Source organism: Microbacterium sp. T32, from assembly GCF_001619615.1.
GTDB lineage: Bacteria > Actinomycetota > Actinomycetes > Actinomycetales > Microbacteriaceae > Microbacterium.
This window is the reverse complement of the sequence record NZ_LQQP01000011.1, coordinates 57,389-109,992: the sequence shown is the minus strand read 5'-3', so window position 1 is coordinate 109,992 and position 52,604 is coordinate 57,389. Positions and strand designations below refer to the sequence as shown.

The following is a 52,604-nucleotide window of genomic DNA, read 5'->3' as shown; positions in this document are numbered from 1 at the left end:
GGGGGGGCGTGGCATCCGTCTGGCTCCGTTCGGTCTCGCGCGCTTGCTCGGTGATTCGCGCAACGTCAGTTCCCGATGGCCGTGCGCGACTGAGGTCGTGAGGATCGCTGACGTCGTGCGGTCGCCGGTCTCGAGTTCGCGGCGGTTTCCCGACGGTGGTCGTCCGCTCTGTTGCGCCCGCGGCGTCCCGGTCGGTGGTGTGATGGAGGCATGACTCGTGCTCTCCTCGTGATCGACATGCAGCGGGGTTTCGACGACCTCGATTTCTGGGGTCCGACCGCCAATCCGGACTGCGAGGCGAACGTCGGCGCTCTCGTGGCGCGCTGGGAGGCGGACGGGGAGCCCGTCGTCGTGGTGCGACACGACTCGCGTTCGGAAGGGTCGCCGTTGCATCCCTCGTCGCCGGGCAATGCCCTGGTCGACGTCGTCGCAGCGGTGGAGCCGGCGCTGTTCGTGACCAAGAACGTCAATTCGGCGTTCTACGGCGACCCCGATCTGCACGCGTGGCTGGGGGAGCGCGGCATCCGGGAACTGGTGATCTGCGGCATCCAGACGAACATGTGCGTGGAGACGACGGCGCGGATGGCGGGCAACCTCGGTTACGACGTGGCCGTCGTGCTGGATGCCACCCGCACCTTCGATCTGTCGGCCGAGGTCGCGGGCGCGGGGACCGTGACGCGCTCGGCGGCCGAGCTCATGGCCGCGACCGGGCTGGTGCTGCAGCAGGGCGGATTCGCCCGGATCGTGGGGACCGCCGACCTGATCTGAGCCGCTCACGGCGATGTCGGAGGGTGATCGTATCTTCGAACCACAGGGATTGAGAGTGTAGAACACATGTTCTAACCTGTGGGAGTGAGGGCGATCGTGCGAGACCAGGCGGAGGCCGTTCCCGACATCCACGCGCTCCGGGATCGGCTCGAGCGGATGCAGGGGCGTCGCCTGGACGCGCCGGTGCTGCCGACGCATCCCGCCTTCACCTCGTTGCTTCCCGGCGGCGGTCTACGGTCGGGGTCGGCGTACGCGATCGCCCGCTCGATGTCGCTGCTGCTGGCGCTCATGGCTCGGCCCTCGCAGGACGGGGCGTGGTGCGGCGTCGTCGGCATGCCCGAACTGGGCGCCGAAGCCGCCGAGAAGTACGGTCTCGACCTCGACCGGCTGGTCTTCATCCCCGATCCCGGGCCGCGCTGGCTGGCGGTCACGGCCACGATCGCCGAGGTCCTGCCGGTCGTGGCGGTGCGCCCTCCGGCGGGGGCGAACACCGCGCGAGGAGGAACCGAAGCCACCCGGCTCGCGGCGCGGTTGCGCGATCGCGGGACCGTGCTGCTGGTGCAGGGCCCGTGGCCGCAGGCGGAGGCCGTGATCGACGTCGCCGATCCGCGGTGGGCGGGGCTCGGGCAGGGGCACGGCTATCTCGCCGGGCGTGAGCTCACGGTGTCGGTGCGCAGCAAGCGCACGCCCACGGCTCGGCGGGCGCGCATGCTGCTGCCCGCGGCCGACGGCTCGATCGAGCTGCTCGGCGCACCCACCGAGCGGCTCGTCCCGCGCGACGGCGCGGCGTACCGGCCCGAGTACCGGGAGAGGGCGGCGGGATGATGCGCGAACCCACGCGCAGCCTCGTGCTGTGGCTCCCCGACTGGCCGGTGTCGGCGTATCGCCGCGAGGCGGCACGGCCACCACGGGCCGACGCGCCCCTGGCGGTGTTCGAGAACAACGCCGTGGTCGCGTGCTCGGCCGCGGCGCGCGCTCAGGGCGTTCGGCGTGGCCAGCGACGCCGTGATGCCCAGGCTCTCTGTCCGTCCGTCATCGTCGTCGCCGCAGACCCGGTCCGTGACGCGCGCGTCTTCGCCCCGGTGGTGGCGCTGGTGGAGGAGCACGCCCCGGGCGTGCAGATCGTGCGCCCCGGACTCTGCGCCCTTCGCGCGCGCGGTCCGGCGCGGTATTACGGCGGCGAAGAAGAAGCGGCACGCATGCTCGTCCGACTGCTCGCGGCCGAGGGGTTCACCGACGCCCGCGCGAGCGTCGCCGACGGCGTCTTCACCGCCGAGCACGCCGCCCGCGTCACCCGGGCCGACGACCCGGTGCGCGTGGTGCCCGGCGGGCAGGCGGCTGCGTTCCTCGCCCCGCTTCCGGTGACCACGCTCGACGACGTCGACCTGGCGAGCCTGCTCGCCCGTCTCGGCGTACACACCCTGGGCGAGTTCGCCGCGATGCCGGTCGAGCGCGTCCGCGAGCGTTTCGCCGAACGCGGGGCCCGACTCCACGCTCTCGCTTCCGGGCGCGACTCCCAGCCGGTGCAGCCCCGTACGCCTCCGCCCGAACTGCGCCGCGAGGTCGCCTTCGAGCCGCCGCTCGAACTCGCCGACCAGATCGCCTTCGGCATGCGTGTCGCCGCGGAGGAGTTCATCGCGCGCCTGGGGGAGCAGAACCTGGTGTGCACCGAACTGCGCGTGGTGCTCTCGGGCGAGCGGGGGGAGCGCAGCGAACGCGTGTGGCTGCACCCCGGGTCCTTCGACGCCGGTGCCGTGGTCGACCGCGTCCGCTGGCAGCTCGCGGAAGACGGTCGCGGCATCTTCGGCAGCGGGGTGGCGGGGGTGTCCATCGAGCCCGAGGCGGTCGACGACGCGGCCCACCACGCCAAGGGGCTGTTCGGCGCCGGTCCGGACGAGCGGGTCCACCATGCCCTCTCCCGCGTGCAGGCGATGCTCGGGCACCGCGCCGTCGTCACCCCCGTCGTCGGCGGAGGGCGCTGGCTGGCCGAACGGCAGGTGCTGGTGCCGTGGGGAGACCGGGCGGTCACGGCGAAGGACCGTGCCCGGCCCTGGCCGGGGAGCCTTCCCGATCCGTTGCCGGCGACCGTATATCCCGAGCCGCGACTCGTGGAGGTCACCGACGTCGCGGGAGCATCGGTGACGGTGGGGGAGCGCGATGTGCTGAGCGCACCACCGGCGATCCTCGAGGCCGGAGGGCGACGAGTGCGGATCCGGGAGTGGGCGGGGCCCTGGCCGATCAGCGAACGCGGGTGGGATCCCCTGCGGCGACGGCGGGCCCACCGGTTCCAGGTGGTCGACGCCGACGGCGGCGCGTGGCTGCTCGTCGTCGAAGAGGGCGAGTGGCGGGCGGAGGGGCGCTATGACTGAGCGGCGGGACGCGGCGCGTGTGGCCTCCGGAGCGGCCGCGACTCGTGCGCCGGTCACGTTGCCCGCGCTCCTCGTCCTCGGGTCCGGGCGGAGAGGAGGGCGCTGATGGGCTTCCACAATCCCCCCGTGAAGTGGTCGGAGCTCGAGCGCGCGCTGAGCGACACGCGCCGACCGGTCTCCGCCCCGGCGAACGGCGACGGCGGCGACAGCCCGGCGTGGTCGCACAAGCGCGGTCCCTACGTTCCCCCGACGATCGAGCGCCCTGCCGATGCCGTTCCGTACGCCGAGTTGCACGCGCATTCGTCGTACTCCTTCCTCGACGGGGCGTCCTCGCCCGAGGAACTCGTCGAAGAAGCCGAGAAGCTCGGGCTCCATGCGCTCGCCCTCACCGACCACGACGGGTTCTACGGCATCGTCCGCTTCGCCGAGGCGGCGGAGGCCCGCGCCGTGCGCACCGTCTTCGGCGCCGAGCTCTCGCTCGGTCTCCCGGGGCCGCAGAACGGTCAGCCCGATCCCGCCGGTTCCCATCTCCTCGTGCTCGCCCGAGGTGAAGAGGGGTACCACCGGCTCGCCGCCGCCATCACGCACGCGCAGCTCTCCGGCGGCGAGAAGGGGCGCCCGGTCTACGACCTCGCCGACCTGTCCGAACGCGCCGGGGGCCGTACCGATCCGCAGTGGGCGGTGCTCACCGGATGCCGAAAGGGGAGCGTGCGTCAGGCTCTGGCATCCGAGGGTCCGGCGGGAGCCGCCCGCGCGCTCGACCGCCTGGTCGATCTGTTCGGACCCGAGTCCGTGCAGGTGGAGCTCATCGACCACGGCAGCCCGCTCGATTCGGCCCACAACGACCTGCTCGCTTCTCTCGCCGCCGAGCGCGGCCTCCCCGTCCTCGCGACGAACAACGTGCACTACGCGGCCCCGCAGAAGGAGCTGCTCGCCGCGGCCGTCGCTGCGGTGCGCGCCAATCGCAGTCTCGACGAGCTCGACGGGTGGCTGCCCGCGCACGCCGGGGCGCACCTGCGTTCCGGGGCCGAGATGGCGGCGCGGTTCGCCCGGTATCCGGGAGCGGTCGCACGGACCGTGTCGCTCGCCGACGAGCTCGCCTTCCCGCTGCGCCGGGCCAAGCCCGCGCTCCCGAAGCAGACGGTCCCCGAGGGGCACACGCCGATGTCGTGGCTCCGGCATCTGGTGTGGGAGGCCGTGCCGCGGAAGTATCCGAAGCTCTCCGCCGCCGATCGCGATCGTATCGAGCGCGAACTCGCGGTCATCGAGATGAAGGACTTCCCGGGCTATTTCCTCATCGTCTACGGGATCGTCGCCGAGGCCCGACGGCGGGGCATCCTGTGCCAGGGGCGGGGGTCGGCGGCGAACAGCGCCGTGTGCTACCTGCTCGACATCACCGCGGTCGACTCGATCTTCTACCGCCTGCCGTTCGAACGCTTCCTGTCGAGTCTGCGCGACGAAGAGCCTGACATCGACGTCGACTTCGACTCCGATCGCCGTGAAGAGATCATCCAGTGGGTCTACGAGACCTACGGTCGCGATCGTGCGGCGCAGGTCGCGAACGTCATCCAGTACCGGCCCAAGAACGCGGTGCGCGACATGGCCCGCGCCCTCGGCCACTCCCCGGGCCAGCAGGATGCCTGGTCGAAGCAGGTCGAACGCTGGGGCGCGACGCTCGAGACCGGTGCCGACCACGACATCCCCGACGAGGTCATCGAGTTCGCGTCCGAGCTGCTCAAGGCGCCTCGACATCTCGGCATCCATTCCGGCGGCATGGTGCTCACCGATCGTCCGGTGGGCGAGGTCGTGCCGATCGAGCACGCCCGCATGGAGAACCGCACGGTCATCCAGTGGGACAAGGACGACGCCGCGTGGATGGGGCTGGTGAAGTTCGACCTCCTCGGGCTCGGCATGCTCGCGGCGCTGCAGTACTGCTTCGACCTGATCCGGGATGCCACGGGCGAGCGGTGGGAGCTGTCGACGCTGCCGAAGGAAGAGAAGGCGGTTTACGACATGCTGTGCCGCGCCGATTCGATCGGGGTGTTCCAGGTCGAGTCCCGCGCACAGATGGGGTTGCTGCCGCGCCTGCAGCCCCGGAGGTTCTACGACCTCGTGGTGCAGATCGCGCTGATCCGCCCGGGGCCCATCCAGGGCGGCGCCGTGCATCCCTTCGTGCGACGCAAGCTCGGGCAGGAGCCGATCACCTACGTGCACGAGAACCTCCGGCCGGTGCTCAAGCGCACCATGGGCGTGCCGGTGTTCCAGGAGCAGCTCATGCAGATGGCCGTCGCCGTGGGCAACTGCACCGCCGAGGATGCCGACCTGCTGCGACGTGCGATGGGGTCGAAGCGCGGCCTCGAGCGCATCGATTCGCTGCGCGAGAAGCTCTACGCCGGCATGGCGAAGAACGGGCTCGTGGGCGCGGTGGCCGACGAGCTGTACGCCAAGATCCAGGCGTTCGCGAACTTCGGGTTCGCCGAGTCCCACTCGCTGTCGTTCGCGCTGCTGGTCTACGCCAGCTCGTGGATCAAACTGCACTACCCGGCGGCGTTCCTCGCGGGCCTGCTGCGCGCGCAGCCGATGGGGTTCTACTCGCCCGCGACGCTCACCGCCGACGCGCGCCGCCACGGCGTGCGGGTGCGGCGCCCGGATCTGCTGCGGTCCGGAGTCGAGGCGGGACTCGAGCCGCTCGACGATGAGTCCGGGAGCCCGGATGCCGACCGCCGCCGCCCCGCCACCGGGCTGGACGCGTGCACGTGCGCCGACCAGCCGCCGACCGGGGACTTCGACCGTTCCGCACCCGACGAGAGCGAGGCGCACCGCCGCGACGGGGCGTTCGCGGTGCGGATGGGGCTCGCCGGTGTCACGGGCATCGGGGCCAAGGTCGCCGAACGCATCGTCGCGGAGCGGGAGCGCGGGGGCGCCTACCGCGACCTTCGCGATCTCGTGCGCCGCACGGGGCTCGTGACCGCGCAGCTCGAGGCCCTCGCGACGGCCGGGGCGTTCGAGTGCCTCGGGCACTCGCGACGCGAGGCGATCTGGCTGTCGGGTTCGGCGGCGCTGGACCGGCCCGAGTTCCTGCCCGACTCGGTCGCCTTCGTGCAGCCTCCGCTGTTCACCGACCCGTCGAGCTACGAGGTCCTTGCCGCCGACCTGTGGGCGACGGGGCTCTCCACCGACGACCATCCGCTCACCCATTTCCGCTCGGCCCTCGATGCGCGCGGCGTGCTCACCTCGCGGGAACTGCGCTCGGCCGAGACCGACCGCCGCGTCGAGGTGGCGGGGCTCGTCACGCACCGGCAGCGGCCGGCGACGGCATCCGGGATCACCTTCCTCAACCTCGAGGACGAGCACGGCCTCATGAACATCGTGTGCTCGGTGGGGGTCTGGAACAGGTACCGCCGGATCGTGCGCGAATCGCCCGCGCTGATCGTGCGGGGCATGCTCGAGAGGTCGGTCGAGGGGGTCACGAACGTCGTCGCCGACGGGTTCACCGATCTCCGTGTCGGGGTCTCGCACGCCTCGAGGGACTTCCGATGACGTCGGGGGCCGTCACTAGACTCGGGGGGACACGCACGCCATGCCGCAGCATCACAGGGGGAACGACATGACCGACACGCCCACTCCGCCCGAAGGCTGGTACCCCGACCCCGCGGGGAGCGGCGGACTCCGTCGCTGGAACGGCACCGGGTGGACCGACGAGGTGCGTCCGTCCGCTGCGGAGGCGCCGGTCGCCGCTCCCGCCGAGCCGGCCGCCCCCGCCGAGCCGGCCATCCCGCCGGCCGCCGCTCCCGCCGAGCCGGCCGCCCCCGCCGAGCCGGCCATCCCGCCGGCCGTCGCACCCGCCGAGCCGGCCGCCCCGCCGGTTCCGCCGGTCGCCCCGGGCTCGGACGCTCCGACCCACGCCGGTGCCGCTGCCGCCCCCTCCGGTGGAACCCCGTCCTACGGCGCGGCCTCCGGCTTCCCGGCTTACCCCGGCTCCGGCGCACCCGCATACCCTGGCTCGCCCGCAGACGCGGCCCCGTCATCCGGCCGCGCCGACATCCCGACGAACACCGTCTGGATCTGGCTCGTCGTCGTCCTGCCGCTCGTCGCGCTGATCCCGCTCTTCCTCTTCGACTGGGCGACCTACCTGCAGGAGTCGATGTACGCCTCGATCTACCCGCAGCAGGCTCCCTACGCCGCGTCGGCGTCGCTGGCCGTCTCGGCCGGGGGCTCCGCGTTCAGCTTCGTCATCGCCGGACTGACCGTTCTGTTCTCCTACCTCGACTGGCGTCAGCTTCGCGCCCGCGGCATCCAGAAGCCCTTCCACTGGGCGTGGAGTTTCTTCGTCCTCGTCGTCTCCAGCGGTGCGGTGTACATCATCGGGCGCGGAGTGATCTTGCGGCGTCAGACCGGGAAGGGACTCGGACCGGTCTGGGGATGGATCGCGGTGACGCTCGTGACGATCATCGCCGTCGTGATCTGGGCGGTGACGCTGTTCAGCTCGCTCGCCCCGCTGATCGAACAACTGTCGTACTCCACGGGCTACTGACTCACCGCCGGAGTGTCGGCGCGGGCATGGTGCGCCCGCGTCGACCGCGTGCCAGGCCCGCGCAGCCTCAGCGCCAACGCGCCGCCAGGACGGCGTCCAGCAGCGCGTCGGCCGTCTCCGCCTTGGAGCCGGCTGCCTCGCCGACGACCTCGCCGTCACGCCCGATGATCTTGAGGGCGTTGTCGGCCGTCTCGAAGCCGCTCGTCCAGCCGACGGCGTTCGCGGCGAGGAGGTCGACGCCCTTGCGAGCGGCCTTGGCGCGGGCACGCTCGAGTAGCTCGTCCTGGCTGTCGACGGTTTCGGCGGCGAACGCGACGATGGTCTGGCCCGGTCGGCGGGCTGCGACGAGCCCCGCGACGATGTCGCGGTTCTCGATCAGTTCGAGGGTCAGACCGCCCGGGGTGTCCTGCTTGCGGAGCTTGTGCTCCGAGACCGCGGCGACGGAGTAGTCGGCGACCGCCGCGGCCATGATGACGACGTCGGCGTCGGGGGAGGTGGCATCCATCGCCCGTCCCAGCTCGTCGGCCGTGCCCACCGAGATGACCTCGACGCGCGGATCGGGGCGGACATCGGCGTCGAGGTGCGCCGCCACCAGGGTGACGGTGGCGCCGCGGTCGGCGGCGGCACGCGCGATCGCGACGCCCTGGCGGCCGCTGGACCGGTTGCCGAGGAAACGCACGGGGTCGATCGGTTCGCGGGTGCCGCCGGCGCTCACGAGCACCGAGAGCCCCGACAGGTCACGCGGACGTTCCACGAGGGCGAGGGCGGCCGCGACGATCTCCTCGGGTTCCGACATCCGCCCGGGACCGCTGTCGCCTCCGGTGAGCGCGCCGTCCGCGGGGCCGACGACGTGCACGCCGCGCGCACGGAGCACGTCCATGTTGTGCACGGTCGCGGGATGCCGCCACATTTCGGTGTGCATCGCGGGCGCGACCACGACCGGAGCGGTCGTCGCGAGGAGCGTGGTGCCGAGGAGGTCCGACGCGAGCCCCGCGGTCATCGACGCGAGGGTGTTCGCGGTCGCGGGCGCCACGATCACGAGATCGGCGGATTGTCCCAACGACACGTGCCGCACGCGAGCGACGTCCTCGTGCACGGAGGTCGTGAGGGGATTGCGGCTGATCGCCTCCCACGTCGGCAGCCCGACGAACCGCAGCGCGTCGTCGGTCGGTACGACGTGCACATCGTGCCCCGCCTTCACCAGCAGCCGGACGAGCCCGACGGTCTTGTAGGCGGCGATGCCTCCGGTCACTCCCACGACGACGAACATGGGCCCAGTCTCCCAGGTCGAGGGGCGCGCGGTGGCGTCACGGGAGCCGGACGCCGTGCGCTGAGCCCTCGTCCGTACGCCGCACCCGCCCACCGCGGCCCCCGCGCCGGTAGCGTGGAGGGAATGTGCACCGTGGTCGTGGACGTCCCGCGCGAGAGCGGTCAGCCCGTCCGGGTGCTGGCCGTCCGGGACGAGGACCGGAACCGTCCGTGGCGTCGTCTCGGCGCCTGGTGGCCGGAGCAGCCCGCCGTGCGGGGGATCCGCGACGAGCGCGCGGGCGGAGCCTGGCTCGCTGCCGATCCGCGCGCGGGACGCCTGGCCGTGCTGCTGAACCGCGAGGACCTGTCCGGGCGGTCGGACGACGAGGTCGTGAGCCGGGGTGGCATCCCGTTGCAGTCGGTCGCCGGGTCGCTCCCGGAAGCCCCGGTCACGCGAGGCTTCAACCTGGTGGAAGTGGATGCCGACGGCGCCACCGTCGTGGAATGGGACGGCCTCGCCGCCCGCCGCACTCGCCTGGCGCCCGGCACGCACATGATCGCGCACGATGGTCCCGACGATCCGACCACGCCGCGGGTCGGTCGCTGGCTGGAGGACTTCCGTCGCGCCGGCATCGCCGAGGACGACGACTGGTGGGGTCCGTGGCTCGCGGTGGTCGAGGCATCCACGTCCGACCCGGCCTCGTCGATCCTGCGCCGCGACGCGCACGACGACGTCGTGCTGGAGTCGTTGCTCGTGTGCGTCGCGACGGTCGACGCGAGCGGCGTGGACGTGCGCGAAGCCGTGCTGTCCGAGCCGGGGGAGTGGGATGCCGCGCTCGCCGCCCAGCTCCGCGTCGGCGCCGCGGCACGCTCGCAGTAGGCTGGAAGGCAGTCCCGCCTCCGTAGCTCAGGGGATAGAGCGCCGCACTCCTAACGCGGGCGTCGCAGGTTCGAATCCTGTCGGGGGCACCGAAGCCCGTCCTCGCGCTCTGTCACACTGACTCCGTGAGCAGCCCCGCGTCCTCTCGCCGCCGCCCGGTCCTCTGGACCGTCGGTTCCGTCGTCCTGTTCGTCGCGCTCTACGCGACCGTCGTGGGTCTGTACGCCGGGAGCGGCGACATCGTGGGCAGCGCCGACGGAGAGACCTCGGGCGACACGGTGGCGCTGTCGTTGACGCCGGAGAAGATGGATGCCGCGACCAACCGCCTCACCGTGTCGATCCTGCCCACGCAGGGCGAGGACGGGACGGTGACGAACGGCCTCATCGCGCACCGGCCCTTCGGCGTCCTCGTCTCCGCGCGGTCGCCGGGTCGAAGGCGACGCAGTTCGCCGAGGGCGACCTCATCTCGCCGATCGAGACGTCGCTGGTCATGGACGGACAGATCGAGAACTGGCCGTTCGACCGGTACGCGGTGCGCTCGATCATGACGGCTCTGCAGGACGATGCGGCGGGGGAGTCGACCCCGCTGCCCACGACCGTGCAGCCGTCGAAACGTGGCATCCCGGGCTGGGACATCACCGTCTCCGAGACGCCCGTAGGCGACGGTGTGAACGCCGTGGACATCGCGGTCTCGCGCTCGGGGTCGACGATCGCGTTCGGGATCGTCCTGCTCACGCTCATGGTGATCATCCCGGCGCTCGTCCTCGTCGTCGCGATCCTCGTGCTGCGGGGGAGGCGCAAGGTCGAGGTGACCACGCTGGGGTGGATGGGCGCGATGCTGTTCGCGACGATCCCGTTGCGCAACTTCCTGCCGGGATCCCCGCCGATCGGCTCGTGGATCGACTACCTCGTGGTCCTGTGGGTGCTCGCCGCGCTGGTCGCCGGGCTGGTGATCTTCGTCGTCGCCTGGATCCGGCGCGGCCCCGCCTGACCACGGCGCCCGACACGATGATGCCCCGGCGCGCGGCCGGGGCATCATCGAACAGGACTCACGCCTGGGTGGTCACCGCGAACTGCACGGAACCCTGCCCGTCCATCTGCGCGTCGAGCACGCGGTCGTCGAGCACCTGAGCGGCGTCGGCGTCCAGGAAGACACGGGCGCCCGAGTTCTCGACGACGGCGTCCTGGGGCTCCGGACCGTCGACGACGGACAGCCGGAACTGCGACTCGGGCGAGCCGGCGCCCTCGATGCGCACACCGCCCTGGGCGGCATCCGGCAGCTGGGCGGCGATGGTCTTGACGGCGGTGGTGGCCTCTTCGGTGAGCGTCAGCATGGGTGACTCTCCTTCTGTGTCGACGTCAGGGGCCAGCCACGATTCCGAGAATCGGGCGCGGTCTCAACCTCACGGCGCCATTGCCAGGGGATTCTCACGGAGCACTCAGGGCGCTCCGCGCGGCTCTCAGGGAAGCAGTCCGGCGCGGCGCGCCCGCGCGACGGCGGCATGTCGGGTGGAGGCATCCAGCTTCGACATCGCCGATGCGAGGTACGACTTCACGGTCGTCTCGCGCAGGTGAAGGGATGCCGCGATCTCGCCGTTCGTGGCCCCGACGGCCGCGCAGGAGAGGACGTCCAACTCGCGACGGGAGAGGTGGATGCCAGTGATCTCGGGCTCGATCGCTCTGTCGCCGGAGAGCGCGGCGAGGCGGGACTCCAACTCTTCGAGGCGGCGACGCACCCCTTCGTCGGGGACGGTGGCGGCGATGCTGCGGAGCTGGGCGTAGCTCTGTCGGATCTCCTCGCGCGCGCCCGCGCTGAGGCCGTCGTCACCGGGGTTCAGGGAGGCGAGACGGCGGTCCACCTCGTCGCGCACCCGCAGTTCGGTGCCCAGTTCGCCCGCGATGTCGAAGGCGGGGCGCGCCTCGCGCTCACCGAGGGGTGCCTGCGCCCAGGAGCCGCAGTACAGAACGCCGCGGGCGCTGCCCCGGACGAGCACGGGCACTGCGAACAGGGTCGCGATGCCCTCCCCGAGGATGGCGCGGTCGTAGTCGTGGGTGATGGTGCGTGCGGTGCGATAGTCCAGGGCGAGTCGGGGGCGCCGCTCGACGAGCGCCCGACCGCCGAGACCCCGCTCGGCGTGGACGACCAGCCCCTCGATGCTGCGCGTGCGGGCTCCGACGACGGTGGAGACGTGGACGGCGCCGTCGTGCTCCAGGCCACCGAAAGCGACGGGAAAGTGCGTGCGCCGCGCGAGTTCGGTCACGGCGTGCGACACCAGCGTCACGTCGTCTCGGAGTGCGATCGGTGTTCCCACGAACTACCTACTTCCGGGGGTGACGGCTGCGTCGCCGCCTTTCGTAGCGTCGACCCTACCACCGGGAAGGCCCTCCGACCCGGTGTTTTCCCCCCTCCGGCGCGCCGATGCGCCGGTCTCATGAGGCAAGGAGGCCACATGACGGACAACAGGATCGACGGCGCCCCGCGCGGCGTCGACTACATCGCGGTCGAGGAGTCCGCCCCGTTCCGGGAGCTGAAGCGGCGGCAGCGCAGCTTCATCTTCCCGATGGCCGTGGCGTTCCTCGTCTGGTACTTCGTCTACGTTCTGCTCTCGTCCTTCGCTCCCGACTTCATGGCGCAGCCGGTGTTCGGCGCCGTCACCGTGGGCCTCGTCTTCGGTCTCGGGCAGTTCGTCACGACGTTCGCGATCACGATGGGCTATGTCGCGTACGCCAACCGGCGACTCGACCCCGGCGCGGAGAGTCTGCGCGTGGAACTCGAGCGGGCCGAACGGGGTGAGTCGTGAACGAGGTCTTCGCCACCGTCCACGCGGCGGTTCAGACGGTCGAGAACAACCCGGTCCTGAACATCTCGATCTTCGGTGCGTTCGTCGCCGTGACGTTGTTCATCGTGATCCGGGCGAGCCGGAACAGCAAGACGGCGGCCGACTACTACGCGGCCGGGCGTTCCTTCACCGGCCCCCAGAACGGATTCGCGATCGCCGGCGACTATCTGTCGGCGGCCTCCTTCCTCGGGATCTGCGGGGCGATCGCGATCAACGGGTACGACGGGTTCCTCTACTCGGTCGGGTTCCTGGTGGCGTGGTTGGTGGCGCTGCTCCTCGTGGCCGAACTCATGCGCAACACCGGCAAGTTCACGATGGCCGACGTGCTGTCGTTCCGCCTGAAGGAGCGGCCGGTCCGGATGGCTGCGGCCATCACGACGCTCGCGGTGTGCTTCTTCTACCTGCTCGCGCAGATGGCGGGGGCGGGTGGCCTGGTGTCGCTGCTGCTCGGGATCACCGAACGTGTGGGCCAGTCGATCGTCGTGGCGGTCGTCGGCATCCTGATGATCGTGTACGTCCTGATCGGCGGCATGAAGGGCACCACGTGGGTGCAGATCGTCAAGGCGTTCCTCCTCATCGGTGGGGCCGTGGTCATGACGATCTGGGTGCTGGCCATCAACGGGTTCAACCTCAACACGCTGCTCGAGAGCGCGGTCGCCGCATCGCCGAAGGGCGAGGCGATCCTCGGGCCCGGCCTGCAATACGGCGCGAACCCGTGGGACTTCCTCTCGCTCGCGCTGGCGCTGGTCCTCGGCACAGCGGGCCTCCCGCACGTCCTGATGCGCTTCTACACCGTGCCCACGGCAAAGGAGGCTCGTCGCTCGGTGGTGTGGGCGATCTGGCTGATCGGTCTGTTCTACCTCCTCACGCTCGTACTCGGCTACGGAGCCGGTGCCCTCGTCGGGCCCGAGGCCATCCTGGCCGCGCCCGGCGGAGTGAACGCGGCGGCGCCGCTGCTGGCCCTCGCGCTCGGCGGACCGATCCTGCTCGGGTTCATCTCGGCGGTGGCGTTCGCGACGATCCTCGCGGTCGTGGCGGGCCTGACGATCACGGCGGCGGCGTCCTTCGCGCACGACATCTACGCCAACGTCGTGAAGAAGGGCAACGTCCCGCCCGACGGTGAGGTCAAGGTGGCGCGGCGCACGGTCATCGTCATCGGCATCCTCGCGATCATCGGCGGGATCGGCGTGCAGGGGCAGAACGTGGCGTTCCTCGTCGCGCTCGCCTTCGCCGTGGCCGCGTCGGCGAATCTCCCGACGATCCTGTACTCGCTCTTCTGGCGCCGCTTCACCACGCGCGGTGCCGTGTGGAGCATGTACGGAGGGCTGGGGTCGGCGCTCGTGCTGATCCTCCTCTCGCCGGTGTTCTGGGGCGGACCGACCAGCGTGTTCGCGAACACGGGTGTGGCGATCTGGCCGCTGAACAATCCGGGCATCGTGTCGATCCCGCTCGGCTTCCTCCTGGGCTGGCTCGGCTCGATCACGTCGAAGCAGACCGAGGATCCGCGCAAGGCCGCCGAGATGGACGTGCGTTCCCTCACCGGTTTCGGCGCGGAGAAGGCCTCGAACCACTGATCGCGTCCTCGCCCGGTCCGGCCCACGCGCCGGGCCGGGCCAGGCCGTTCCGCTCGGTTCCGCGGCCAGCCGCTGCGCTGACCCCACGCCGCGCTACGCCGGCGTCCGCAACCGATCCGCGACGCCGTTCTCCAGATCGAGCAGGAAGTGCTTCACCTCGGGGTGTCCGCCGTATTCGCCGATCGATCCGTCGGCGCGCACGACGCGATGCACCGGCACGACGATGGAGAACGGCGTGTTGGCGCATGCGGTGCCCACGGCCCGCGCGGCGCCGGGGGAGCCCGCCATGATCGCGACCTCCCCATATGAGGCGACCTCCCCGTATGGGACACGTCGTACGGCCTGGAGCGCGTCCCGTGTGAACCCCGTGACGAGGCGCCAGTCGAGAGGGATCTCGAACGTCTGACGTCGACCGTCGAAGTACTCGTCCAACTGGGCGATGGCATCCCGAGCGGGTCCTGGATCGGGGTCGGGAACCACGCCCAGCCGGTGGGCGATCGCGGCCCGCGCGACGTCGACGCCATCGTGGGCGACGTCGAGATGGACCAGGGCGTCGTCGAGGAAGGTCAGGAGGATCGGGGCGAACGGGCCGTCGTACACGGTGCTGGTGGCTGTGCTCATTCCCTCATCCTCATCACGCCGTTCCGACGCCGCAGGGTGGCGGACCCGATCGGTGGATGGATCCGCGAATCGGGCCACGGGGGAGGAAGGGCCGATCGTTCGGCGTTTCGTGCAATCCCGCGAAACTCGGGCCCGCTGCGCACCATCCACGGGTGCTCGGCTTAGTCTGACAGGTGTGTGGCGAGCTGAGGACGGCGTCGTGACGGGCGCCGAGGGCGACGTTCCGGCGTCGATCGATCCGGGCGAGCTGCGACTGTCGGAGCCCGGCATCGTGGTTCGTCACGTCGCCGACCCCGAACGCCAGCGCATCCGCACGGAGGCCGCGGCCCTCGGGGGACGCTCGACGCTGCTGCGCTTCGACGACGCCCGCGACGCCGGCATCGACATCACGAAGGCCCACCCCGGCTCGTTGCCGCAGTTCATCACCGGCCGAGCGACGCTGCTGTCCAACCTCTTCCGTGACGAGGTGGCCCTGCGCACCGCGCGCATCGCCGCCGAACGCATCACGGCGAAGAACGTCGAACTGCGCACCGCCCGCGGACTCGAGCCGGTGCACCTGGCCGTGGGCCTGGCCGCATGGAAGATCGGGGGAGTGGAGTGGTCCGCCCCCGTGCTGCTGCGCCCGCTCGCCATCCGCCGACACAACGGCGACTTCGAGCTCAAGCTCCACGGCGCGTTCGTCATGAACCCCGAGCTCGCCCGCGCGTTCCGCACTCACCTCGGCATCCAGATCGACAGCACCGCGCTCGCGGGCCTCGCGTACGACCAGGGCGTGTTCAAGCCGCAGCCGGTCATCGACCACCTGCGCCGGCTCACCACCCACGTCCCGACGTTCGTGGTCCACCCGCGCCTGATCATCTCGTCGTTCGCCGACGTCGGATCGGGGATGGCGCGCGAGACGGAGCACCTCGACGCCCCGCTGCTCAACGCGCTCGCCGGCCACCCGGACGATCGCGCCCGCATCATGGTCCGGCCCGCCGATCCGGTGCTGACGAGCCCCGACGAGCGGACGCCCGCGGCCGACACCCTCCTCCTGGACGCGGATGCCGAGCAGGAACGGGTTCTCGCGCGGATCGCCGCCGGCCACTCCCTCGCCGTCCACACGCTGCCTGGCACGGGCGGCACGCAGACGGTCATCAACGCGATCGGCCAGGCCGTGCACGCGGGCAAGCGCGTGCTCGTCGTCAGCGCGCGACGGTCGACGCTCGACGGCATCCGTCATCGTCTCGCCGGTGTGGGGCTCACGGGGCTGGCGGTCTCTCCCACGCACGTGCGCCGCGATCTCATCCGCGCGATCGGCCGCAACGAGAAGGCGGAGCAGCCCAAGGTCTCCGAGATCGACGACGCGCTCGTCCGCCTCCGAACCGTGCTGCGCGACTACCGGTCGGCCGTCACCGAGCCGCACCTCGCACTGGGGGTGTCGACCCTCGACGTCCTCCGCGCGCTGACGGCACTGGCATCCGTCTCCCCTCCGCCGTCGACGACGGCCCGGTTCGACCTCGCCACCCTCGAGCGTCTGGCGGGACGCCGTGACGCCGCCGCGAAGGCGCTGGCCACGGCGGCGCGGCTGGGCGAGTTCCGCTTCGGCCCCGACGACTCGCCCTGGTACGGCGTCAGCTTCACGCGGACCGAGGACGCGCGTGCCGCGCACGACCTCGCGGGCAAGCTGCACGCGCAGGACGTCCCGCGCCTCCTCGAGCGCGGCTACGAGCTCATCGCGCAGACGCGCATGCGGCCGTTCCAGACCGTGTCGGAGCTCGGCGCGTACCTCAAGCTCCTGCAGGGCATCCGCGAGTCGCTCGATCGGTTCAGCCCCACGGTGTTCGAGCGTCCGCTCGGCGAACTGATCGACGCGCACTCGCCGCGCCGCGATTCCTCGGCGATGAGCGGTCCCAACCGCCGTCGCCTGCGTCGCCTGTCGAAGGAGTACGTGCGCCCGGGCGTCCACGTGCCCGACATGTACGAAGCGCTCGTCCGGATCCAGCAGCAGCGCACCGAGTGGCAGCGCGTCGTCGATGCGGGCGTGACCCCCGAGGTCCCGCTCGGGCTCGCCGATGTGCACGTCGGGTGGCAGCGCGTCGACGCGATGCTCGGCGAACTCGACCAGATCCTGGGTCGCCAGGGTTCGGACCGTCTCGCGACCCTGCCGGTTCAGATCCTCGTGCGTACCCTCGCCGGTCTCGCCGCCGAGTCGACCTTCTTCGACAACCTCGTCGAGCGTGCGCAGCTGCGCGGCGAACTCGCCCGGCTCGGCCTCGAACAGCTCCTCGTCGAACTGTCGGTGCGGCACGTCCCCGAGGACCGCGTCGGCGACGAACTCGAGTTCGCCTGGTGGCAGTCCGCCCTCGAGCACCTGCTGCGGAGCGACCGGGCTCTCCTCGGCGCGAACACGAGCGTGGTCGATCGCCTCGAACGCGACTTCCGCCTGGTCGACGAGGCCCACGCCGCCGCGGCAGGGCCCCTGCTCGCCGCCGAACTCGCGAAGCAGTGGCGTATCGGCATCGTCGATCACCCCGACGAGGCGGAGGCGCTCAAGAACTCCCTCAAGGACGGACTGCACAGCGCCCACGAGATCGCGGAGGCCGCGCCCACGCTGCTCCGGACGCTCGCGCCGGTGTGGCTGGCATCCCCGTACGAGGTTCCCGACGTGCCGACTGGTCTCGCGTTCGACACGGTGATCATCGCGGATGCCGGAGCCCTGTGCCTCACGGAGGCCACGCCGGCCCTGCTGCGGGCGCGCCAGGTCGTGCTGTTCGGCGATCCGGTGATCCAGAAGCCGACGCCCTTCCGCGTCAGCGCGTCGCTCGTGCCGGTTTCGGATGATGAGGCGGATGACGTCCCGTTCGATCACGTGTCCGTGTTCGAGCGGATCGCGGAGCTGCTCCCCGTCGAGACCTTGACCCGCAGCTACCGGGCGGGCGGCGAGGATCTCGCGCAGCTCGTCAACGACGCCTTCTACGGCGGCGAGATCGTCTCCCTTCCGTGGGCAGGCTCGTACTTGGGACGCGGCAGCCTCAGCGTCGACTACGTCGAGAACGGCGTCGGCGCGCCCGACCCCGTCAGCGGTGCCGTGGAGAGTCCGGATGCCGAGGTCGCGCGCGTCGTGACCCTCGTGGTCGAGCACGCGGTCAACCGCGCGTCCGAGTCGCTGATGGTCGTGACCGCGAGCCGCAAGCACGCCGAGCGCGTCCGGGCGGCGGTCGAGGCGGCGCTCGCCGGGCGATCCGACGTCGCGGCCTTCATCTCGCGGGATGCCGCGGAGCCCTTCGCCGTGCTGACCCTCGAGGAGTCCGTGGCCGAGAGCCGCGACCGCGTGGTGTTCTCGCTCGGCTTCGGTCTCACCCGGCACGGGCGCGTCCTGAGCGACTTCGGCGACCTGTCGACGCCCGACGGGGAGCGGCTCCTCACGGTCGGAATGACGCGCGCACGGCGCTCGATGGTGATCGTCTCCTCGATCCGCCCCTCGGCGTTCGACGACGGCCGCCTCGAGCACGGCGCTGCAACCCTCATGGGGATCCTCGGCAATCTCGCCGGTCGGGGCCGCGAGTCGCGGCTCGAAGACCTCGCCGACCCGCTCACCCGCGCGCTCGCGCGCGAATTGCGGCGGCTCGGCATCGAGGTCGACCTCGACTACCGGGGTCTTCTTCCGCTGGTCGCGCGGTACCGCGGCAAGGCGGTCGTGGCCGAGAGCGATCCCGAGACGATCGGCGAGACGCTCCGCGAGACGCTGCGGCTGCGGCCGCAGATCCTGCGGCGGCTCGGGTGGCACTACGTGCGCGTGCACGCGTTCGACCTGTACAGCGACCCCGCGGGCGTGGCATCCCGGATCGCGGAACTCCTCGGCGCCGCCCCGGACGACGCCGCCGCTCCCGGCACCACCACCGAACCCCTCGACCTGAACGGGTGAGCGCGGTGGCCCCGACCCCGGATGCCACCGATCCCGCTGTCTCGGCGAGCGAGCGCCAACCGATCGTCCGCGTCCGCGGCGCCCGGCGCGCGCGGCTGCTCCCGGCACCCGGGACGAGCGCGGAACCCGCACCCGCGGACGACCGCACGCGGGAGCGCCCGTCGGCACCCGCGGCATCCGGTCCCAACGACGCGCAGCTCCTGCGCGACGTTCCGCCGCACTACTGACGCCCGCGTCGCCCCCGATACGCGAGAAACGCTTCCCACGGTGCGAAACGGCGCGACGGGCCGTTTCCTCCCGCGAGAAGCGTTTCTCGGTGGAGGTGGGGCGGCTCAGCCGCGCGGCTGGCGCTCCAGCAGGTCGCGGATCTGCACGAGCAGCTCCTGCTCGGTCGGGAGTTTCGGCTCATCGGTCTGCTCGACCACGCCCGCCCGCACCGCGGCACGCGCCTTCCACCGGTTCATCGGGAAGACGAAGACGAAGTAGACCACCAGCGCGACGGCGAAGAAGCTGATGACCGCGGTGAGGAGCGAGCCGAGCGGGAAGACCACCGTCTGCCCGTAGAGCCCGGTGATCTCCGGACCGAAGTCGCCGTTCGCGTTCGGCACGTAGAACACCTCGATGAGCGGATTGATGATTGCGCTGACGATGGCGTTGACCACCGCGGTGAACGCGGCGCCGATGACCACCGCGACGGCGAGGTCGATGACGTTTCCGCGGAGAATGAACTCCTTGAATCCCTTGATCATGACGAGGCTCCCCTTCCGGCCGCGTCCGCAGGGTCGGCGAGGGTCAGGATGCCGGGGTGGACGCGGTCTTCGTCGACTCAGACGACGATGATGTCGAAGATCCGCCCGTGGTTCCGGATGCCGCGCCGGACGACGCCCCATTCGATCCGCGCGAATCCGTGCGGTAGAAGCCGGAGCCGTTGAAGGTCACACCGATCGAGCCGTACTGCTTGCGCAGTTCACCGCCGCACACGGGGCAGTCGGTGAGAGCGGCATCCGAGAAGGACTGCACCGCGTCGAAGCGGTGGCCGCACTGCTTGCAGGCGTAGGCGTAGGTGGGCATTCGGTTTCCTTCGGTGTTCAGGCGTGAGAGCGGTCGAGGGTGACCGTGCGCGTGGGGGTGACGATGCCCGAGACCGGCTGGTCGTGCACGTCGCGCGGCACGTCGTCGACGAACTCGGAATCGAAGATGACGGCGTAGACGGGCGGGCACTTCTCGATGGACCCGAGGGTCTTGTCGAAATAGCCGCGACCCCAGCCGAGACGCATTCCGCTCCGGTCCACCGCGGCCGCGGGGACGACGAGCAGATCGACGTCGTCGACCGCCATAGGCCCGAGCACGTCGCCGACCGGCTCCGGCAACCCGAACAGACCCTCGGCGATCTCGGCATCCGGAGTCGCCACCGACCAGTCGAGCAGACCGTCCTCGCGTGTGATGGGAAGGAGGACCCGGATGCCACGTGCCACCGCCCCGGCGACGAACGCGTGCGTACCCGGTTCGGTGGTCGTCGACAGGAAGCAGGAGATGCTGCGGGCGCCGAGGCGGTCGACGAGGGCGTCGAGCTGCTCCTTGACGCCGGCCTCGGCGACTTCGCGCCCGTGTGCGGAGACGGTCTGGCGTCGTTCGCGCAGGTCGGCGCGGAGTGCGCGTTTCGCCTGCTCGATGCTGTCGGGCATGCCCCAAGTGTACGGGGGTGCGCAATTGGTAACAGCGCTGTCGCATGGCACCAGTAGGGTATGCGCATGCCTAACAAGCCCTTCAAGGCCGTGATCCCGGCCGCTGGACTCGGTACTCGCTTCCTTCCCGCCACGAAGGCCATGCCGAAGGAGATGCTTCCGGTCGTCGACAAGCCCGCGATCCAATACGTGGTCGAGGAAGCGACTGCGGCCGGAATCAGCGACGTCCTCATCATCATCGGACGCAACAAGAACAACATCGCCAACCACTTCGACTCGATGCCTGAGCTCGAGACGAAGCTGCGCGAGAAGGGCGACCACGACAAGCTCGCCAAGGTCGAGCACTCGTCTGACCTCGCCGACGTGCACATGGTGCGCCAGGGCGAGCCGAAGGGGCTCGGGCACGCGGTGCTCCGCGCGCGCAGCCACGTCGGCGACCACCCGTTCGCCGTTCTCCTCGGCGACGATCTCATCGACGAGCGCGACCCGCTGCTCGAGCAGATGCTCGCGGAGTACACCAAGCGCAACGCGACGGTCATCGCCCTGATGGAGGTCGACCCCGCGCACATCCACCTTTACGGTGTCGCCGCGGTCGAGCCGACGGAGGACGAGGGCGTGGTCAAGGTGACCCAGCTCGTCGAGAAGCCCAAGGCCGAGGACGCCCCCTCGAACCTCGCCATCATCGGCCGCTACGTTCTCGGCCCCGACGTGTTCGGCATCCTGGAGCACACCCAGCCCGGCAAGGGCGGCGAGATCCAGCTGACCGACGCGCTCGAGGAACTCGCGAACGGCGGCGGCGACGGCGGCGGCGTGTACGGCGTCATCTTCCGCGGCCGCCGCTACGACACCGGCGACCGTGTCGACTACATCAAGGCCATCGTGCAGCTCGCCTCCGACCGCGAAGACCTGGGCCCGGCCCTCCGTCCGTGGTTCAAGGAGTTCGCGGCGGGTCTCTGACCCGACGGGATGCCATGGATCTCTCCGTCCCACGACGGCACGGCGAGGTGTCGATCCGTCTCATCCGCAATCGCGACGCGCGCGTCCTCCAGCAGGAGCTGATCGACAACCGCTCGTGGTTGCGACCGTGGGAGGCGACGAGCCCGGACGGGCCCGTCTCCTTCGACATGCGGCTCGGCATCCGCCGTCTCCTGCAGCAGTATCGCGACGGCCTCGGCGTCCCCTTCGTCATGGAGTGGAACGACGAGGTCGCCGGTCAGCTCAACGTGTGGGGTGTCTCGCGGGGCTCACTGGCGTCCGCGACCATCGGATACTGGGTCGCCGAGGAGTACGCGGGTCGCAACATCACAACGATCAGCGTCGCCATGGCGACCGACGTCTGCTTCACCGAGCTCAACCTGCACCGCGTCGAGATCTGCATCCGGCCGGAGAACCACGCGAGCCTCCGCGTGGTCGAGAAGCTCGGGTTCCGGTACGAGGGGCTCCGTCGCCGCTACATCCACATCGACGGCGACTGGCGCGATCACTACTCCTTCGCTCTGGTGCGCGAAGAGGTGCCGTACGGCGTCCTCGACCGGTGGGATCGCGGTCAGGTCCCGCCGGACGCGGCATCCATCCCGCCCGCCGACCGGCTGTAGCCGGCCGCACTCCGGGGGCACGGCCCGCGTCCGATGTCTCGCGCCTCGCGGGGCGACACGCGGACGGATGCCGAGCTGTGACCTCGGCGTGACCTACCGTGGTGCCATGGGTGGACAGGTTCTCGGCGGCGGGGTGATCGTCTTCGTCTCGGTCGCGCTGTGGTTGGTGTACCTCCTGCCGTCGTGGCAGAGCCGGCACCGGTTCACGTCGGCCGAGCGCAACGCCGTGCGACTCAACCAGGCGCTGCGCGTTCTCGCGGAAACCGCCGAGACGCCGCGGGAAGTCCACCTCGAACTCACTGCTCGCACCGCGCACCAGCAGCAGAAGATCGCGCGTCAGGTCCAGGCGCAGAAGGCGCAGGCCGACCTCGCCGAGGCCAAGGCCCGGCTCGACGTCGCGCGCCTGGAAGCCGCCCGTGACCGCGATCTCGTGAAGGAACAGCGGGCCGCCGCGATCGAGCTCGCCCGCGCGGAGCGCGCCGCCGCCGTCGAGGTCGCCAAGGCCGAGCGGGCAGCGGCCCTCGAGAAGACGCGTGCCGAGCAGGCCGCCGCCGTCGAGCGGGCGCACGCCGAGCGTGCGGCCGCGGTCGCGCGACCGGAGTTGCGCCGTGCCCGGGCGCGTCGGCGTTTCCGCCTGGCGACCACCGTGTTCGCGGGCCTCGGGATCGTCGCGGCGGTGGCCGGTGGCATCCAGGTGTCGTTCGGCGCGGCACCCTTGCTGCTCGTCGTCGGGGGAGTGGCGGTCGTTCTCGCTCTCGTCGTGCTGCAGCGCCTCTCGCGCGTCGCAGCCCGCGCGACGGCGCGTCCCGTGGCGACGGTGGTGCAGCGTGCCGCGGTCGAGGTGCAGGACTTCGGTGCGGCCGCACCCGCGCCGCGTCCGACGTGGACGCCGCGCGAGCTGCCGCGTCCGCTCGTCGCGTCGGCGGGTTCGCGCGCCGCGGCGACCGTCGATGAGCAGCTCGCCCGCGAGGCCCTGCGCGCGGCCGCTCGCGAACAGGTCGCCCGCGAGATCGCCGCCGCGCAGGCGCCGACGCCGATCGAGGTCGCACGGCCGGCCGCCGTCTCGCCGTACGCGTCGATGGGCTACGTCGACGACGCCGAGATCGAGGACCACGTGCGTCAGCTCCTCGAGCGCCGCGCGTCGGGTCAGTAGGACTCTCGCGCGGCACGCCCGGGCGCTCGGCCGGGTCGGTCGGGGCGAGGGGCGCGTGATAGTGTTGTCGAGTTGTCCGGGCCTGTGGCGCAGTTGGTAGCGCGCCTCGTTCGCATCGAGGAGGTCAGGGGTTCGAATCCCCTCAGGTCCACCACCTCGTAACGGCGTCTCTCCCTCGGGAGAGGCGCCGTTGCTCGTCGTTGCCCTGATGGTGCGGGCGAAAGGTCCCGTGACGGCGCTCGATGGTGGCCGTGAGTATCCTTCCGGTTGTGGTGCGATCGATCTGTTCGATCGTCATCACCCGCCCGAGAGGCAGGAAAGTGGTCGACCGTGAGCGATGACTCGATCCGAGCGCTCGTCCTGGACGAGTTGAAGCGACTCCGCAAACGCAGTGGAGCCGTCACCGTCGACGCGCTGAGCCTGGCGCCGACGCTGTGCGAGCTGCTCGGAGCCGGTGATCCGTTCCTCGCCTACACGCGGCTGTCTCACCACCTGCTGGACGGGTCGGACGAGCGCTCCATCACGGCGGCCGCAGCGTCGCTGGGGTTCTCCAGCGACGGTGACACGCACTTGCACCGCTTGACCGAGGCCGGACAGCAACTGTCCGTGGACCAGCGTCAGGCGCGGAGATTGAGCGACGAAGGACTGGAAGCGCTCGCGAGACTCATCACCACGAACTGGACGATCGAAGCGGTGCCGGAGTTCACCGCGATCCTCATCGCAGAGCGAGACGGAGTCACCGTCGCCTTTCACGCCCACCATCCGGCCGTCGCTGTCATGCGCGAACCCGTCGTGGAGGTGCTCTCCGGGGATGAGCGGACGGTGCGTCCGCTGTCGTGGAGCGTGGCGGAGGACGGTGCGCGGATTCGCCTGCGGTGCGGGATGCCTCTTGGGCTGGCATACGACGAGAGGGAGACGTCGCTGACGGTGCAGTGGCGCGGTGAGCTGTGGCCGAAGTTCTCGGTTCGACTCGTCGGCGGCGCGAGCCCGGACAGCGTCGAAACGCTGGGCAACCGGCTCATGCTCAGGCTGTGGGCGGCGACGTGACGAGCCACCACCCCGCGCGGGAGGGCATCGAACGGGAACTCCGGAGTCTCCGGAAGGCGTACGGGCCGCTCGATGACATCAAGTTGGCCACGGCGAGTTTCATCGTGCGTGCGCTCGGAAATCACGACGTCGGGGTAGCGCTCACCCGGCTCGTCGACCCGCGCACGGTGCGACGGTGGTCCGACGCCGGCATCAAGAAACTGACCCAGCTGATCATCGGTGCCGCTCCGTGGATCCAGCCCCGCGCGCGTCAACTCCTCGTCGCACGTGAGGATGCCGGGACGTCGATCGTCATGCTGCGTCCGGGCGGCTCGACCGCGTAGGGGAGTCCGTCGCTGATAAGGGGGTGTCACTTTCTTGTCACGACCCCGCGGGGGTCCGGTTTCTAGCGTCGAGTCATCCCGACGAAAGGAATCCGGCCATGGCCGCCACCAAGACAAGGGTCCGCAACGCGGACATCACACCGCCCGTCCACACCGACGTCTTCGACCTCAGCCCGGGGAGCGAGTTCGCGCTGATCGAACTCGGATTCGGCCTGCGCTCCAACCCGCTGTTCTCCGCTTACCTCGACCTCCGGACGGAGGTCTACACGACCCAGACGGGCATGCTCGACCTGAGCGAGCTGACGTACGGGGTGGACATCGACGACGACGACGAGCGCTCGACGGCCAGGCTGGTGTTGCAGAACCGCCGCCCGCATCCCGTCGCCGTGGCCTGTGTGCGCCAGATCGAGCGTCGCCGCGGCGACAACCGGCCGCTGCCCGCGGACGAGCTCTTCGGTCTGGGGCTCGACGGCCCCGGTGTCGAAGTCTCCCGCTACATCGGCCGGCTCGACGACCCTGCGCAGCAGCACCTCGCGCTGCGCGAGATGCTGCGGTCGACGATCGCGCACATCCGGCAGATCGGCGCGGACGACGACGTGTATGCGATCGTCGAACGTCCCCTGGAACGGGTGCTTCGCATCATGGGAGTCGGGGTGTCGCGCATTGCCGAGCCCGTGTGGCTCGAGGAGTACCAGGGCGTCAACGTCGCCATCAAGCTCGATCCGATCGTCTCGGCGGCCAACCTCGGGGGCCTCGACGAGATCGACGCCCTGGACGTCTCCGAGGGTGCGGTCCGGTTCTGGGGGGAGGTCGGCCGATGACCCTCGAACGTCGCGCGCCGCAGGCGCCCGTGCCTCCCGAGTTCCGCCGCAACCTCGGCTTCTGGCGCCGCAGCGAACAGCAGCTCCTCCAGGACTCGACGATCGCCATCGCGGGGGCCGGGGGAGACGGCTTCGACCTCGCGGTGGCTCTGGTCATGATGGCCGGGCCGAAGGAGGTCCGGATCGCGGACCCGGAGATCTTCGAGCCGGAGAACTCCAACCGTGTGGCGTGGGCGAACACCGACACCTACGGACGGCTCAAGGTGGACGCTCTGCGGGAGACCATCGCCAAGATCCGCCCGGGCACGCGGGTCGTCGCGTTCCCCGAGGGGGTCACCGTCGACAACGCCGACGAGTTCGTCGCGGGCGCCGACCTCGTGCTCGACGAGTCGGAGTTGCGCTACCTGCACGTGGGGACGGCGCTCGCGCGCGCCGCGCGCCGGCATGGCATCCCGAACCTCCTGGTCATGAACATCGGGTTCGGCGCGATCGCGACATCCTTCGCGCCGGACAGCCGTCACACGTTCGAGAAGATGATGGGGCTCCCGGCCGACATCACCCTTGCGGAGGCGGCGACGCGAGAGGCCGACCTGAGCCGATGCGTGCCGTACGTTCCGTCCTACGGCGACCTCGCGACGTTCCGCGCGACGGTGGCGGGCGCTCCGCTGCCGTCGGTCGTGCAAGGGGTGAAGGCAGCCGTCAGCCTCGGGGCCACGGAGGCATTGCTCCATCTCACCCGAAGGGACGGAAATCGCCGCCGGTCGCCCGTGTTCGCCCCCCACTGGGCCTACAGCGACCCCATGACGCTGGTCTCGGGGCGAATTCGGTGGGCGCGGGCGCATCACTGGGCACGTGCATCGGTCCTCGCGAGCCGCTCACTTCTGGGGTGGAACCCTCGCGCGTCCTACGGCGACGAGACGCCCGCCCGGGATGAGTGATCGGTCCGCGGCGTGACGGGAACCGAACTGCGGGTCTCGGCACGCCGCCGGCGCTTCAGTGGGCGGGCGTCAGATTTTCGCGCGCCCATGCGCCGAGCTGATCGAGCACCGGGAGCAGCTGTCGCCCCGCGTCGGTGAGCTGGTACGAGACCGAGACGGGCGGGCCCGGCTCGACACGACGCTCGGCGAGACCGGCCGTCGCGAGCTCCGCCAGGCGGTCGGACAGCACCGCGTCGCTGATGCCGGTGACCGCCCGTCGGAGGCCGACGAACGTCGTGGCTCCTGCGCCGAGCGACGACAGGATCATGCCGTTCCAGCGCTTTCCGAGCACCGAAAAGGCGAGCGTGACAGCGGCGTCACACGGGCCGTGCTCGGCATCCGACATCTCGGTCATGACTCCATCGTACGCGTGCTACAGTCTCGCTAGCCGCTCTCTTTTTCATAGCGACTATCCATTTCGTGATTGGAGCCTTATGTCCCTGTTCCGCCTGGATGCCAGCATCCTGCCCGCATCGAGCGCGAGCCGGTCGCTCGCCGACCTCGTCGAGCAGGAGTGGGTCGCGGCCCACCCCGACTCGGTCGTCACCCGACGCGATCTCGCCGTCGACCCCGTCCCGGCGACGGCCTGGGCGGATGCCGTGACGGGCAAGTTCGTCGCCCCCGAGGAGCGCACCGAGGGCCAGCGCGCGGCTGAGGCGCTCGCGCAGACGTTCGCCGACGAGCTCATCGGAGCGGACGCCCTGCTGTTCGCCGTTCCGCTCTACAACTACGGCGTCTCGCAGCACTTCAAGACGTGGTTCGACCTCGCCTACACCGACCCGCGCATCGACCCGCAGGGCACCGCTCTGCGTGGAAAGCCCGCCACGCTCGTCACCGTGCTCGGCGGCAACTACGCGCCGGGCACGCCGAAGGAGGGCTGGGATCACTCGACGGGCTGGCTCCGTCGCGTGCTCGAAGACGTGTGGGGTCTCGACCTGCGCGTGGTGGAGCGTCCCTTCACCCTTGTGGGTGTGAACCCGGCGCTCGATGCATTCGCCGACACCACGCTCGCGCTGAAGATCAAGGCCGAGGGCGACGCCGTGTCGTACGGCCGCGAACTGGCGGCATCCAAGGTCGTGTCCAGCGACTGACGCTTTACCCTGAGGCCGCCCGCGCACATCCCGTGTGCGCGAGCGGCCTCACGCGTCGTGGGGCTCGAGGTCGACGAGGGCTTCGAGGATGCCCCAGAAACCCAGGGCGGCGGGATGCCATTCGACGGGCTCCCCGTTGAGCCCGGGCTTTCTGATGATGGTGTCGGCAAGATCCGGGTTCACCAGACGCCGCTGCGCGAGGCCCTCCACGACCGCCGCGCCGAGGCCGGCGAGCAGTTCCGCTGAGGCGCCGGGGAGGAACGAGAATCCGAGTCCGCTCAGGGCGCTGCCGTAGAACTCGGCGGTGCGCGCGATGAACATGTTCTCGGTCTCTTGCAGAGCCTCGACGAGACGCGAACGGGTGTCCTCATCGGCGAGACTGCTCGCTGACGCGACGAGCGTCACGTGCGTCCGCCACCCCACCGACTCGCTGAAGTGCTCGAAGTTCATGCGCCCGGCGACGCGCACCGCCTCGCGGAGGACCGCCACGCGACCTTCATGCGAGACGAGGAGGTGCTGGTTGTCCATGATGACGGCGTTGGCGGCCACCTGGGTCTCGGGATAGAACATGGCATCGTGCGAGTCCGACGACGTCGCCAGCTCCACGAGGAGGTCGGCGAAGAAGCGCTCCTTGGCGGGCCAGAGGCGGTAGAAGGTGCTGCGGGGAAGACCTGCTGTCCGGATCAGATCCTCGATGCTCAAGTGCTCCAGGCTGACGGTGAGCCCGGACTCCGCCAGCATGGACAGCGCCGTGGTGAGAGCCGCCTGCCGCGTCTCGTCGGCCGGCTGTCTGTTGGCGCGCCCGGACGCGCCCCATCCTGGAGAACTCATTCCGCTATTCAACATCACAATCTCGATACTTGGAACTTGGCATTCCAAAGGTGGACATCTGACTCGCAACCCGCTACGTTCTCTTTCAGGCCGTTGTACCTGGGCGAATGATTTTGGGGGTCGCCCAGGTACAACGAGCGGCTCCGTCGCCGTCGTTCAGTACCGGATCGCGTCGATCACCTTCACCCGGACGGCGACCAGGGCCGGGAGCAGCCCGGCGAGCGCGCCGACGGCAGTGGCGGCAGCGAGACCGGTCACGGCGGCGCCGACCGGGAACGGCGGGAAGTCGCTGACCATGCCCTGTCCGACGACGTCGCGGAGCCACGGCGACTGCACGATGAGAATGGATGCCATCACCCCGACGGCTCCCGCGACCACCGTCGCCACCACGCTCTCCATCATGACGGCGAAGAACACGCGGCCCGCGGTCGCTCCGAAACTGCGCCGGATGCCGATCTCGCGCACGCGTTGCTTGACCGTCACGAGCGCGATGTTGACCAGCCCGAGGGCGCCGAGGAGCAGCACGAGGACCGCGATGCCGATGACGACGATCTTGGTGACGAGGAACGGGTCGTCGCCGTAAGCGGCCCAGTCCTGCCGGTTGACACTGACCTGCGCGCCATCACCCAGCGCGGCGGTGAGATCGCGCGTGATGATCGTCGTCAGCTGCTCGGCTAGTTCGGGCGGTACCCACATCTCGTACTGCGATGGCGGCGAGCCGCCGTACGGATCCCCGGCCGCGGCGTCAGCGCCGTTGCGGCCGATCGCGGCATCCTGCACCGCCTGCATCTGGTCCGCGAGCATGATCATCGACGGAAAGGTGTCCCATTGCGGCGAGGGTGTGACCCCGATGACGACCGCGATGGTCCCACCCGGTGCGATGCCGGAGGTCCCGCCGGGAACCGCCTGACCGCCGAGAGCGACGACAGGGTGAGTGGCGAGGTCGGGGCGCCCCATGCGGTCCCAGAACACCTCGTTCACGATGAGTCGCGGCGCGAGCTGCTCGGTGTCAGCGGTCGTGAACCATGCGCCCGCGAGCATCCGCACCCGGTGCATCTCGCCGTACGGCTGGTCCACCGCCTGCGTGGGCACCTGCTCGACACCGCTGACGAACGGCACCATCTGCGTGCTCTGCTGCGCGCGGGAGGCGTACGCGATGTCGTATCGCTCTACCACGTCGTTCCAGGCGGCATCCATACGAGCGGGGTCGATCTGACCGGTGGAGGTGAACGCCGAGATGCTCAGACTGGCCGGCCGTCCCGTCTGGCGCTCGCTCATCTCTTGATTCGCCTGCTGGACGATCGCCCCGAGCGCCACCACCGTCGTCAGCGAGCAAACCGCCACCGCGACACCGATGAGCGACAGCAGAACCCGCGTGCGGTGGACCCGGACCTCCTGCCACGCCTCGAGCAGCGAGCCGACGAAACTCGACACGGCCCGCATCAGCTCTGCTCCCCGGTCACGAGGTCGGACTCGGGCTCGGCCGTGTCGGGCGCCATCTCCCGCACCTCGCGTCGCGTCCGAGGCTCGAAGGCCGGGTCGTCGACGGGGGTCAGGATGCCGCGATCGAGGCGGAAATGCCGTCGTGCGCGCCGCGCGATCATCGGGTCGTGCGTGATGATGACCTGCGCGGCCCCGGTCTGCTCGGCGACCTGGTCGATGAGCTCCATGACGCTCTGCCCCGTGTCGAGGTCGAGGGCGCCGGTCGGCTCGTCGGCGAGGATCAGGCGCGGCCCGCGCACGAGCGAGCGGGCGATGGCCACGCGCTGCTGCTCGCCGCCGGACAGGCGGTCGGGCATGCTCTGCAGGCGGTGCCCGAGTCCGACGAGATCGAGCATCTCGGCGGCGATCCTCGTGCGCCGCCAGAACGTGCGGCCCGTCGAGTAGAGCAAGGGCATCGTGACGTTCTCGAGGGCGGTGCGGCCCTGGAGCAGATTGAACTGCTGGAAGACGAACCCGATCGCCGCACCTCGCAGTCGATCACGCCGTGCGACCGACAGTCGACGGACGGAATCGCCGTCGAAGGTGATCTCGCCGCTCGTGGGCAGGTCGAGCAGGCCGAGCAGGTTCAGCAGCGTGGACTTGCCCGAACCCGAGCGTCCCACGATCGAGACGTGGTCGCGGGGCTCGATCGTGATGTCGACGCCGGAGAGGATCGTGAGCGCCGGCTGGTCCGGGGGGATCACGGTGCGAGTGACCTCGCGGAGTTCGAGCAGACTCACGGCAGTGGCGCCGGGCCGGTGCAGACGACCGAGCCGTCGGGATACGGGGTGCACCCGTCGGGGGAAGCGGCCATGGCCCCCGGTGCGAACTCGAGGATCTCCTCGCCCTCGGTGAGGCCGTCGGTGATCTGGACCTGGGTGCCGTCGGTGAGGCCCAGAGCCACCGGGCGCTCCGTCGCCGCGCCGTCCGGGGTCGTGACCCACACCGTGCCGCTCTGCGCCGCGCCGCGGACCGCGGTGGTCGGCACCACGAGAACGTTCTCGGCCGTGCCGCCGGCGATCGTCATCTCGGCCGCGAGGCCGGCGAACACCGTGACGTCGCCCGGCACCGCGCACGTCGCCGTCGTTCCGGAGCCCGATGCGCCCCCGGAACCGCCGGGTGCGCTCCCCGCCGACGCGCCGGACGCGTCGCCCGAGCTGCTGCCCGCCAGCGGCGTCGTGATGCGCAGGTTGGTGCACGTGAAGGCCGCGGGGCCGCCCGTGATCGTGACGCTCGCGTCGCCCGGACGGTTGAGCAGGCGGTACTGCTGAGCGGGCTCGAGGCTGCCGGAGACCGAGAAGGTCGGGGGAGCGACGTTGCCCGTCGCCGCCCCCACCGTCAACTCCTGGCCCTCGATGACCGAGAGGGAGCTCAGCGTCCCGGCGATGGGGGCCTCGACGTCCTCGTACCGGAAGATCGCCGGCTTCGGCTTGCCCTCGGCATCCACGCTGTCGGCGGGGTCGCGCTCGATCGGGACCTTCACGTTGAAGACCACGTCACCCTGCGCGACGGAGGCGCCCTGGCTCACGAAGATCTTGTTCACGGTTCCGGCCGCCGTCGACTTCAGCGGCACCGCCGGGTCGGCCGAGACGGTCGCCTTGATGACGACGTCGTTCGTGATGGTTCCGGATGTCACCGTGACATGCGGCTCGGTGATCGTCCCGGTCGGCTGCGCCGGGTCGGCCTCGGCCGGACCGTCGGGGAAGAACGCCAGCTTGATCAGGGCGGCGGCGATGACCGCCACCAGCAGAATGCGAAGAATCGGAAAGACCCACGTGCGTGCGATCCCCATGAAGCCCCCCAGAGCAGTGGTGGTCGTTTCCCTCACCCTAGGGGATGCGTCCGACGCTGCGTTTTCCGGGTGTCGTCGTCAGCGTCCGTGCGGGTCGGCGGCGTTCAGCGCGCGGATCGTCTCGGCGTACTCCCCGCGTGCCTCGGCGTGACGGAGGAAGCCGACGCGCTCCACCAGGATCTCGGGGGCATCCGGGCGGTCGCGCAGGATCGCCATCACCTCATCGGCGAAGGCGTCCAGCGGCATCGCGAACGCGCTGTCGCGCTGGCCGGGCAGGAGGTCGGTCGCGACCGACGGCGGCACCAGCTCGCGCACCGACACCGTCGTGCCCTCGAGCTGCAGCCGCAGCGTCTCGGTGAACATGTGGATCGCCGCTTTCGTCGCGTTGTAGGTCGGCGTCGCGCGTAGCGGCACGAACGCGAGTCCGGACGAGACGGTGATCACGGTGGCATCCGGCTGCTGCCGGAGGTGGGGGAGAAGAGCGGAGATCAGGCGCAGCGGGCCGAGGACGTTGGTCGTGATGGTCTCCTCGGCGGACGCGAGCACGTCCGTGTCGTTCGCCCAGTCCTCCACGCGCATGATGCCCGCCATCGTGACGAGCACGTTCAGCCGAGGGTGACGCGCGAGGACGTCCTGCGTCGCCCGCGTGATCGAGGCGGCGTCGGCGGTGTCGATGCGAACCGTGTCGATTCCGGGGTGCGTCGCCGCGATCTCGTCGAGCAGCTGCTGACGGCGCCCACCCACGATGACGGTGTTGCCGGCGGTGTGGAGGCGCTCGGCGAGGGCGAGGCCGATCCCGCTCGTCGCGCCGGGAATGAAGACGGTGTTTCCGGTGATGTTCATGCCGCCAGTCTTCGTCGCCGGGCGGGCGGCATCCAGGTCCGCCCGATCGGGGGACCCGGGATCCCTGGATGCCGTTCCCCCGGCGCAGCAGGATGGAGGAATGGATCGGATCGGCATGGCGGAGTTCCTACGTGCGCGTCGCGAAGCGCTGCGCCCCGAGGACGTCGGCCTCACGCAGGGTCCGCGCCGGCGCACGGCCGGACTCCGCCGCGAGGAGGTCGCCGCGGCGGCTGCGATGTCGGTCGACTACTACACGCGCCTCGAGCAGCAGCGCGGGCCGCAGCCGAGCACCGCGGTGCTCGCCGCGCTGGCCCGGGCTCTCCGGATGACGCGCGACGAACGCGACTACCTCTTCCGCCTCGCGGGGCACGCCGTGCCCGACCGGCTCGGACGCGCCGATCATGTCTCGCCCGCTCTGCAGCGCGTCTTCGCGCGGCTCTCGGATACGCCCGCGCTGGTGATCTCGCACGCGGGCGAAACCCTGGCGCAGAACGCGCTCGCCGCGGCCCTGCTCGGGGACCACGTCGGCGCGCGGGGATGGGCGCGGTTCGAGGCGTGGCGGTGGTTCGTGCCCCCGCACACCGATCGCGAAATCTATCCGGAGAGTGACCGCGAGCGCCAGAGCCGCGCCATCGTGGCGGGGCTCCGCTCGGCGTACGGGATCCTCGGCCCGACGTCCGTCGCGGGGGAGCTCGTGGCCGAGATCCTCCCGCGGAGCGAGGAGTTCCGTCGCCTCTGGGAGCGGCAGGAGGTCGCCCAGCGGTTCGCCGACCACAAGGTCCTCGTGCACCCTGAAGTCGGCGACATCGAGGTCGACTGCCAGGTCCTCTTCACCGAGGACCGCGGCCAGGCGCTCCTCGTCCTGACGCCGGAGCCGCGCAGCGAGGCAGAGGAGAAGATCCGTCTCCTCGGCGTCCTGGGCCTGCAGCGGTTCACCGCGGGCTGAGAACATCGGATGCCACGACCCGGCGTCGAGTCGTGGCATCCGATGGGACAGGTCAGTCCTTCGGCGGACCCACCACGCCGGGCTTCGCGGGATCCAGGAACTCGCCGGTCCCCACGCGCGCATGGCGCCGCGAGTAGGCGAAGTAGATCGCGAAGCCGATCGCGAGCCAGATGAGGAACCGCAGCCAGGTCTCGACCGAGAGGTTGAGCATGAGGTACGTGCAGATCAGCGCCGACAGCATCGGAAGCACGGGACTCCACGGCACGCGGAAACCGCGCTTCAGGTCGGGGCGCGTGCGCCGCAGCACGATCACGCCGACGGAGACGAGGACGAACGCCGACAGCGTGCCGATGTTGACCATCTCCTCGAGCACCCCGACCGGGGTGACCCCGGCCACGACCGCGACGATGACGGTGACGATCAGGGAGATCACCCACGGGGTGCGGAAGCGCGGGTGCACCTTTGCCAGCCGCTGGGGGAGCAGCGCGTCGCGCGACATCGCGAAGATGATGCGCGTCGCACCGATGAGGAGCGTGAGCACCACCGTGGTCAGGCCCGCGACGGCTCCGGCGGAGATGACCGTGGCCATCCACCCCTGTCCGTGGAACGCGAAGGCGTTGGCGAGCGCGGCCGCGGGGTCCAGGTCGCGGTACGACACCATGCCGGTGACCACGAGCGCCACGGCGCAGTAGAGGATCGTGCAGATGATGAGCGAGGCGATGATGCCGATCGGCATGTCGCGCTGCGGCTTCTTGGTCTCCTCCGCGGTCGTGGCCACGACGTCGAAGCCGATGTAAGCGAAGAACACCAGCGCCGCGCCGGCGAGGATGCCTCCGACGCCGAACGTCGCGGGTTCGAGGCCGGAGAGGAACTGCAGCAGCGGCTGCGTCAGGCCGGAGGTGGATTCCGTCGGGACGCTGTCGGGGACGAACGGCTGATAGTTGGCGGGGTTGACGAACATCAGACCTGCGACGATCACGAACAGGACGATGAAGAGTTTCACGGCGACGAGGACGAGGTTGACCCGCAGCGACTCCTTGATGCCCACCGTCATGAGTCCGCCCAGCACGAGGACCAGCAGTACCGCCGGCAGATCGACCACGCCCCCGTACGACACGGCGGCCGGAAGCACGATCCCGAGCTGTTCGAGGAATGCGCTCAGGTACGCACTCCATCCCTGGGCGACGACGCTGGCTCCGAGGAACATCTCGAGGATCAGGTCCCATCCGATGATCCACGCGAACAGCTCGCCCAGGGAGGCGTAGGAGAAGGTGTAGGCCGAGCCCGACACGGGAACCGTGGACGCGAATTCGGCGTAGCACATCGCCGCGAGACCGCACGCGATGGCGGCGACCACGAAGCTGATCACGATCGCCGGTCCCGCGACGTCGTGGGCCGCGCGTCCGGTCAGGGTGAAGATACCGGCGCCGATGACGACGCCCACCCCGAACACCGTGAGGTCGAGGGCGCTCAGCGACTTCTTCAGCCGGAACTCCGGCTCATCGGTATCGGCAATGGATTGCTCGATGGACTTGGTGCGAAAAACGCTCACTCGTCACTTCCTCCGTCCTGGCGCTCCGGACCGAACGCCACCCGAGGACGTTAGTACCTTCGTCCCTGAGTCGCTAACGCTGGCGATCTCGACGAGACTGCGATATCACATCCACAGGTCCACGGGATTCATAGCGTCAAAGGTGTAGCATTTTCGCATCATGGCGATTAAGCACATCACGCATCTTGTCGACGATCTCGACGGAACCGTCCTCGAAGAAGGCGGCGGAAAGCAGATCACTTTCTCGATCGAGGGTCGTTCCTACGAAATCGATCTCTCCGACCGCAATGCGGACAAGTTCTATGCGGCCGTCGCGCCGTTCGTCGACGCTGCCCGTGCGGTCGGTCGGTCGGCCTCGGCCCCGCGTCGTGGGCGTTCTTCGCGCCGCTCCAGCGACGTCGATCTCGCAGCGGTGCGGGAATGGGCGCGCGCGAACGGTCACACGGTGAGCGACCGCGGTCGCGTCCCTGCCCCGATCCTCGAGGCTTACCGCGCGGCGAATTCCTGAGAGAGGCAATTCCTTGCTCGGCGGGGATCGCTCCCGATGAGCGTGGGTGCCGTGACGCAGTTCGCGGTGCTCGACGCGCTCATGGAGGGTGTGTACTCTTCGGGCGTTCCGATCTCGGAAGTCCGCCAGTGGGGTGACACGGGCGTCGGGTGCTGCGAGGGTCTCGGCGGCGAGGTGATCCTCCTCGATGGCGAGGCCTTCGAATGCACCGTGGATGCGGTACCCCGGCGGATGAGCGACGACGAAGCCGTGCCGTTCGTCGATGTCTGCTTTTTCGGCGACGTCGCGGCCGTGACGCTCGGCCGTCTGGAGCTCGCCGGCATGACGGCGGCGGTGGAGGAGCGGCTGCTCAGTCGGAACCTGTTCCACGCCGTGCGGATCGAGGGTGTCTTCTCCCGTGTCCGAACGCGGGTCACCCGGCGGCAGCAGGAGCCTCGTCCGCTCGGCGAGGTCGCGGCCGAGCAGATCGAAACCGAGAGCGCCGACCAGTCGGGTGTCATGATCGGATTCTGGATGCCGCGCATATACCAGGGAATCACGGTGGCCGGGCTGCATCTGCACTACCTCAGCGATGATCGTCGGGTGGGCGGTCACGTGCTCGATGCGGCGACAGACGAGGTCGCGCTTCGCATTTCGGCATTCTCGGAGTTCTCCCTCCGCCTGCCTGGCGACGAGGATTTCCTGACGACCGAACTGACCCACGGTGAGGACCACCGCATCACCGCAATCGAGGGTGGGGCGCGGCGTTCTTCCGGGAATGATTGAACCGGGACCGATGGGGTTATTCGACGGGTGAACTCGCCGTCGTCTCACGGAATTCACCCATCCGCCGGATCTACAATCGCGGCATGGCAAAAAAGCAGATCACGCAGCTCATCGACGATCTCGACGGGACCGTCATCGACGACGGCACCACGATTCATTTCTCGCTCGAGGGTCGCGCGTACGAGATCGACCTCTCCGAAGACAATGCGTCGAAGCTCCGCGCGGCGTTCGAGCCGTTCGTGGCCGCCGGTCGCACGCTCGGTTCTGCGCCTGCCCCCGCGCGTCGTACGACGAAGGCGCGTTCCGCATCCGCCCGCGACCTGGGCGACGTCCGCGCGTGGGCCGAGTCGAATGGTTACTCGATCAATTCCCGCGGGCGTATCTCGGCGGCAGTGCTCGAGGCATACGACGCCGCCCACTGACCCCCAAAGAATGAGCCCCGGATGCCTCGGCATCCGGGGTTCATTCTTTTGTGTCAGACCAACGCGCCGGCGCCCGTCCGCAGTCGCTCTGCCGCGAGACCCTCCGCTGCGGCGAGAGGCGTCACGCCGCGGCTGTCCGCTTCGTCGAAGACGCGGCGGAGAGTGTCGCCGATCCCCGCGACGCGGGCCATGATCGACTCCCGCGAGCCGAGCTGCTTGGCCGTGAGGTCGAGGTAGATCACGCCACCTCCGTTGACGACGAAATCGGGGGCGTAGAGCACTCCGCGTGCGGCGAGGCGGTCGGCGCCGGACCGGTCGGCCAACGGGTTGTTCGCGGGACCGCACACCGCGCGCGCGTCGAGCGCATCGATCACGTCGTCGGTGAGCACGCCGCCGATGCCCGCGGGGACGAAGACGTCGGCCGGCACGAAGTGCGCGTCGCCCGGCTCCACCCACGCCGCGCCGAGCTGCGCGGCCAGCGCGCGCTTGTCGGGGTTCACGTCCGTGACCGTGAGGACGGCGCCCTCGGCGGCGAGACGTTCGGCCAAGCGGCCGCCGACCTGTCCGAGACCGGCGATCGTGATCCGGCGTCCCCGCACGTCGTCCGACCCGACCACGCGCTCGAGGGTGGCCGCGAGCGACGCGTACACGCCGAGGCTGGTGGGTCCGGCCGGCTCGCCCGATCCGCCGACCGCGTCGGGGAGTCCCACGACGTGCGCTGTCCGCTCGCTCACGACGAGCATGTCCTCGGTCGTGGATCCGACGTCCTCCGCGGTCCGGTACAGGCCGCCCATGCTCTCGACGGCGTCGCCGAGGTCGAGGAACGCGGCGCGGCGACGGTCGGCGTCGAGCACGGTCCCCTCGGGCAGCCCGATGACCGACTTGCCGCCGCCGGCATCCAGTCCCGCCGCGGCGTTCTTCAACGTCATCGCGGCCGAAAGGCGGAGGGCGTCACCGAGCGCGTCGCTCCAGTGCGGGTAGGTCCACAGTCGGGCGCCGCCGAGAGCGGAGCCGAGCACGGAGGAGTGCAGCGCGACGGCGATGAACAGGCCGCTGCGGCGCCCCGTGCTCACCTCCACGCGCTCGTGGGCGAAATCGGGCAGGGGCAGGGCGGTGGTCATCGCGATCCTTCGGTCGGTCGCCTTGTGGGCGGCTCTCTCATGGATGCCGCGGCGTTGCGGCATCCCTCTCCATTGTGTCCGACATTGTGGCCGACGACCGGACGTGACCGAGCAATATGCTGGCGCGATGAGCGAGTCCCTCCCCACCCGTAGCCGTCTTGTCGCCGCCGCGCTGGAGCGCGCGGGGATCGCCGGGGAGATCGTCGTCCTTCCCGACGCCGCGCACACGGCCGTCTTGGCCGCAGAAGCACTGGGGATTCCGGTGGGCGCGATCGCCAACAGCCTCGTGTTCTGGAGCGACGACGAACCGTTGCTCGTCATGACCAGTGGCGCGCACCGGGTCGACACGGCGGCTCTCGCCGCGAGACTCGGGCGCGGCGGCATCCGTCGGGCGACACCGGACCAGGTGCTCGCCGCGACGGGTCAGCCCATCGGCGGCGTCGCACCCACCGGTCATCCGGCGCCGCTCACGACGATCGTGGACGAGGATCTCGCGGCGTTCCCGCAGATCTGGGCCGCCGGCGGCACGCCGCACACCGTGTTCCCGCTGACCTTCGACGACCTGGTGCGTCTCACCGGCGGAACGGTCGCGCCCGTCGCCTGACGCCGCGCGCTGTGCGGCGCAGCGCCGAGGTTCAGTGTCCAAGACACGCGGACGCGCCGCGGCGGCATCCGCGTGTCCTGGACACCGGAGGGGTCAGTCGCGCGACTCGAGCACCTCGAGGCACACCACCGCGGCCGCCGCCGACCAGGCCTGCGGGCGGCACGCGGCGGGATACGGCGTCGGGACGGAGGTCTCGGAGCGCGGATCGCCGGAGTGCAGCTCAGGGACGCGGTACGCGAACCCCTCCGCGGCATCCAGCAGTTCCTCGACGACGGCGCGCGCCGGGGCGAGCAGCCCCGCCCTTTGCATGCCATGGACGGCGATCGCGGTGTCGTGCACCCACACGCTGCCGCCGTGGTACGACAGCGGCCAGTACCCGGCGGCTCCGGTCGACATGGTCCGGATGCCATAGCCGCTCGACATCGACTCGTGACGCAGCAACCGAGCGATGTGCGCCTCGTCGTCGGCATCCAGGATTCCCGTGCCGATCAGGTGACCGATGTTGCTCGTGAGGGTGTCGACCGGCCGCTTCTCGCGATCCAGGGCGACGGCGGGGTACCGGCCCTCGGGGGTCTCGATCCAATAGGCCTCGGCGAAGCGCGTCTTCAGGTCGGCGGCCCATTCGCGCCAGAAGGCGATGTCAGCGGCATCCTGTTCGTCGCCGAACTCGGCGAGCAGCGCGGCGCCGGCGAGAGCGGCCTCGTACGCGTATCCCTGCACCTCGCACAGGGCGATCGGACCGTCGGCGAGCGAGCCGTCGCGCCACTGGATCGAGTCGCCGGAGTCCTTCCACCCCTGGTTCGCGAGCCCGGTTCCGAGACGGTCGATGTAGTCGAGGAAGCCGTCGCCGTCGCTGTCACCGCTGTCGCGGATCCAGCCGAGAGCGCCGCGCAGCGCGGGGAGCAGCGCGCGGACCTCGTCGTCGGGAAGGCCGGCGCGCCACGCGTCGGCGAGCAGGCAGATCCACAGGGGGGTGGAGTCGACGCTGCCGTAGTACCGGGGCGGCAGGGAGATGCCCTCGCTCGGAATCTCGAGCGACGACGAGCGCAGCTCGTGCAGGATCTTGCCCGGCTCCTGAGCGGTCTGCGGGTCGTCGACCTCGCCCTGCAGGCGCGCGAGCACGCGGAGAGTGGATGCCGCGATGTCGCGGTCCAGCGGGAGGGCGAGGCGCGCGGCCCAGAGCGAGTCGCGGCCGAAAAGCGTGAAGAACCACGGGGCGCCGGCCGCGAAGAACTCGTCCGCGGGGTCGTCGGGGAGCACGAGGCGGAGGGCGTCGAGGTCGCCGAGCGCTGTCATCAGCCAGCGCGCGAGCCGGGGGTCGCGGGCCTGGGCGGCAACGGACGCGGCATCCCAGCGCGCCGGAGCCGCAGCTCCGCCGACGACGAGCGTGTCGTCGCGCAGGGCGAGCTCCCACGTCACGGCGGCCTCGCCGAAGGCGGGGACCTCGACCTCCCAGGCCGCCTCGACGAACTCGGAACCGGATGCCACCTCGGCCCCGGCCGCGGTGAGCTCGAGCGCCTGAGGTCCGGCGGACACGCGCGCCCATCCCGCCTCGATCGCGACCTCGGTCCGCTGCGGCCGGGCGTGGCCGGACTTCACCTCGTGGAGCAGCGCGAACTCGGGGTGGAAGCGCAACCGCAGCGTCGTGCGGATGACGGTGTCCACACGGGAGCGGAGCGTCCAGGTCTCGGCGACGCGGCCGTCGGCCACCGTGCGCTCGCGGAGCAGCCGCACCTTCGGATCGGGGGTCGTGTCGTCGATCCCGCGCAGGACGCCGCCGAACACGATCCGCGAGGGACCGTCGGGCGCTGTCGAGATCCACTCGATGGGCGAGTCGTCGCAGGACGCGGTGAGCGCCCGGACGTGCCGGACGTCCCCGTGGTAGATCCCGTGCACGGCGGCCGTGCCCATGGCTCCGTCGCGGTCGGACCACACCTGCGTCGGAGCCCGCAGCACGATCACGGCGTCGCTGAGCAGGGGCTGCAGCGGCGCGGGATCGGCGGGGGCGGGGGCGGTCGGTGCGTCCGTCGAGGCGGCGGGGGCGGTGGTCATTCTTTGACGGCTCCTTCACTGGCGTTCATGATGCGGCGCTGGAACACGAAGAACACCACGGCGACCGGAATCGTCATGATGGCCGCGGCCGCGAGTTTGAGGGGGAACTGGCTGCCCTGGCTGAGCTGTCCGCTCGCGAGGGACGCGACGCCCTTGGTCAGGGTGGTGAGCTCGGGCGACTGGGTCGAGATGACGAAGTGGCTCAGCTCGTTCCACGATCCCTGGAAGGACAGGATCACGATCGTGATCAGCGCCGGTCGCGCCATGGGCAGCACGACCGACCAGAAGATGCGGAACGTGCTCGCCCCGTCGATGCGCGCCTGCTCCTCGACGGACGGCGGGATCGATTCGAAGAAGTTCTTCATGATGAAGACACCGGCGGCATCCACCAACAAGGGGAGGATCATGCCCGCGTACGAGTCGTAGATGCCGAGCTGATTGATCACGAGGAACTTCGGGATCAGCAGCACCACCGCCGGGACCGCCATGACCGCGACCAGGGCCGCGAAGACGATCCCGCGCCCCCGGAACTGCAAGCGCGCGAGGGCGTACCCGGCGAGGGAGTTGAAGAACACGCGACCGAGAGTCACGAACACGGTGACGACCGCGGAGTTGGCGAACCAGACGGGGAAGTCGGAGCGGAGGAAGAGCCTCTCGTACGCGGCCCACGTGAAGGGCTGGGGCACGAGCGAGATCGGATCGGCCGCGGCGACGGCATCCGGCTTGAACGACGTCGCCACCTGCACGAGGAACGGGTAGATGTAGATCAGCGCCAGCACGCACAGCAGCGCGTAGAGGGCGATCTGCCAGCGCAGCGCCTTGCCCGACATGCGGTGCTTTGCGGGCTTGCGGCGCGGGCTGCCGACGACCTGCTCCGCGGCGACGGTGACCTCGCGGGATGCCGTGGCGGTCATCGCGTGCCTCCCTTCGGGGTGCGCACTTCGTACTGCCGCGCGCGACGACGCGAGACGGGACGTTCACGCAGAACCCAGCGCTGCAGGATCGTCAGGACGACGATGATCACGAACAGCACGAACGCGATCGCCGCACCCTGACCCCACTGCTGCGACAGGAAGGCCGACGAGTAACTGAGGTAGGCGGGGGTCAGGGTCGTCTTGCCCGGTCCGCCCTGCGTGCCGGTGTAGATCTGGTCGAACACCTGCCACGTGCCGATGAGTCCCAAGGTCAGCACCGTGAACAGGACGGGCCGCAGCTGGGGGAGCGTGACGCGCCAGAAGCGCTGGCACCCGTTCGCACCGTCCATCATCGCGGCCTCCTGCACGTCGCCGCCGATGTTCTGCAGGCCCGCGATGAACAGAAGCATGAAGGTCCCCGAGGTCGTGAAGACCGCCATGAGGATGAAGGCCGACATCGCGACCGACGGTCCGCCGAGCCAGTCCCACCACGAGACGCCGAGGAACGTGTTCCCGGTGAGGGCGGCGGGGCCGTTCGCGACGCCGATCGCCGCGAGGGCGTTGTGCACGATGCCGGAGGGGTCGCTGAACCAGTTGGGGCCGTTGATGCCCAGCCACGACAGCACCTCGTTGATCGCGCCCGACGTGGAGAAGAGGAACAGCCACAGCACGGTGATCGCGACGGAGCTGGTGACGGAGGGGAAGTAGAACGCCGTGCGGAAGAACCCGCGACCGCGCAGCACTGCGCGGTTGACGAGGACGGCGAGGAAGAGCGAGAGGGCGGTCTGCAGCGGAACGACGAGGAGCACGTACCAGGCGTTGTTGCGCAGGGCCGTGCCGAAGTCGCGTTCGGCAAGGCCTCCGCCGGTGGTCACGGCGGCGTAGTTGTCGAGACCGACGAAGTTCACGTTCGAGGAGAAGGGGCTGCCCCGGCCGGTCCAGTCGGAGAAGCTCACCCACAGCGCCATGAGCACCGGGACGAGGAGGAACACGCCGAGGATGATCAGCACCGGGGCGGTGAAGAGCCAGCCGGCGGCGGCCTCGCCGCGCCGGATCCCCGAGGAGGAGGACCCGGCGCGGCGCGGCGCGGTGGTGAGAGCGGTCATGGACGGTCGCGCCTACTTGGCGATCGCCTCGAGGTTGCCCTGCACCGTGGTGAGGATCGCCTGCGGGTCCCCGGTCTTCAGCGACTCCAGCTGGGCGTTGAAGTCGGTGATGACGTCGGCCGCGCCCGCGATGTTCGGCGGGAACTGGGCATACTCGGCTCCGGCGAGGAACGCCGTCAGGTTCGGGTTCGCGCTCGACCATGCGTCGGCGGCGGACTGGATGGACGGCATCGGGCCGAACGCCTTCGAGAACGCGAGCTGCTGGTCGGTGCCGGTGAGGTACTCGGCGAGGGCGCGGGCGTTGTCCTGGTTGGTGCTGTCGGCGGCCATACCCCAGCAGTTGGTGAACTGCAGGGTCCCCTTGCCGCCGGGGCCGGCCGGCAGCTCGGCCACGGTGTACTTCACGTCGGGGTAGTCGGCGGTGAGAGCGCCGGTGATCCAGTTGCCCTCGATGGTCATCGCGGCCTTCTGCGTGCCGAAGGCCTCGCCACCCCACCCGGCGCCCACGTCGGAGGCGAACGCGAAGGTGCCGTCGTTGAGGTGCGTCTTGACGTACTGCAGGGCCTCGACGTTGGCCGAGCTGTCGGCGGTGGCCCTGCCGTCGCTGAGCATCCCGCCGCCCGCCTGCGCCATGAACGCGCCCACGCGCTGGTATTCGGCGCCGAACGCGAGGCCGACGCGGCCGTCCGCGGTGAGCTTCTGGGCGACGGATGCCAGTTGGTCCCACGTCTTCGGGATGTCGGCATCCGTGAGTCCCGCCGCCGACCACAGGTCGGTGTTGATGACGAGGGCCAGGGTCGAGAAGTCCTTGGGTGCGCAGTAGAACTTGCCGTCGACCGTGAAGTTGTCGACGAGCGAGGGGTAGAAGTCGTCCTTGTTCGCGAGGTCGTCGCCGTACGCGGCGATCGACCCGTTCGCGGCGTAGCCGGCGAGAGCGTCGGGCGCGAGGTAGAAGAGGTCCGGCGGCGACCCTGCCGCGAAACCCTGGGACAGCTGCTGGGGGAGGTCGTTCGCGACCTGCACCTTCGCGTCGACACCGGACTCCTTCGACCACGCCGCGACGGCGTCCTCGACGGCCTGGGTCTCGGCGTCGCCCGACGAGCCGATGAGGATCGACAGCGAGCCGCCGGAGGACTGTTCGGCGCTGCCGGAATCGTTGAAGCCCGAACCGCAGGCGGTGAGGGTCAGGGCCCCGGTGGCCAGGAGCGCTCCGGCTCCGAGCCAGGTGCGGGCGATGTGCCGTGTCATGTGTCTCTCTCCTTCGATGAGGCATGCGACCCCTCCGCGGTGCCCGGAGGGCCGAGAGTTTGAACGTTCAAACTCTGGTCCGACTAAAGTACGGAGCGGCGGGCCGCGCTGTCAAGCCGTCGCGCCAGACCTACGATGACCGTCGAGACACCGGGAGGACGGGATGACGAAAGCCCCCACCGTCGAGGACGTCGCGCGCATCGCGGGGGTCTCGCGGCAGACGGTGTCGAACGTCGTGAACACCCCCGGCATCGTGCGCGAGGCGACGCGGATCCGGGTCGAGGCGGCGATCGCCGAGCTGGGGTACCGCCCGCACGCGGCGGCGCGGCGACTACGGACGCGCCGGAGCTCGACCATCGGCATCCATCTCGATCCGTACGCGGGCGGCATCGCCGGCGTCGTGCTCGACCGGTTCGTCCACGCCCTCACCGAGCGCGCGAGCGCGCGCGACATGCGGGTGCTCCTCTACGCCGCGCGCACCGCGGAGGAGGAGATCGAGCGCCTCGGCGATCTGCTCGAGGGGGGAGAAGTGGATGCCGTCGTCGTCACCGGCACCTTCCACGGCGACCCGCGCACGGGGTGGCTGAACGAGCGCGGGCTGCCGTTCGTGTCGTTCGGGCGTCCGTGGGGCGAGGACGACGTCGCCGCCCCCGCGCACCTGTGGGTGGATGTCGACGGCGCGGCCGGGACGCGCGCGGCCACCGAGCATCTGCTCTCCGGCGGTCGCGGGCGCGTGGCGTTCCTGGGATGGCCGACCGGATCCGGCACGGGCGATGAACGCGAGCGCGGCTGGCGCGAGAGCGTCGGCGCGGCCGCGGGTCCGCGTTGGGTCGTCGAGGACAGCGTCGCGCTCGCCCGCGACGTGATCGCCGAGGGCCTCGCCCGGGACCCCGATGTGGACGGGATCGTCTGCGCGAGCGACTCGCTCGCCATCGGCGCGCACCTGGCTAGCACGGTCGCCGGGCGCGCGGACATCCCCGTCGTCGGCTTCGACAACACCCCTGCCGCCGAGGCGCTCGGACTCTCCAGCGTCGAGCAGCTGCCCGAGCGCGTGGCATCCGGAGCCCTCGACCTGTTGATGGGGGAGGAGGGCACGGTCGTCGCCCCGCGCCCCGCGACGGCGGGTGCGGCCCATCGCCTGGTGGTGCCGCGGCTCGTGGTGCGCTGACGCGCGGGTCGCGGCCGCGCGCGCTCGGTGCCCGTGTGCCGAGATCGAGTGTCCACGACACGCCGCGTGCGTGTGGGTGCGAACGGCGTGTCTTGGACACTCGACGGGCGGGGCGGCGGCGCCTCGGGGCACCGCCGTCGGTGCGCGTCAGATCGCGGACCAGCCGCCGTCGCTCGGGAGGATCGCGCCGTTGACGTTGGCGGAGTCGTCGCTGAGCAGCCACGTGATCGCCGCCGCGAGCTGTTCGGCCTGTGCCACGGGCGGAATCACGACCTGCATGAGCGGGCCGATCCGCGATCCGGCATATTCGCTGCGCATCGGCGCCTCGATGTTGGTCGCGACGGCGCCGGGAGCCACCGCGTTCGCGCGGATGCCCTGCGGGCCGTGGAAGAACGCCACGCTCTTCGTGAACCCGACCACGGCGTGCTTCGACGAGGTGTAGGCGACGCCGGCCGCCGAGCCGCGGAGGCCCGCCTCCGACGAGACGGTGACGATCGATCCGGCGCCGGCCTCGATCATGCGCGGCAGCACGGCGCGGGTGAGGCGCATCGGCGCGGTGAGGTTGACGGCGAACACGCGCTCCCACGTCGCGTCGTCCACCTCGCTCGGAGGCAGGAAGCCGTCCATGATCCCGGCGATGTTCGCGAGGCCGTCGATGCGGTCGCCCGCGGCATCCAGGAGGGCGGCGATGGTGTCGGCGGACGAGACATCGCCGACGACGGTGGCGACGTCGAGACCGGCGAGCTCGGCGGCGAGGGCCTCGAGGCGCTCCGCGATCACGTCGGTGGCGACGACGTGGCCGCCCTCCTGCGCGATCCGGTGGGCCGTGGCGCGTCCGATGCCCGATCCGGCTCCGGTGACGATGATGGTCTTGTCGGCGAAACGTCCGGCGGTTGACGGTGACATGAGAACTCCTCCTCGAGATCGGGTGGCGCGAGGCGCGTCAGCACCGTTATAGCACTGAGTGCCGAAAGGATGCCATGACCCGTTCCCCCGGTCGTCCGCGCACGATCTCCCCGGGTGCCGTCTCGCTCGTCGCCCTCCGCCTCTTCGACGAGAGAGGGTTCGACGCGGTCTCGATGGACGACATCGCGCGCGAAGCCGACGTCAGCCGGCGCTCGCTGTTCCGGTTGTTCCCGAGCAAGCAATCGTTGGTCTGGGGTGGGCTCGACGAGTTCGTCGCACGCTTCCGCGCCGCCCTGCGCGTAGACGGTGCGGATGCGCTCACGGCGCTCCGATCGGCCTACGTGACGGCGTCGGTCTTCCCCGACGACCAGATCGAGGTGACGCGCCGGAGGCTTCGTGTCATCCATGCCACCCCGGCGCTCGACCTTCGCGCCGACCCCCGTCTGACGGCGCTCACCGACGAGATCCACCGATTCCTCGCCAGCCAGGACCCGGAGGGTGGCGAACTCGCCGCCGTCGTTCGGGCGCACGCCCTCGCCGCCGTCGCCAGTTCCGCGCTCACCTGGTGGGCCGAGCACGACGACGGGCGGCCCGAGGACGTGCTCGCGCGGGCGTTCGCCGTCGGCGGGACCGTGTGAGGAGTCCGGCGGACGTCAGGGCGTGAGGAGCTCGAACTCGTCCGGGGAGGTCGTGCCGACGTCGTCCCAGTCGCCCTCGTGCCACGTGAAGACCGCCACCGCGGACGTGACCATCCGTACGTCGCGCTCCGCGAGGCGCGAGACGAGTTCGCTCATTCCCGGGTCGTGTGCGACGACCATGACTTCGCGCGCACCGGTGGCGCGCGCCGCTTCGAGCAGCGTGTCGGCGTCGGCGAGGTACAGCTCGGACTGCTCGGTGACGTCGACCTCGAACTCCTCCGCGAAGGCGGCGGCCGTGCTCGAGGCCCGCACCGCGGTGCTGGAGAGCAGGACCTCGGGGCGCACGCCCCGGCGCAGGACCGATCGCGCCATCGCCGGCGCGTCGCGGCGTCCGCGGTCGTTGAGCGGCCGGTCGTGGTCGGCGACGCCCTCGTCCGCCCAGTCCGACTTGGCGTGCCGGGCAAGGATCAGTTGAATCATCGTCTCTCCGCTTCGCTGCCGTGAGGAGTCGGACGCGGAGCGCGCGGGGCGCGAGGGTCGAACCGGCATCCGAGACGAGGATATCGACGGCGACCCGCCGCAAACCGGGGATGGCGCGCTCGGCGTGTCCCGTGCGAGGAGGAGCCTCAGTGGCCGACGTAGACCCAGGCGCGGATGCCGCTGGCCAGCACCACCGAGACCCGTCGGTACAGCGACACTTCGTACTCATCGGCGGCGTCGAGCTCTTCCGGGGTCAGCGCGAGCACGCGCCCGAAGACGCGGTCCCGGGTATCGTCCGTCCGCCGCAGGATCGGATGCGACGCGAGCCCCGACAACTGCGCGACGCGGTCGTCGTCGATGTCGGTCCACTCGAGCCGGTAGCCGTGGAGGACGTCGTCCTCGCCGGCGAGCAGGCGCCCGAAGGTGTCCAGCTGCACCTCAGGCAGCTGGAGGGTTCCATAGGTGAAGAGGAGCTCGGCCCCCGAACCGGAGTTCACGCGCTCAGGGTACCCAGCGAGGCCGTGACCCAGCGAGGAGTTTCGTCCCTTTTCGGAACGTCACGACCCCCACGCGAGGTGCGCGACGGTGAAGATCGCGAGTCCCGCGAGAGCACCGACGACGGTGCCGTTGAGTCGGATGTACTGCAGGTCGCGCCCGACCATGAGCTCGATCTTCTCGGTCGTCTCGGCGGCATCCCACCGCTCCACCGTGTCGGTGATGATCGACGCGATGTCGTGGCGGTAGCGCTCGACGAGGAACACGGCCGCGTCGGTCACCCAGCCGTCGACGCGGCGCTGCAGCGACTCCTCGCTCTGCAACCGCACACCGACGTCGGCGAGGGCCGCGGCGGCGCGGCGGCGCAGCGCGCTCTCGGGATCGGCGAGGGAGCGGAGGAGCCCGGCCTTCGCGGTGTTCCACGCGTCGGCGGCGAGACCGCGCACGCGCGGGCTGTCGAAGATGGATGCCTTGGCCTCCTCGAGGCGCATCCGGGTGGCGGGGTCGTGCTGCAGGTTGTCGGCGAGGCGCGCGAGGTACTGGTCGATCGCGATGCGGGCCTGGTGGTGGGGGTCCGCGCGGATGGCGTCGACGAACCCGACGGCCTCGCGGTAGACGGTGTCGTCGACGAGACGCGACGCGAGACTCGGCACCCACGAGGGGAGCCGGCGCGAGACCAGGCCCTGGAACACCTCGCGGTTGTTGCCGAGCCACACCGCGATGTTGTCGAGCGCGAGGTCGACGGCGCCGTGGTGCGCGTCGGCGTCCACGACGCGCTCGAGCCACCCGCCGACCGACGGACCCCAGTCGGGCTCGAGCAGGTGCTCGCGCGCCAGGTCTTCGATGAGGCCCTGCACGTCGTCGTCGCTCAGGGCACGCAGGACGCTGGAGGCGAGGGCCGCGCCTTCCGCGGCGAGCCGCTCGGCGTGGGCCGGATCGGCGAGCCATGCGCCCGCGCGCGCCGCGAGGGGCGTCGCCTCGAGCTTCGTGCGGACGACGTCGCCCTCGAGGAAGTTCGTTTCGACGAACTCCCCGAGCTGCTGGCCGATCTCGTCCTTGCGGCGCGGGATGATCGCGGTGTGCGGGATCGGGAGGCCGAGCGGCCGCCGGAAGAGCGCCGTGACGGCGAACCAGTCGGCCAGCGCGCCGACCATGCCGCCTTCCGCCGCGGCCCGGACGTACTGCAGCCACTCGATGTCGCGCTGCAGCGCGAAGGCGATTGCGAAGATGACGGCCATGCCGACGAGGGCACCGAGCGCGACCGCCTTCATGCGCCGGAGCGCCCAGAGGCGCTCCTGGTCGGCGGGGCTCAGGAGCGCCGCGGGTGTGCGCGCCATCAGGCGTCGACCGGTCCGAGCCAGGCCGTGGCGAGTGCCGAGTGCGCGGACTCGGGGTCGGAGGGGTGGAACTGCCCGGCCAGGACGTCGCGGTACAGGCGGCTGAGCTCGGTGTGGGCGAAGTAGGACGACCCTCCGCTGACGAGCATGGCTTCGTCGACCACGGTCTTCGCCGCGGTCACCGCGCGATGCTTCACGCCCGCGAGGAGCGAGAACCAGCGGGCGCCGTGGTCGACGCGGTCGTCGACGTCGGCGCTGAGCGCGGCGATCTGCGGGGGCAACGCGTCGTAGGCGAGCGCCATGTCAGCGATGCGCCAGCGGATGTCGGGGTCGGCCGCGTAGCTCGCACCGGTCTTCTTCGACCGCCTGGCGCGCGCGGCGTCGACCGACAGGTCGAGCGCGCGTCGGGCGATACCGGTGTACACCGAGGCGAGCAGGATCTCGAAGACCGCGAAGATCCCGAACACGAGCGGGTCGGGCTGAGGGCCGGGGTCGAGTCGGCGCACGACGCGGTTCGCCGGCGCGTGGGCGCCGTGGAGCTCGGTGGTTCGGCTCTGCGTTCCCCGCATGCCCATGGTGTTCCAGTCGTCGCGCGAGACGACGTTCTCGTCGCGCTCGAGGAACGCGAACACCATCTTCGGCGCGTCGGGCGACGTGGTGTCGAGCCCGTGCACGCCCAGGTGGTCCCAGACCGGGGAGAGGGACGTGAAGATCTTCGTGCCGGTGAAGCGGTAGCCGCCCTCCCCGTCGGGTGCGGCGGCGGTGTCGCTGCCGAACAGCACGAGGTCGTTGCCGGCCTCGCTGATGCCGAACGCGAACACCTCGCCCGCCGCGGCCCCGCGCAGCACGAACTCGAGGTCGTCGATCCCGCGGTCGCGCAGCACCTTGGCGACGCCCGTCCACACGAGGTGCATGTTCACCGCGAGCGCCGTGGCCGGAGCGGCGCCGGCGAGGCGCTGCTGCAGGACCGCGGCCTCGGCGAGCGAGAGGCCCGCGCCGCCGAAGTCTTCGGGCGACAGGATGCCGAGGTACCCGGCGGCCCGCAGATCGTCGAGGTCGGCGTCGGGGAAGGTGTTGTCGCGGTCGTGCACCGGCGCGCGTTCGCGCAGCCGCGCGAGCAGGTCGTCGGGGAGGAACCGAGCGGGATCGAACGCGGAGGACATGGCATCCATTCTGGTCCTCCGCTCCGACATCGCGGCCGTGGGTGTCAGCCGAGCGCCGCGAGGAGCTGCGCCACCGTCTCGTCAGGACGGTCGCGGTGCGGCGAATGCCCGGCGTCCTCGACGACGGACATCGTCACGATCGGGTTCCGCAGCACCTCTTCCGCCAGTGCGCCGGTGAAGATCGAGAAGACGGCCGGGTCGGCGCCGATCACGTGCGTCGGCACGGTCAACGCCGCCGCCTCCGCCCGGACGTCCCACGTGGCGTTCTGCTCGCTCGTCTGCTCGACGGCCCAGCGGCTGGCGCGTTGCGTCGCGCGCGCCTTCAGCTCGACGTCCAGCGGATGCCACGTCGGGTGCTCGGCCCGCACCGCGGCGACCGTCGGGTCGGCGAAAGCCTGCTCCTGACTGGCCCGCACCGTCTGGCGGTCACGCTCGGCGAGGTGGATCGCGGGATCGATGAGGACGAGGCGGCGCGTCCAGGTCGGGTCGCCCGCCGCGGCGAGCGTCGCCGCGGCACCGCCCAGCGAATGGGCGATCACGGCGTCCCACGAGCCTCCGGCCTCCGGACGCGTCGCGGCGAGATCCGCAGAGTACGCGGCGAGGGAGTAGTCGAGCGCGCGCGGCGCGTCGCCGTGGCCGCGCAGGTCGACCGCGACCGCGTGCCATCCCGCGTCGGCGAGGGCGGTGCCGAAACGCCACATCAGCGCGCCGTCGGATCCGAGCCCGTGCGCGAGGAGCACGGTCGGGCGGCCGACGGCGCCCCAGGACAGGCGGGGGAGTGTCACGGGAGCAGGCATGGCATCCATTCTGTCCCGTCCCTTCGTGCGGCCCCGACTCCCTCGTCCACCCCCAGAATGGATGCCATGATCTCGACCGAGATGGCCCTGGCGCTGCGCGAGGCCGGTCTGGTGTGGCATCCGCGGTCGGGCGACCGCTTCCAACTCGACGAGCCGGAGTTCGACGCCGACATCTTCACCGTGAGCGAGATGACGGTGGAACCGCGCGACTACCCGACCGGACGCATCCTGGCGTTCAACGGCACCACCGAGTGGGCGCTGGACTCCGTGGCGACCGAGGACGCGCTGTGGCTGCCGTCCGAGGCGCAGCTGCGCGAGATGCTGCGCTCGGCGTTCCGGTCGTTGCGGAGGCTGTCCGACACGCACGAGGTCGAGATCTCGATCGGGGGCACGACGCTCGTCTTCGACCACCCCGAACCCGCGGATGCCTACGCGCTGGCGGTGCTGGAGCTCCTGCGCCGCACGCACTGAGTGCGTCGGGGTCTCACGTGACGGTGTGCACCGGCTCGGTGTCCGGGATGGGGCTCGCGTCGCGGTGGCGGAGGTCGGGGAATCCGCGGACGAACAGCACCGAGACGATCAGCCCCGCCGCCGCGAAGCCCGCGGCGGCGACGTACGCGCCCTGCGGACCGACGCCGTCGACCAGGAAGCCGGCCACCGCGGAACCCGCGGCGGCGCCGATGAGTTGGCCGGTCCCGATCCAGCCGTAGGCCTCGGCGGTCTCGCTGAAGCGGACGCTCGCGGAGGTCATCGCGAACATCACGGCGAGGGCGGGGGCGATGCCCGCGCCGGCGATGAGCAGGGTCCCACCGAGCCACCACGCGTTGAGGGACACGACCGTGAGGCTGAGGCCCACGGTGACGATCGCGAGGCGGCGCGCCATCGCCCAGCGGCCGATCGGGATGTGCCCGAACGCGAGGCCGCCGCTGAGGCTTCCGATCGCGAAGACCGCGAGCACGAGACCCGCCTCGAGACCGCCGTGCGAGAACGTCGCGACGACGCCGGCCTCGACGGCCGCGCACGCGCCGATGAGGAGGAAGCCCGTCGCGGTGGCGAGGATCACCGGTGGCTTGCGCAGCACGCTGCCGAGGGCGCGGCGGCTCCGCGGGATGCGCACGCGACCGACCTCGGGGCTGAGGATGAACCACGCGCCGCCGCCGAGGAGGATCACGACGATGAGGAGGAGCGCGGGCACCGTGCCCGCCTGCGTGCCCACGAGCGTGATGAGCACGGGCGCGAGCACCCAGATGATCTCCTGCAGCGAGGCATCCAGGGAGTAGAGCGGCGTCAGTTGGGACGAGTTGACCATCTTGGGATAGATGGTGCGGACGGCCGACTGGACCGGGGGAGTGGCGAGACCGCCGACGAAGCCGAGGGCCATGTACACCGGCAGCGGCACGACGAGCAGCGCGATCGCCGCGATGGCGGCCGCGCACAGCACGAGCGTGACGGTGAGGACGCGCCGCATGCCCCAGCGGCCCATCCAACGGCTCGTGACGGGGCCGGCGATCGCCTGACCGACGCTCGTGGCGGCGAGGACGAGTCCCGCGGCCCCATATGAACCGGTGACGTGCTCGATGTGCAGGAGCACGGCGAGGCTGATCATGCCGTTGGGGAACCGCGCCGTCAGCTGCGCGGCGATGATGCGCCCCACTCCGGGGGTTCTGAGGAGTACGCGGTAGCCGGCCACCGCACCACGCTACCCGGTGCCCCCGACATCGCGGTCGGTCGGTGGTGCGGAGGTCGGAGCGACACGCCGCGACACGCCGAAGCGAGATATCCACCCCCTGTGCGATGTCGGAACCCCCGTCTAACGTCCGAGCTGTGGACGGATGCCGGAAGGAGGCGAGAAATCCGCGGAACGGCGGGCCTCGGCGAGGTCGAAACAGGGCCGCCGCCTGTGGATGAAATCGTGGACAACCTGTGTTGTATATGGGGAGAGCGGTGGAAAATCACATCCGTGTAACTACTACCCCTTGTGGTTCCCCCCGATGTCCGTCC

Annotated in this window: 54 protein-coding genes and 2 tRNA genes; 30 read left to right on the top strand and 26 right to left on the bottom strand. The window is 70.6% G+C overall.

Translation table 11 applies throughout. From position 1 onward, the window contains the following. Window positions 1-210 precede the first annotated feature (210 nt). The 5 genes from AVW09_RS06035 (at window position 211) to AVW09_RS06015 (ending at window position 7,671) form a co-directional block, all read left to right on the top strand. A complete protein-coding gene (locus tag AVW09_RS06035; RefSeq protein ID WP_063257154.1) occupies window positions 211-768 on the top strand; it encodes a cysteine hydrolase family protein in 558 nt (185 codons plus the stop codon). Window positions 769-852: 84 nt separating this feature from the next. Further along, a complete protein-coding gene (locus tag AVW09_RS06030; protein ID WP_231901783.1) occupies window positions 853-1,593 on the top strand; it encodes a hypothetical protein in 741 nt (246 codons plus the stop codon). Next, entirely contained in the window at window positions 1,593-3,137 is a 1,545-nt protein-coding gene (locus tag AVW09_RS06025) for a DNA polymerase Y family protein (RefSeq protein WP_063257162.1), read from the top strand. Before AVW09_RS06030 ends, AVW09_RS06025 begins: the two co-directional genes overlap by 1 nt. A 105-nt stretch (window positions 3,138-3,242) precedes the next feature. Continuing rightward, window positions 3,243-6,677, top strand: a complete 3,435-nt coding sequence (locus tag AVW09_RS06020; protein ID WP_063257153.1) for an error-prone DNA polymerase — start codon at window positions 3,243-3,245, stop codon at window positions 6,675-6,677. A 67-nt stretch (window positions 6,678-6,744) separates the two neighbouring features. Next, window positions 6,745-7,671 (top strand): DUF2510 domain-containing protein, encoded by a 927-nt coding sequence (locus AVW09_RS06015; RefSeq protein ID WP_063257152.1) that lies wholly within the window; start codon window positions 6,745-6,747, stop codon window positions 7,669-7,671. Window positions 7,672-7,738: 67 nt separating this feature from the next. On the opposite strand, the gene coaBC is transcribed toward AVW09_RS06015, so the two are convergent. Continuing rightward, window positions 7,739-8,941 carry a bifunctional phosphopantothenoylcysteine decarboxylase/phosphopantothenate--cysteine ligase CoaBC gene (gene coaBC, locus AVW09_RS06010; protein WP_063257151.1) on the bottom strand — a complete coding sequence of 401 codons (1,203 nt, stop codon included), beginning with the start codon at window positions 8,939-8,941 and terminating at the stop codon, window positions 7,739-7,741. 123 nt (window positions 8,942-9,064) lie between these two features. On the opposite strand from coaBC, the gene AVW09_RS06005 reads away from it, so the two are divergent. The 4 genes from AVW09_RS06005 (at window position 9,065) to AVW09_RS18195 (ending at window position 10,790) form a co-directional block, all read left to right on the top strand. Next, window positions 9,065-9,799, top strand: a complete 735-nt coding sequence (locus tag AVW09_RS06005) for an NRDE family protein (protein ID WP_063257150.1) — start codon at window positions 9,065-9,067, stop codon at window positions 9,797-9,799. A gap of 16 nt (window positions 9,800-9,815) precedes the next feature. Next, a tRNA-Arg gene (locus tag AVW09_RS06000) sits at window positions 9,816-9,888 on the top strand. Window positions 9,889-9,924: 36 nt separating this feature from the next. Further along, the gene (locus tag AVW09_RS18200; protein ID WP_231901782.1) at window positions 9,925-10,347 is read left to right on the top strand and encodes a hypothetical protein; all 423 of its coding nucleotides are present in this window, start codon (window positions 9,925-9,927) and stop codon (window positions 10,345-10,347) included. Then, window positions 10,290-10,790: a DUF4436 family protein gene (locus AVW09_RS18195; protein ID WP_063257148.1), complete on the top strand. Its 501-nt coding sequence runs from the start codon at window positions 10,290-10,292 to the stop codon at window positions 10,788-10,790. Before AVW09_RS18200 ends, AVW09_RS18195 begins: the two co-directional genes overlap by 58 nt. 58 nt (window positions 10,791-10,848) lie before the next feature. Here the strand turns inward: AVW09_RS18195 and AVW09_RS05985 are convergent, their stop codons facing one another. Together AVW09_RS05985 and AVW09_RS05980 are read right to left on the bottom strand one after the other, a co-directional pair. After that, the gene (locus tag AVW09_RS05985) at window positions 10,849-11,133 is read right to left on the bottom strand and encodes a Fe-S cluster assembly protein HesB (RefSeq protein WP_063257147.1); all 285 of its coding nucleotides are present in this window, start codon (window positions 11,131-11,133) and stop codon (window positions 10,849-10,851) included. 126 nt (window positions 11,134-11,259) lie between these two features. Continuing rightward, a complete protein-coding gene (locus AVW09_RS05980; RefSeq protein ID WP_063257146.1) occupies window positions 11,260-12,111 on the bottom strand; it encodes a helix-turn-helix transcriptional regulator in 852 nt (283 codons plus the stop codon). A 138-nt stretch (window positions 12,112-12,249) separates the two neighbouring features. Between AVW09_RS05980 and AVW09_RS05975 the strand changes: the two genes are divergently transcribed. Together AVW09_RS05975 and AVW09_RS05970 are read left to right on the top strand one after the other, a co-directional pair. Then, window positions 12,250-12,600 carry a DUF485 domain-containing protein gene (locus AVW09_RS05975; protein WP_022879047.1) on the top strand — a complete coding sequence of 117 codons (351 nt, stop codon included), beginning with the start codon at window positions 12,250-12,252 and terminating at the stop codon, window positions 12,598-12,600. Further along, window positions 12,597-14,213 (top strand): solute symporter family protein, encoded by a 1,617-nt coding sequence (locus AVW09_RS05970; RefSeq protein WP_063257145.1) that lies wholly within the window; start codon window positions 12,597-12,599, stop codon window positions 14,211-14,213. The genes AVW09_RS05975 and AVW09_RS05970 overlap by 4 nt, the downstream gene beginning before the upstream one ends. Window positions 14,214-14,306: 93 nt before the next feature. On the opposite strand, the gene AVW09_RS05965 is transcribed toward AVW09_RS05970, so the two are convergent. Further along, window positions 14,307-14,834, bottom strand: coding sequence for a methylated-DNA--[protein]-cysteine S-methyltransferase (locus AVW09_RS05965; RefSeq protein ID WP_063257144.1), 528 nt, complete (start codon window positions 14,832-14,834; stop codon window positions 14,307-14,309). Between the two features lie 175 nt (window positions 14,835-15,009). Between AVW09_RS05965 and AVW09_RS05960 the strand changes: the two genes are divergently transcribed. Both AVW09_RS05960 and AVW09_RS05955 read left to right on the top strand, forming a co-directional pair. Then, a complete protein-coding gene (locus AVW09_RS05960; RefSeq protein WP_442922736.1) occupies window positions 15,010-18,741 on the top strand; it encodes an AAA family ATPase in 3,732 nt (1,243 codons plus the stop codon). Next, window positions 18,738-18,968: a hypothetical protein gene (locus tag AVW09_RS05955; protein WP_231901781.1), complete on the top strand. Its 231-nt coding sequence runs from the start codon at window positions 18,738-18,740 to the stop codon at window positions 18,966-18,968. Before AVW09_RS05960 ends, AVW09_RS05955 begins: the two co-directional genes overlap by 4 nt. Window positions 18,969-19,073: 105 nt before the next feature. Here AVW09_RS05955 and mscL read toward each other — a convergent pair whose 3' ends face one another. The 3 genes from mscL to AVW09_RS05940 are packed head-to-tail and all read right to left on the bottom strand — an operon-like array spanning window position 19,074 to window position 20,426. Then, the gene (gene mscL / locus AVW09_RS05950; protein ID WP_063257142.1) at window positions 19,074-19,490 is read right to left on the bottom strand and encodes a large conductance mechanosensitive channel protein MscL; all 417 of its coding nucleotides are present in this window, start codon (window positions 19,488-19,490) and stop codon (window positions 19,074-19,076) included. 43 nt (window positions 19,491-19,533) lie between these two features. Next, window positions 19,534-19,812, bottom strand: a complete 279-nt coding sequence (locus AVW09_RS05945) for an FmdB family zinc ribbon protein (protein WP_063257141.1) — start codon at window positions 19,810-19,812, stop codon at window positions 19,534-19,536. Between the two features lie 17 nt (window positions 19,813-19,829). Beyond that, window positions 19,830-20,426, bottom strand: a complete 597-nt coding sequence (locus tag AVW09_RS05940) for a 5-formyltetrahydrofolate cyclo-ligase (protein ID WP_063257140.1) — start codon at window positions 20,424-20,426, stop codon at window positions 19,830-19,832. 66 nt (window positions 20,427-20,492) lie between these two features. On the opposite strand from AVW09_RS05940, the gene galU reads away from it, so the two are divergent. The 8 genes from galU (at window position 20,493) to AVW09_RS05900 (ending at window position 26,303) form a co-directional block, all read left to right on the top strand. Continuing rightward, window positions 20,493-21,383 carry a UTP--glucose-1-phosphate uridylyltransferase GalU gene (gene galU / locus AVW09_RS05935; protein ID WP_063257160.1) on the top strand — a complete coding sequence of 297 codons (891 nt, stop codon included), beginning with the start codon at window positions 20,493-20,495 and terminating at the stop codon, window positions 21,381-21,383. A gap of 14 nt (window positions 21,384-21,397) precedes the next feature. Further along, complete coding sequence (locus AVW09_RS05930; RefSeq protein ID WP_063257139.1) at window positions 21,398-22,021, top strand: GNAT family N-acetyltransferase; 624 nt, start codon at window positions 21,398-21,400, stop codon at window positions 22,019-22,021. 106 nt (window positions 22,022-22,127) lie between these two features. Beyond that, window positions 22,128-23,174: a hypothetical protein gene (locus tag AVW09_RS05925; RefSeq protein WP_063257159.1), complete on the top strand. Its 1,047-nt coding sequence runs from the start codon at window positions 22,128-22,130 to the stop codon at window positions 23,172-23,174. Window positions 23,175-23,252: 78 nt separating this feature from the next. Continuing rightward, a tRNA-Ala gene (locus AVW09_RS05920) sits at window positions 23,253-23,328 on the top strand. A 176-nt stretch (window positions 23,329-23,504) separates the two neighbouring features. Then, window positions 23,505-24,221, top strand: a complete 717-nt coding sequence (locus AVW09_RS05915; RefSeq protein ID WP_063257138.1) for a hypothetical protein — start codon at window positions 23,505-23,507, stop codon at window positions 24,219-24,221. Beyond that, window positions 24,206-24,544 (top strand): hypothetical protein, encoded by a 339-nt coding sequence (locus AVW09_RS05910; RefSeq protein ID WP_063257137.1) that lies wholly within the window; start codon window positions 24,206-24,208, stop codon window positions 24,542-24,544. The genes AVW09_RS05915 and AVW09_RS05910 overlap by 16 nt, the downstream gene beginning before the upstream one ends. Before the next feature lie 98 nt (window positions 24,545-24,642). Beyond that, window positions 24,643-25,365, top strand: a complete 723-nt coding sequence (locus AVW09_RS05905) for a hypothetical protein (RefSeq protein WP_063257136.1) — start codon at window positions 24,643-24,645, stop codon at window positions 25,363-25,365. After that, a complete protein-coding gene (locus AVW09_RS05900) occupies window positions 25,362-26,303 on the top strand; it encodes a ThiF family adenylyltransferase (RefSeq protein WP_063257135.1) in 942 nt (313 codons plus the stop codon). Before AVW09_RS05905 ends, AVW09_RS05900 begins: the two co-directional genes overlap by 4 nt. 55 nt (window positions 26,304-26,358) lie before the next feature. Here AVW09_RS05900 and AVW09_RS05895 read toward each other — a convergent pair whose 3' ends face one another. Continuing rightward, window positions 26,359-26,697, bottom strand: coding sequence for a winged helix-turn-helix transcriptional regulator (locus tag AVW09_RS05895; RefSeq protein WP_063257134.1), 339 nt, complete (start codon window positions 26,695-26,697; stop codon window positions 26,359-26,361). Between the two features lie 79 nt (window positions 26,698-26,776). On the opposite strand from AVW09_RS05895, the gene AVW09_RS05890 reads away from it, so the two are divergent. Then, the gene (locus tag AVW09_RS05890; protein WP_063257133.1) at window positions 26,777-27,433 is read left to right on the top strand and encodes an FMN-dependent NADH-azoreductase; all 657 of its coding nucleotides are present in this window, start codon (window positions 26,777-26,779) and stop codon (window positions 27,431-27,433) included. 48 nt (window positions 27,434-27,481) lie between these two features. Here AVW09_RS05890 and AVW09_RS05885 read toward each other — a convergent pair whose 3' ends face one another. The 5 genes from AVW09_RS05885 to AVW09_RS05865 all read right to left on the bottom strand — a co-directional run bounded on the left by AVW09_RS05885 (window position 27,482) and on the right by AVW09_RS05865 (window position 32,381). Further along, entirely contained in the window at window positions 27,482-28,264 is a 783-nt protein-coding gene (locus tag AVW09_RS05885; RefSeq protein ID WP_156495981.1) for a TetR/AcrR family transcriptional regulator, read from the bottom strand. Between the two features lie 156 nt (window positions 28,265-28,420). Beyond that, the gene (locus tag AVW09_RS05880) at window positions 28,421-29,707 is read right to left on the bottom strand and encodes an ABC transporter permease (protein ID WP_063257131.1); all 1,287 of its coding nucleotides are present in this window, start codon (window positions 29,705-29,707) and stop codon (window positions 28,421-28,423) included. Beyond that, window positions 29,707-30,486 carry an ABC transporter ATP-binding protein gene (locus tag AVW09_RS05875; protein ID WP_063257130.1) on the bottom strand — a complete coding sequence of 260 codons (780 nt, stop codon included), beginning with the start codon at window positions 30,484-30,486 and terminating at the stop codon, window positions 29,707-29,709. Before AVW09_RS05875 ends, AVW09_RS05880 begins: the two co-directional genes overlap by 1 nt. Then, window positions 30,483-31,538: an efflux RND transporter periplasmic adaptor subunit gene (locus AVW09_RS05870; protein ID WP_063257129.1), complete on the bottom strand. Its 1,056-nt coding sequence runs from the start codon at window positions 31,536-31,538 to the stop codon at window positions 30,483-30,485. Before AVW09_RS05870 ends, AVW09_RS05875 begins: the two co-directional genes overlap by 4 nt. Window positions 31,539-31,616: 78 nt before the next feature. Next, window positions 31,617-32,381, bottom strand: coding sequence for an SDR family oxidoreductase (locus tag AVW09_RS05865; RefSeq protein ID WP_063257128.1), 765 nt, complete (start codon window positions 32,379-32,381; stop codon window positions 31,617-31,619). 100 nt (window positions 32,382-32,481) lie between these two features. Here AVW09_RS05865 and AVW09_RS05860 point away from each other — a divergent pair, with 100 nt between their 5' ends. Further along, window positions 32,482-33,327 (top strand): MmyB family transcriptional regulator, encoded by an 846-nt coding sequence (locus AVW09_RS05860; RefSeq protein ID WP_063257127.1) that lies wholly within the window; start codon window positions 32,482-32,484, stop codon window positions 33,325-33,327. A 52-nt stretch (window positions 33,328-33,379) separates the two neighbouring features. Here AVW09_RS05860 and AVW09_RS05855 read toward each other — a convergent pair whose 3' ends face one another. After that, the gene (locus AVW09_RS05855; protein WP_063257126.1) at window positions 33,380-34,879 is read right to left on the bottom strand and encodes an amino acid permease; all 1,500 of its coding nucleotides are present in this window, start codon (window positions 34,877-34,879) and stop codon (window positions 33,380-33,382) included. A 160-nt stretch (window positions 34,880-35,039) separates the two neighbouring features. On the opposite strand from AVW09_RS05855, the gene AVW09_RS05850 reads away from it, so the two are divergent. From AVW09_RS05850 to AVW09_RS05840, 3 genes are all read left to right on the top strand, one after another. Further along, window positions 35,040-35,387, top strand: a complete 348-nt coding sequence (locus AVW09_RS05850) for a histone-like nucleoid-structuring protein Lsr2 (RefSeq protein WP_063257125.1) — start codon at window positions 35,040-35,042, stop codon at window positions 35,385-35,387. Window positions 35,388-35,453: 66 nt separating this feature from the next. Next, a complete protein-coding gene (gene budA, locus AVW09_RS05845; protein ID WP_231901780.1) occupies window positions 35,454-36,152 on the top strand; it encodes an acetolactate decarboxylase in 699 nt (232 codons plus the stop codon). An 83-nt stretch (window positions 36,153-36,235) separates the two neighbouring features. Beyond that, window positions 36,236-36,574 (top strand): histone-like nucleoid-structuring protein Lsr2, encoded by a 339-nt coding sequence (locus AVW09_RS05840; RefSeq protein ID WP_063257123.1) that lies wholly within the window; start codon window positions 36,236-36,238, stop codon window positions 36,572-36,574. 53 nt (window positions 36,575-36,627) lie between these two features. Here the strand turns inward: AVW09_RS05840 and AVW09_RS05835 are convergent, their stop codons facing one another. Next, window positions 36,628-37,695 carry a Glu/Leu/Phe/Val dehydrogenase family protein gene (locus AVW09_RS05835; protein WP_063257122.1) on the bottom strand — a complete coding sequence of 356 codons (1,068 nt, stop codon included), beginning with the start codon at window positions 37,693-37,695 and terminating at the stop codon, window positions 36,628-36,630. A gap of 127 nt (window positions 37,696-37,822) precedes the next feature. Between AVW09_RS05835 and AVW09_RS05830 the strand changes: the two genes are divergently transcribed. Further along, on the top strand, window positions 37,823-38,299 hold the full coding sequence (locus tag AVW09_RS05830; protein ID WP_063257121.1) for a YbaK/EbsC family protein: 477 nt from the start codon (window positions 37,823-37,825) through the stop codon (window positions 38,297-38,299). Between the two features lie 93 nt (window positions 38,300-38,392). Here AVW09_RS05830 and AVW09_RS05825 read toward each other — a convergent pair whose 3' ends face one another. The 4 genes from AVW09_RS05825 to AVW09_RS05810 form a co-directional block, all read right to left on the bottom strand. Further along, window positions 38,393-40,351 (bottom strand): glycogen debranching N-terminal domain-containing protein, encoded by a 1,959-nt coding sequence (locus tag AVW09_RS05825; RefSeq protein ID WP_063257120.1) that lies wholly within the window; start codon window positions 40,349-40,351, stop codon window positions 38,393-38,395. Continuing rightward, a complete protein-coding gene (locus AVW09_RS05820) occupies window positions 40,348-41,181 on the bottom strand; it encodes a carbohydrate ABC transporter permease (RefSeq protein WP_442922737.1) in 834 nt (277 codons plus the stop codon). The genes AVW09_RS05825 and AVW09_RS05820 overlap by 4 nt, the downstream gene beginning before the upstream one ends. Before the next feature lie 80 nt (window positions 41,182-41,261). Beyond that, entirely contained in the window at window positions 41,262-42,371 is a 1,110-nt protein-coding gene (locus AVW09_RS05815; protein WP_063257118.1) for a carbohydrate ABC transporter permease, read from the bottom strand. A gap of 12 nt (window positions 42,372-42,383) precedes the next feature. Further along, complete coding sequence (locus AVW09_RS05810) at window positions 42,384-43,619, bottom strand: sugar ABC transporter substrate-binding protein (protein WP_063257117.1); 1,236 nt, start codon at window positions 43,617-43,619, stop codon at window positions 42,384-42,386. Between the two features lie 163 nt (window positions 43,620-43,782). Here AVW09_RS05810 and AVW09_RS05805 point away from each other — a divergent pair, with 163 nt between their 5' ends. Continuing rightward, a complete protein-coding gene (locus tag AVW09_RS05805) occupies window positions 43,783-44,787 on the top strand; it encodes a LacI family DNA-binding transcriptional regulator (protein ID WP_063257116.1) in 1,005 nt (334 codons plus the stop codon). Between the two features lie 147 nt (window positions 44,788-44,934). Here AVW09_RS05805 and AVW09_RS05800 read toward each other — a convergent pair whose 3' ends face one another. After that, the gene (locus tag AVW09_RS05800) at window positions 44,935-45,693 is read right to left on the bottom strand and encodes an SDR family NAD(P)-dependent oxidoreductase (RefSeq protein ID WP_063257115.1); all 759 of its coding nucleotides are present in this window, start codon (window positions 45,691-45,693) and stop codon (window positions 44,935-44,937) included. A 74-nt stretch (window positions 45,694-45,767) separates the two neighbouring features. Here AVW09_RS05800 and AVW09_RS05795 point away from each other — a divergent pair, with 74 nt between their 5' ends. Next, on the top strand, window positions 45,768-46,331 hold the full coding sequence (locus AVW09_RS05795; RefSeq protein WP_063257114.1) for a TetR family transcriptional regulator: 564 nt from the start codon (window positions 45,768-45,770) through the stop codon (window positions 46,329-46,331). Between the two features lie 15 nt (window positions 46,332-46,346). On the opposite strand, the gene AVW09_RS05790 is transcribed toward AVW09_RS05795, so the two are convergent. From AVW09_RS05790 to AVW09_RS05770, 5 genes are all read right to left on the bottom strand, one after another. Beyond that, window positions 46,347-46,811: a SixA phosphatase family protein gene (locus tag AVW09_RS05790; protein ID WP_022879656.1), complete on the bottom strand. Its 465-nt coding sequence runs from the start codon at window positions 46,809-46,811 to the stop codon at window positions 46,347-46,349. 146 nt (window positions 46,812-46,957) lie between these two features. Next, complete coding sequence (locus AVW09_RS05785) at window positions 46,958-47,308, bottom strand: gamma-glutamylcyclotransferase family protein (RefSeq protein ID WP_063257113.1); 351 nt, start codon at window positions 47,306-47,308, stop codon at window positions 46,958-46,960. 60 nt (window positions 47,309-47,368) lie between these two features. Next, window positions 47,369-48,643, bottom strand: a complete 1,275-nt coding sequence (locus AVW09_RS05780) for a DUF445 domain-containing protein (protein WP_063257112.1) — start codon at window positions 48,641-48,643, stop codon at window positions 47,369-47,371. Next, entirely contained in the window at window positions 48,643-49,806 is a 1,164-nt protein-coding gene (locus AVW09_RS05775) for an acyl-CoA dehydrogenase family protein (protein ID WP_156495980.1), read from the bottom strand. Before AVW09_RS05775 ends, AVW09_RS05780 begins: the two co-directional genes overlap by 1 nt. Window positions 49,807-49,850: 44 nt before the next feature. Then, a complete protein-coding gene (locus tag AVW09_RS05770; RefSeq protein ID WP_063257158.1) occupies window positions 49,851-50,603 on the bottom strand; it encodes an alpha/beta fold hydrolase in 753 nt (250 codons plus the stop codon). Window positions 50,604-50,669: 66 nt separating this feature from the next. Between AVW09_RS05770 and AVW09_RS05765 the strand changes: the two genes are divergently transcribed. Beyond that, entirely contained in the window at window positions 50,670-51,074 is a 405-nt protein-coding gene (locus tag AVW09_RS05765) for a hypothetical protein (protein ID WP_063257110.1), read from the top strand. A gap of 13 nt (window positions 51,075-51,087) precedes the next feature. On the opposite strand, the gene AVW09_RS05760 is transcribed toward AVW09_RS05765, so the two are convergent. Further along, window positions 51,088-52,293, bottom strand: a complete 1,206-nt coding sequence (locus tag AVW09_RS05760) for an MFS transporter (RefSeq protein WP_063257109.1) — start codon at window positions 52,291-52,293, stop codon at window positions 51,088-51,090. Window positions 52,294-52,604 lie beyond the last annotated feature (311 nt).

Coding starts and splice junctions, on each gene's coding strand:
- AVW09_RS06035 (WP_063257154.1), top strand. CDS start 211: ATGACTCGTGCTCTCCTCGTGATCGACATGCAGCGGGGTTTCGACGAC.
- AVW09_RS06025 (WP_063257162.1), top strand. CDS start 1,593: ATGCGCGAACCCACGCGCAGCCTCGTGCTGTGGCTCCCCGACTGGCCG.
- AVW09_RS06020 (WP_063257153.1), top strand. CDS start 3,243: ATGGGCTTCCACAATCCCCCCGTGAAGTGGTCGGAGCTCGAGCGCGCG.
- AVW09_RS06015 (WP_063257152.1), top strand. CDS start 6,745: ATGACCGACACGCCCACTCCGCCCGAAGGCTGGTACCCCGACCCCGCG.
- coaBC (WP_063257151.1), bottom strand. CDS start 8,941: ATGTTCGTCGTCGTGGGAGTGACCGGAGGCATCGCCGCCTACAAGACC.
- AVW09_RS06005 (WP_063257150.1), top strand. CDS start 9,065: ATGTGCACCGTGGTCGTGGACGTCCCGCGCGAGAGCGGTCAGCCCGTC.
- AVW09_RS18195 (WP_063257148.1), top strand. CDS start 10,290: ATGGACGGACAGATCGAGAACTGGCCGTTCGACCGGTACGCGGTGCGC.
- AVW09_RS05985 (WP_063257147.1), bottom strand. CDS start 11,133: ATGCTGACGCTCACCGAAGAGGCCACCACCGCCGTCAAGACCATCGCC.
- AVW09_RS05975 (WP_022879047.1), top strand. CDS start 12,250: ATGACGGACAACAGGATCGACGGCGCCCCGCGCGGCGTCGACTACATC.
- AVW09_RS05965 (WP_063257144.1), bottom strand. CDS start 14,834: ATGAGCACAGCCACCAGCACCGTGTACGACGGCCCGTTCGCCCCGATC.
- mscL (WP_063257142.1), bottom strand. CDS start 19,490: ATGATCAAGGGATTCAAGGAGTTCATTCTCCGCGGAAACGTCATCGAC.
- AVW09_RS05945 (WP_063257141.1), bottom strand. CDS start 19,812: ATGCCCACCTACGCCTACGCCTGCAAGCAGTGCGGCCACCGCTTCGAC.
- AVW09_RS05940 (WP_063257140.1), bottom strand. CDS start 20,426: ATGCCCGACAGCATCGAGCAGGCGAAACGCGCACTCCGCGCCGACCTG.
- galU (WP_063257160.1), top strand. CDS start 20,493: ATGCCTAACAAGCCCTTCAAGGCCGTGATCCCGGCCGCTGGACTCGGT.
- AVW09_RS05930 (WP_063257139.1), top strand. CDS start 21,398: ATGGATCTCTCCGTCCCACGACGGCACGGCGAGGTGTCGATCCGTCTC.
- AVW09_RS05925 (WP_063257159.1), top strand. CDS start 22,128: ATGGGTGGACAGGTTCTCGGCGGCGGGGTGATCGTCTTCGTCTCGGTC.
- AVW09_RS05905 (WP_063257136.1), top strand. CDS start 24,643: ATGGCCGCCACCAAGACAAGGGTCCGCAACGCGGACATCACACCGCCC.
- AVW09_RS05900 (WP_063257135.1), top strand. CDS start 25,362: ATGACCCTCGAACGTCGCGCGCCGCAGGCGCCCGTGCCTCCCGAGTTC.
- AVW09_RS05895 (WP_063257134.1), bottom strand. CDS start 26,697: ATGACCGAGATGTCGGATGCCGAGCACGGCCCGTGTGACGCCGCTGTC.
- AVW09_RS05890 (WP_063257133.1), top strand. CDS start 26,777: ATGTCCCTGTTCCGCCTGGATGCCAGCATCCTGCCCGCATCGAGCGCG.
- AVW09_RS05885 (WP_156495981.1), bottom strand. CDS start 28,264: ATGAGTTCTCCAGGATGGGGCGCGTCCGGGCGCGCCAACAGACAGCCG.
- AVW09_RS05880 (WP_063257131.1), bottom strand. CDS start 29,707: ATGCGGGCCGTGTCGAGTTTCGTCGGCTCGCTGCTCGAGGCGTGGCAG.
- AVW09_RS05870 (WP_063257129.1), bottom strand. CDS start 31,538: ATGGGGATCGCACGCACGTGGGTCTTTCCGATTCTTCGCATTCTGCTG.
- AVW09_RS05865 (WP_063257128.1), bottom strand. CDS start 32,381: ATGAACATCACCGGAAACACCGTCTTCATTCCCGGCGCGACGAGCGGG.
- AVW09_RS05860 (WP_063257127.1), top strand. CDS start 32,482: ATGGATCGGATCGGCATGGCGGAGTTCCTACGTGCGCGTCGCGAAGCG.
- AVW09_RS05850 (WP_063257125.1), top strand. CDS start 35,040: ATGGCGATTAAGCACATCACGCATCTTGTCGACGATCTCGACGGAACC.
- AVW09_RS05840 (WP_063257123.1), top strand. CDS start 36,236: ATGGCAAAAAAGCAGATCACGCAGCTCATCGACGATCTCGACGGGACC.
- AVW09_RS05835 (WP_063257122.1), bottom strand. CDS start 37,695: ATGACCACCGCCCTGCCCCTGCCCGATTTCGCCCACGAGCGCGTGGAG.
- AVW09_RS05830 (WP_063257121.1), top strand. CDS start 37,823: ATGAGCGAGTCCCTCCCCACCCGTAGCCGTCTTGTCGCCGCCGCGCTG.
- AVW09_RS05825 (WP_063257120.1), bottom strand. CDS start 40,351: ATGACCACCGCCCCCGCCGCCTCGACGGACGCACCGACCGCCCCCGCC.
- AVW09_RS05820 (WP_442922737.1), bottom strand. CDS start 41,181: ATGTCGGGCAAGGCGCTGCGCTGGCAGATCGCCCTCTACGCGCTGCTG.
- AVW09_RS05815 (WP_063257118.1), bottom strand. CDS start 42,371: ATGACCGCTCTCACCACCGCGCCGCGCCGCGCCGGGTCCTCCTCCTCG.
- AVW09_RS05810 (WP_063257117.1), bottom strand. CDS start 43,619: ATGACACGGCACATCGCCCGCACCTGGCTCGGAGCCGGAGCGCTCCTG.
- AVW09_RS05805 (WP_063257116.1), top strand. CDS start 43,783: ATGACGAAAGCCCCCACCGTCGAGGACGTCGCGCGCATCGCGGGGGTC.
- AVW09_RS05800 (WP_063257115.1), bottom strand. CDS start 45,693: ATGTCACCGTCAACCGCCGGACGTTTCGCCGACAAGACCATCATCGTC.
- AVW09_RS05795 (WP_063257114.1), top strand. CDS start 45,768: ATGACCCGTTCCCCCGGTCGTCCGCGCACGATCTCCCCGGGTGCCGTC.
- AVW09_RS05790 (WP_022879656.1), bottom strand. CDS start 46,811: ATGATTCAACTGATCCTTGCCCGGCACGCCAAGTCGGACTGGGCGGAC.
- AVW09_RS05780 (WP_063257112.1), bottom strand. CDS start 48,643: ATGGCGCGCACACCCGCGGCGCTCCTGAGCCCCGCCGACCAGGAGCGC.
- AVW09_RS05775 (WP_156495980.1), bottom strand. CDS start 49,806: ATGTCCTCCGCGTTCGATCCCGCTCGGTTCCTCCCCGACGACCTGCTC.
- AVW09_RS05770 (WP_063257158.1), bottom strand. CDS start 50,603: ATGCCTGCTCCCGTGACACTCCCCCGCCTGTCCTGGGGCGCCGTCGGC.
- AVW09_RS05765 (WP_063257110.1), top strand. CDS start 50,670: ATGATCTCGACCGAGATGGCCCTGGCGCTGCGCGAGGCCGGTCTGGTG.